The 43,590-nt window shown below is 64.2% G+C and carries 50 protein-coding genes; 21 read left to right on the forward strand and 29 right to left on the reverse strand.

All coding sequences use genetic code 11. The annotated features are described in order from the left end of the window. Positions 1-795: 795 nt before the first annotated feature. The 4 genes from VB777_RS09665 to VB777_RS09680 form a co-directional block, all read right to left on the reverse strand. Complete coding sequence (locus VB777_RS09665; protein ID WP_323248608.1) at positions 796-2,733, reverse strand: hypothetical protein; 1,938 nt, start codon at positions 2,731-2,733, stop codon at positions 796-798. A gap of 318 nt (positions 2,734-3,051) precedes the next feature. Next, complete coding sequence (locus VB777_RS09670; protein WP_323248610.1) at positions 3,052-3,315, reverse strand: hypothetical protein; 264 nt, start codon at positions 3,313-3,315, stop codon at positions 3,052-3,054. A gap of 82 nt (positions 3,316-3,397) precedes the next feature. After that, positions 3,398-3,652 (reverse strand): DUF3721 domain-containing protein, encoded by a 255-nt coding sequence (locus tag VB777_RS09675; RefSeq protein WP_323248612.1) that lies wholly within the window; start codon positions 3,650-3,652, stop codon positions 3,398-3,400. A 59-nt stretch (positions 3,653-3,711) separates the two neighbouring features. Continuing rightward, positions 3,712-3,927, reverse strand: coding sequence for a DUF3721 domain-containing protein (locus tag VB777_RS09680; protein ID WP_323248614.1), 216 nt, complete (start codon positions 3,925-3,927; stop codon positions 3,712-3,714). A 119-nt stretch (positions 3,928-4,046) separates the two neighbouring features. On the opposite strand from VB777_RS09680, the gene VB777_RS09685 reads away from it, so the two are divergent. Together VB777_RS09685 and VB777_RS09690 are read left to right on the forward strand one after the other, a co-directional pair. Next, complete coding sequence (locus VB777_RS09685; protein ID WP_323248652.1) at positions 4,047-4,397, forward strand: heavy metal-responsive transcriptional regulator; 351 nt, start codon at positions 4,047-4,049, stop codon at positions 4,395-4,397. A 286-nt stretch (positions 4,398-4,683) separates the two neighbouring features. Further along, positions 4,684-5,211, forward strand: coding sequence for a DUF305 domain-containing protein (locus tag VB777_RS09690; protein WP_323248616.1), 528 nt, complete (start codon positions 4,684-4,686; stop codon positions 5,209-5,211). Positions 5,212-5,295: 84 nt separating this feature from the next. Here the strand turns inward: VB777_RS09690 and VB777_RS09695 are convergent, their stop codons facing one another. Both VB777_RS09695 and VB777_RS09700 read right to left on the reverse strand, forming a co-directional pair. After that, positions 5,296-5,814 (reverse strand): NAD(P)H-dependent oxidoreductase, encoded by a 519-nt coding sequence (locus VB777_RS09695; protein WP_323248618.1) that lies wholly within the window; start codon positions 5,812-5,814, stop codon positions 5,296-5,298. Positions 5,815-5,872: 58 nt separating this feature from the next. After that, entirely contained in the window at positions 5,873-6,139 is a 267-nt protein-coding gene (locus VB777_RS09700; RefSeq protein WP_323248619.1) for a HupE/UreJ family protein, read from the reverse strand. 280 nt (positions 6,140-6,419) lie between these two features. Here VB777_RS09700 and VB777_RS09705 point away from each other — a divergent pair, with 280 nt between their 5' ends. From VB777_RS09705 to VB777_RS09720, 4 genes are all read left to right on the forward strand, one after another. Continuing rightward, complete coding sequence (locus VB777_RS09705; RefSeq protein ID WP_323248621.1) at positions 6,420-6,656, forward strand: hypothetical protein; 237 nt, start codon at positions 6,420-6,422, stop codon at positions 6,654-6,656. Positions 6,657-7,092: 436 nt separating this feature from the next. Next, the gene (locus VB777_RS09710) at positions 7,093-7,392 is read left to right on the forward strand and encodes a hypothetical protein (RefSeq protein WP_231598112.1); all 300 of its coding nucleotides are present in this window, start codon (positions 7,093-7,095) and stop codon (positions 7,390-7,392) included. A gap of 369 nt (positions 7,393-7,761) precedes the next feature. Further along, on the forward strand, positions 7,762-7,926 hold the full coding sequence (locus VB777_RS09715) for a hypothetical protein (RefSeq protein ID WP_323248623.1): 165 nt from the start codon (positions 7,762-7,764) through the stop codon (positions 7,924-7,926). Between the two features lie 152 nt (positions 7,927-8,078). Next, complete coding sequence (locus VB777_RS09720) at positions 8,079-8,594, forward strand: cupin domain-containing protein (protein ID WP_323248625.1); 516 nt, start codon at positions 8,079-8,081, stop codon at positions 8,592-8,594. A 573-nt stretch (positions 8,595-9,167) separates the two neighbouring features. Here the strand turns inward: VB777_RS09720 and VB777_RS09725 are convergent. From VB777_RS09725 to VB777_RS09745, 5 genes are all read right to left on the reverse strand, one after another. Continuing rightward, complete coding sequence (locus VB777_RS09725) at positions 9,168-9,341, reverse strand: hypothetical protein (RefSeq protein WP_197157899.1); 174 nt, start codon at positions 9,339-9,341, stop codon at positions 9,168-9,170. Positions 9,342-9,552: 211 nt separating this feature from the next. Continuing rightward, positions 9,553-10,020, reverse strand: a complete 468-nt coding sequence (locus tag VB777_RS09730; protein WP_323248627.1) for an Hsp20/alpha crystallin family protein — start codon at positions 10,018-10,020, stop codon at positions 9,553-9,555. A gap of 202 nt (positions 10,021-10,222) precedes the next feature. Beyond that, positions 10,223-10,480: a hypothetical protein gene (locus tag VB777_RS09735; protein ID WP_231605696.1), complete on the reverse strand. Its 258-nt coding sequence runs from the start codon at positions 10,478-10,480 to the stop codon at positions 10,223-10,225. Between the two features lie 476 nt (positions 10,481-10,956). Further along, complete coding sequence (locus VB777_RS09740) at positions 10,957-11,211, reverse strand: hypothetical protein (protein WP_197159382.1); 255 nt, start codon at positions 11,209-11,211, stop codon at positions 10,957-10,959. A gap of 67 nt (positions 11,212-11,278) precedes the next feature. After that, on the reverse strand, positions 11,279-11,539 hold the full coding sequence (locus VB777_RS09745; RefSeq protein WP_197157895.1) for a hypothetical protein: 261 nt from the start codon (positions 11,537-11,539) through the stop codon (positions 11,279-11,281). 110 nt (positions 11,540-11,649) lie between these two features. Here VB777_RS09745 and VB777_RS09750 point away from each other — a divergent pair, with 110 nt between their 5' ends. From VB777_RS09750 to VB777_RS09760, 3 genes are all read left to right on the forward strand, one after another. Then, complete coding sequence (locus VB777_RS09750; protein ID WP_323248630.1) at positions 11,650-12,165, forward strand: AbrB family transcriptional regulator; 516 nt, start codon at positions 11,650-11,652, stop codon at positions 12,163-12,165. A gap of 70 nt (positions 12,166-12,235) precedes the next feature. Beyond that, entirely contained in the window at positions 12,236-12,646 is a 411-nt protein-coding gene (locus VB777_RS09755) for a DUF6554 family protein (protein WP_323248632.1), read from the forward strand. Beyond that, positions 12,624-13,025 (forward strand): hypothetical protein, encoded by a 402-nt coding sequence (locus VB777_RS09760; RefSeq protein ID WP_197157891.1) that lies wholly within the window; start codon positions 12,624-12,626, stop codon positions 13,023-13,025. Before VB777_RS09755 ends, VB777_RS09760 begins: the two co-directional genes overlap by 23 nt. 28 nt (positions 13,026-13,053) lie before the next feature. Here VB777_RS09760 and VB777_RS09765 read toward each other — a convergent pair whose 3' ends face one another. Then, entirely contained in the window at positions 13,054-14,685 is a 1,632-nt protein-coding gene (locus tag VB777_RS09765; protein WP_323248654.1) for a DEAD/DEAH box helicase, read from the reverse strand. 148 nt (positions 14,686-14,833) lie between these two features. Between VB777_RS09765 and VB777_RS09770 the strand changes: the two genes are divergently transcribed. Beyond that, entirely contained in the window at positions 14,834-15,268 is a 435-nt protein-coding gene (locus VB777_RS09770) for an HNH endonuclease (RefSeq protein WP_197157889.1), read from the forward strand. Here VB777_RS09770 and VB777_RS09775 read toward each other — a convergent pair. Further along, a complete protein-coding gene (locus VB777_RS09775) occupies positions 15,214-15,375 on the reverse strand; it encodes a hypothetical protein (protein WP_322757952.1) in 162 nt (53 codons plus the stop codon). The genes VB777_RS09770 and VB777_RS09775 overlap by 55 nt on opposite strands. Before the next feature lie 293 nt (positions 15,376-15,668). Here VB777_RS09775 and VB777_RS09780 point away from each other — a divergent pair, with 293 nt between their 5' ends. Beyond that, positions 15,669-16,595, forward strand: a complete 927-nt coding sequence (locus tag VB777_RS09780; protein WP_322757951.1) for an SDR family oxidoreductase — start codon at positions 15,669-15,671, stop codon at positions 16,593-16,595. Positions 16,596-16,619: 24 nt separating this feature from the next. Here the strand turns inward: VB777_RS09780 and VB777_RS09785 are convergent, their stop codons facing one another. After that, on the reverse strand, positions 16,620-16,790 hold the full coding sequence (locus tag VB777_RS09785) for a hypothetical protein (protein ID WP_197157887.1): 171 nt from the start codon (positions 16,788-16,790) through the stop codon (positions 16,620-16,622). On the opposite strand from VB777_RS09785, the gene pdxA reads away from it, so the two are divergent. Continuing rightward, entirely contained in the window at positions 16,789-17,817 is a 1,029-nt protein-coding gene (gene pdxA / locus VB777_RS09790; RefSeq protein WP_322757950.1) for a 4-hydroxythreonine-4-phosphate dehydrogenase PdxA, read from the forward strand. The genes VB777_RS09785 and pdxA overlap by 2 nt on opposite strands. A gap of 33 nt (positions 17,818-17,850) precedes the next feature. Here the strand turns inward: pdxA and accB are convergent, their stop codons facing one another. Further along, positions 17,851-18,339: an acetyl-CoA carboxylase biotin carboxyl carrier protein gene (accB, locus tag VB777_RS09795; protein WP_197157883.1), complete on the reverse strand. Its 489-nt coding sequence runs from the start codon at positions 18,337-18,339 to the stop codon at positions 17,851-17,853. Positions 18,340-18,344: 5 nt separating this feature from the next. Then, on the reverse strand, positions 18,345-18,905 hold the full coding sequence (gene efp, locus VB777_RS09800; protein ID WP_197157881.1) for an elongation factor P: 561 nt from the start codon (positions 18,903-18,905) through the stop codon (positions 18,345-18,347). Between the two features lie 231 nt (positions 18,906-19,136). Between efp and VB777_RS09805 the strand changes: the two genes are divergently transcribed. Together VB777_RS09805 and thiL are read left to right on the forward strand one after the other, a co-directional pair. Further along, on the forward strand, positions 19,137-20,180 hold the full coding sequence (locus VB777_RS09805; RefSeq protein WP_323248656.1) for a peptidylprolyl isomerase: 1,044 nt from the start codon (positions 19,137-19,139) through the stop codon (positions 20,178-20,180). After that, positions 20,173-21,264, forward strand: coding sequence for a thiamine-phosphate kinase (gene thiL / locus VB777_RS09810; protein WP_322757949.1), 1,092 nt, complete (start codon positions 20,173-20,175; stop codon positions 21,262-21,264). Before VB777_RS09805 ends, thiL begins: the two co-directional genes overlap by 8 nt. 126 nt (positions 21,265-21,390) lie before the next feature. Here the strand turns inward: thiL and VB777_RS09815 are convergent, their stop codons facing one another. Then, on the reverse strand, positions 21,391-22,413 hold the full coding sequence (locus VB777_RS09815) for a type I glyceraldehyde-3-phosphate dehydrogenase (protein WP_197157877.1): 1,023 nt from the start codon (positions 22,411-22,413) through the stop codon (positions 21,391-21,393). A gap of 280 nt (positions 22,414-22,693) precedes the next feature. Between VB777_RS09815 and murC the strand changes: the two genes are divergently transcribed. Genes murC through VB777_RS09830 form a run of 3 tightly spaced genes read left to right on the forward strand, consistent with a single transcriptional unit; the run spans position 22,694 to position 25,422 of the window. Continuing rightward, positions 22,694-24,151: a UDP-N-acetylmuramate--L-alanine ligase gene (murC, locus tag VB777_RS09820; RefSeq protein ID WP_416238333.1), complete on the forward strand. Its 1,458-nt coding sequence runs from the start codon at positions 22,694-22,696 to the stop codon at positions 24,149-24,151. A gap of 5 nt (positions 24,152-24,156) precedes the next feature. Beyond that, complete coding sequence (gene murB / locus VB777_RS09825) at positions 24,157-25,056, forward strand: UDP-N-acetylmuramate dehydrogenase (RefSeq protein WP_323248636.1); 900 nt, start codon at positions 24,157-24,159, stop codon at positions 25,054-25,056. Positions 25,057-25,080: 24 nt separating this feature from the next. Continuing rightward, positions 25,081-25,422, forward strand: a complete 342-nt coding sequence (locus VB777_RS09830; RefSeq protein WP_197157873.1) for a YbaB/EbfC family nucleoid-associated protein — start codon at positions 25,081-25,083, stop codon at positions 25,420-25,422. Between the two features lie 34 nt (positions 25,423-25,456). Here the strand turns inward: VB777_RS09830 and rsgA are convergent, their stop codons facing one another. The 4 genes from rsgA to grpE are packed head-to-tail and all read right to left on the reverse strand — an operon-like array spanning position 25,457 to position 28,578. Beyond that, the gene (gene rsgA, locus VB777_RS09835) at positions 25,457-26,500 is read right to left on the reverse strand and encodes a ribosome small subunit-dependent GTPase A (RefSeq protein WP_323248638.1); all 1,044 of its coding nucleotides are present in this window, start codon (positions 26,498-26,500) and stop codon (positions 25,457-25,459) included. Further along, positions 26,490-26,777, reverse strand: a complete 288-nt coding sequence (locus VB777_RS09840; RefSeq protein ID WP_416238334.1) for a sulfurtransferase TusA family protein — start codon at positions 26,775-26,777, stop codon at positions 26,490-26,492. Before VB777_RS09840 ends, rsgA begins: the two co-directional genes overlap by 11 nt. A gap of 8 nt (positions 26,778-26,785) precedes the next feature. Beyond that, a complete protein-coding gene (gene dnaJ / locus VB777_RS09845; RefSeq protein ID WP_197157867.1) occupies positions 26,786-27,907 on the reverse strand; it encodes a molecular chaperone DnaJ in 1,122 nt (373 codons plus the stop codon). After that, positions 27,907-28,578 carry a nucleotide exchange factor GrpE gene (grpE, locus tag VB777_RS09850; protein WP_197158987.1) on the reverse strand — a complete coding sequence of 224 codons (672 nt, stop codon included), beginning with the start codon at positions 28,576-28,578 and terminating at the stop codon, positions 27,907-27,909. Before grpE ends, dnaJ begins: the two co-directional genes overlap by 1 nt. A 121-nt stretch (positions 28,579-28,699) precedes the next feature. Here grpE and VB777_RS09855 point away from each other — a divergent pair, with 121 nt between their 5' ends. From VB777_RS09855 to VB777_RS09865, 3 genes are read left to right on the forward strand one after another with little or no spacing between them, the layout of a single operon-like run. Then, positions 28,700-30,610, forward strand: coding sequence for a GspE/PulE family protein (locus VB777_RS09855; protein ID WP_323248640.1), 1,911 nt, complete (start codon positions 28,700-28,702; stop codon positions 30,608-30,610). A gap of 9 nt (positions 30,611-30,619) precedes the next feature. Then, positions 30,620-31,699, forward strand: coding sequence for a type IV pilus twitching motility protein PilT (locus VB777_RS09860; protein ID WP_197157863.1), 1,080 nt, complete (start codon positions 30,620-30,622; stop codon positions 31,697-31,699). 20 nt (positions 31,700-31,719) lie between these two features. Continuing rightward, on the forward strand, positions 31,720-32,982 hold the full coding sequence (locus VB777_RS09865) for a type II secretion system F family protein (RefSeq protein WP_322757945.1): 1,263 nt from the start codon (positions 31,720-31,722) through the stop codon (positions 32,980-32,982). Between the two features lie 287 nt (positions 32,983-33,269). Here VB777_RS09865 and VB777_RS09870 read toward each other — a convergent pair whose 3' ends face one another. Then, entirely contained in the window at positions 33,270-34,538 is a 1,269-nt protein-coding gene (locus tag VB777_RS09870) for an NAD(P)/FAD-dependent oxidoreductase (protein WP_323248642.1), read from the reverse strand. Positions 34,539-34,544: 6 nt separating this feature from the next. Between VB777_RS09870 and dusA the strand changes: the two genes are divergently transcribed. Then, positions 34,545-35,585: a tRNA dihydrouridine(20/20a) synthase DusA gene (gene dusA, locus VB777_RS09875; protein ID WP_323248644.1), complete on the forward strand. Its 1,041-nt coding sequence runs from the start codon at positions 34,545-34,547 to the stop codon at positions 35,583-35,585. A 10-nt stretch (positions 35,586-35,595) separates the two neighbouring features. On the opposite strand, the gene VB777_RS09880 is transcribed toward dusA, so the two are convergent. From VB777_RS09880 to VB777_RS09910, 7 genes are all read right to left on the reverse strand, one after another. Beyond that, positions 35,596-36,117 (reverse strand): RNA-binding protein, encoded by a 522-nt coding sequence (locus tag VB777_RS09880; RefSeq protein ID WP_323248646.1) that lies wholly within the window; start codon positions 36,115-36,117, stop codon positions 35,596-35,598. Between the two features lie 85 nt (positions 36,118-36,202). Next, positions 36,203-37,678, reverse strand: a complete 1,476-nt coding sequence (gene argH / locus VB777_RS09885; protein ID WP_323248648.1) for an argininosuccinate lyase — start codon at positions 37,676-37,678, stop codon at positions 36,203-36,205. Between the two features lie 105 nt (positions 37,679-37,783). Further along, positions 37,784-39,256: a PP2C family protein-serine/threonine phosphatase gene (locus VB777_RS09890; RefSeq protein ID WP_323248650.1), complete on the reverse strand. Its 1,473-nt coding sequence runs from the start codon at positions 39,254-39,256 to the stop codon at positions 37,784-37,786. 112 nt (positions 39,257-39,368) lie between these two features. Then, positions 39,369-40,787, reverse strand: coding sequence for a signal recognition particle-docking protein FtsY (gene ftsY, locus VB777_RS09895; RefSeq protein WP_416238335.1), 1,419 nt, complete (start codon positions 40,785-40,787; stop codon positions 39,369-39,371). A 614-nt stretch (positions 40,788-41,401) separates the two neighbouring features. Next, positions 41,402-42,025, reverse strand: coding sequence for a transcription antitermination factor NusB (gene nusB, locus VB777_RS09900; RefSeq protein WP_197157854.1), 624 nt, complete (start codon positions 42,023-42,025; stop codon positions 41,402-41,404). Further along, positions 42,025-42,753 (reverse strand): DUF502 domain-containing protein, encoded by a 729-nt coding sequence (locus VB777_RS09905; RefSeq protein WP_197157852.1) that lies wholly within the window; start codon positions 42,751-42,753, stop codon positions 42,025-42,027. Before VB777_RS09905 ends, nusB begins: the two co-directional genes overlap by 1 nt. 58 nt (positions 42,754-42,811) lie before the next feature. Beyond that, positions 42,812-43,462 (reverse strand): HpsJ family protein, encoded by a 651-nt coding sequence (locus VB777_RS09910; protein WP_322757940.1) that lies wholly within the window; start codon positions 43,460-43,462, stop codon positions 42,812-42,814. Positions 43,463-43,590 lie beyond the last annotated feature (128 nt).

Genomic DNA, 43,590 nt, shown 5'->3' on the forward strand with positions numbered 1-43,590 from the left:
AGGGCGGCCTCACACTTCTCCTCGGTGCCGTAGAGCTCGATGAACTGAGGCAGAGAAAGACTCGGCTGGAACTGGATCCGATTCATGGCCATAGCGATCCTGACCGGTACATGCGTATTAGTCTAGGGGCTGGAAGGGCGCTGACGGAGCTTGCTACCTAATCAAGAAGCAAGGACAACCTGATCAGCACACAAAAAGCAACCAATAGAGCCTATTTAAGGGCACCACGAAAAATACCGATTTACCTTGGAAGCAGCGATTGAGACTCATGTACTGGCCGGCGTCGGCATTGGCCAATGGTCGCGACAAGGCCGATTTTTCGTGGTGCCCTTAAGACACTAGCCATGCAGCAATGGTCCAAAAGCTAGAAACTATCTACCCCACAACTATGCATCCTCACCTCTTCTGGTTTCTCTAGGATCCCAGTCAGGGCATCAACTTCAACCTGTGAGAGTTCCACCAAGCGGTGCACGATCACCGACCGATCCCAACGCTATTCGCACAGCACCCAATAGAGGCCGAAGACTTCAAACAGCCTGACTTCACTACTTTCAAAACAAAGTGTGGAGAAGTTGTGGAGTGTATAGACACGCAGCGTTCCAAAACCAACGAATATTGCTGGCTTAGTAAAGACCAAAGCAGTTGAACCACTCCATACTTGACAAGCCGAACGTGGTTGCGTCCAGAGTCACTCTCACAGATCCGCGAATCTGCCCTATCTGGGTTCTCAGCGACGAAAAAAAGAATTGGGCACAGAAACTAAAAAACCCGCTCAACAGCCTTTAGATATCAACATTAGAAACCAGCTTGGATTGATTGCTCTGACCACAGCAGATCACTAGAACCGGACAGCAGGACTGTCTTCATGGCATCACTAGAATCATCCTTTAAATAAAGAATTGAGCCATCATTCGCATCTATTTCTGCAGTAATTCCCTTTTCATAGATCAATACATCCTCTTCCATGTTGTAGTCAAGGAAGATTGATTGACCAAACAAATCCCCCTTAGAGAACGCAATTACATCACTTCCCTCTCCAAGCAGCAACAACGACTGCCCCCTTCCTGGTTTCACAAAATCGTCGCCATCTCCAGAGTCAAGTGTCATGGTTCCATGCAGGCTACTTTGATCGGGCCCAATAATCACATCGGCAAAGCGGCTTCCTGTGACTCGATCTACCCCGCCAGCCATTGAGATGAACGTACTGAATTCATCCGGAAGGAAGTCGTTGCCAAAGCCCACAAGATCATCAATCCGAACATCCTCAAAGGCATCATTACTAATACGGGTACTACCTTGAAGAGTATCCTTAGATTCAGAGGTCAGCTCAGCGGCAGAGAGCGTATCACTACTGACTGAATCTCGAACAAAAGCGGCGTATTTAATCGTATGGTCATTGATGACAAAATTACTCTTGAAATCACTTAAATCTCCACCAATATCTTTCTTCCCAAGTGATCTCTTTGGATCCAACTTAAACCATCCATCACCTGGGTAAGTCTTATCATTTAGATCAGGGTTAACAGAACTTGAGTTCAAAGACAACCAACCCTCAGCACCATATTCTCCAGCACCAGGAAGCTTCAAGTTATCAATAATAAACTCTTGCCCCATGAACCTATCAAGATAAGAGTCATCGCTCAAAGTAATATCCTCATAACTTCTTCCAACCAATGGATTGGCAGCATTTGAAAATCCTTCTCCATTGCTACCAGTATTCAAAGCAGAGGAAGCTAGCTGAAAATTTTCAAATGAACGAACCAATACCACAAGCTCGCCAATAATTTCGGCCTTTCTATATTCAAGAAATTCATAATTATTCACATTCTTAAATAGATTATATTCCTCTAACCTTTTTTGCAAAAACTTTTCGTAAAAAATTCCAGATGCCTTGTCAAGGGAGAAATTTGGAGTTCCTTGTACTCCAAAGCTTTTATTAACACTCTTCATGAGCTCAAAAGCACCCTCTGAGCTTACAAACTCTTCAGGGAACGTATTCCAAGTGTCAAAATCAGCAACAGTAAATCCGTCATTGAAAGAAACACCGTCTGGCTGTAAAACACCGGGACCCCCACCACCAAAAAATAGCGTATCTTTTATGCCAACAATATTTCCATAATTTGTAGGTGTCGAATTACTATTCGCATAGTGATCAGTTATTTCAGTGAAGACAATCTCAGGGATAGGAATGGGGTTGTCAACATTTTTCGAAATCTTCTCATTAAGGAGTTCCTGCCAATAAGCCTGGGTTGGGATTCTCTGGTCTATTGTTAACTGATCAATCGAAATTTCTTTACCATCTGCATCAAATGCCGTAAAAGGTCCGTTTTTCTTGTCAAAGATAACAAGTGAAACAGCAAATGTATCCACAACGTCAAAAACCGGATAATTAGTATTCTCTAATTCTTCAGCACTGAGAGATGTTTGATATCCAAAACCAAATCCCACACCACGCTGGAGCCCATTAAGAACTTTACGGTCAATCTTTAATACATTACGATCGTTACTAGACGAATCAATCGATGAAGATTGGAATCGTTGGTTAAGAACAAGCAAGTCATACAAAGTCGCCGAACTTCCTGACCAAGCAAAGCCTAGATTCGGATCATAAAGTGAAGGGCCCAGACTGGGTGGAAAATTAAAAACCAGATCACTGGAAACTTCCTTAACCTCATAATTCAAAATCGCATCACGCAGCTCTTTAATGCTAGAAATAATGTCTCGTTCAGCCATTAATACAAAAGCGATCTATCCATTATTAAAGGCAGGGTCCGCAATCGACACTCTCCTTAACAAAAATAAGGGCACCACGAAAAATCGGCCTTGTCGCGACCATTGGCCAATGCCGACGCCGGCCAGTACATGAGTCTCAATCGCTGCTTCCAAGGTAAATCGGTATTTTTCGTGGTGCCCATAAAAGATTTTTTGCAGCATCGGAGTGGCAACAGGACGGACTGGCGGAAGGGGCGCTCATCGGGGACGTGTCATCAGGGGCCGGACGCTGGAGCGGAGCCATCCCTTCAACCTAGTGGTGTCCAGTTGACTGGAGAGTCATCTCCGGTGATTTTCGTATCCCGATTCCCGATCTTTTGCCTCTGGGCTCGGTGTTGTTGGTTGCTTACGGCGACCAGCGAACATCAGGCCGACACCGGAGAAGGCAATCATCAAGGTCAGAATTCCGATGATCGCCGAGTCATAGGGCTGCAGGTTGAGCACCCCGAAGTTGCCCGTGTGGATCTTGAGCAGCCAGAAGGCATCGATGTTGTTCGCCAGCATCAGTCCATAGATCGAGCCCGACAGTGCGGTGATGATCAAGGGGACCGCTGCGATCGGCACCAGGGCTCGGTGGATGCGGCGGCGCAGGTGGCGGCGGCTCATGGGGATCGCCGGCGTGGGGTTAGTTGTTCTGCAGGGCCTTGTGGAGCGCCTGCTCATTCGCACAGGGCATCCACGGCGAGCCCATGGCAAACGTCCCCTTGCACTTGAGCTCGGCGGCCCGTTTTTCGGCTTCCTGCCTGGTCTTGAACATACCCTTCATATGGGCCTCGGCGGCTGGGGTGATGAGCAACGGGGCGAAGGCCGCCGCTGCCAGGGCAGCCAGCAGAGGCCAACGGTTGGGCTGCGGGAAGGAGCTGCTGGAGTGCTGGATCATCGAGTTTTCGAGAGGATGGTCAGAGACAAAGATCAGAGACAGAACAGGAACTGCTGGTATCACTTCTCCTGAGAGACGGCCTTCTCGTACACATCAAAGTTCTGGCAGGGCATCCATTCCTTTCCCATCGCAAAGGCACCACTGCACTGGAGTTCCTTGGCTCGCTGTTCCGCAGCGGTCCGGCTCGGAAACATGTCGTTGGCCTGGGCACGGGCGTCGCTGCTGCCCAGGCAGACGCCAGCCGCCAGCAGGAGAGCCAGAGCGAAGCGGTTCACGGAGTGAGAGAGAAGCAGAGATCCGTCACCTTAGAGTCTCCCCACGAGAGGAGAGTCAAGCCCATGACCACCGTTGGCATGAAGATCGGCGCCCCCTCGCCAGCCGCAGTGGCCTGCCGATCAAGACCCTTCGCTACTACGAAGATCTCGGCCTCCTGCCGGCGGTGGGCCGCAGCGAAGGCGGTTACCGCCTGTTCGGCGAGGAGAGCCTGCGGCGCCTGGACTTCATCCGGCGGCTCAAGAGCCTCGGTCTGACTCTGGATGAGATTCAGGAGTGTCTGGCGGTGCACGATGCCGGCGAGCTCCCCTGCGGCGACATCCAGCGGCAGCTCCAACGGCAGATTGATCTGGTGGACGCAAGGCTGCGGGAGCTGCGTCAGTTCAGGAAGGAACTACACAGCCTGCTGCAGAACTGGCAAAGCGATCCAGCGCCGAACATGGCCGTGATCTGCCCGAATCTCAACGTCTGAGCAGCCCCCGGCCGGCGGAGGACGCGGTGAACATTCGGCTGACTTGTCATTCCACTCGTTAGCCCGTGGCCAGCTTGGACATGGACGGTTAGCGAGCGGTATCAAAAGGATGACCACCAACGATCCACCTCGAAGACGCTTCGGACGGCCCGCCCTTCTGCTGTTGGCCGCAGGAGGAGTGATCACGATCTCCCTGTGGTCCGGCGCCCAGTGCCTGTCCCAGGGCTGGGGCGGTGCAGGCATGCATGGAACTGGAGGAGGCGTAGGAGGCCCGGGCCGGATGGGGATGGGCTATTCGGACCAGCAGTTCATCGTGATGATGATCCCGCACCACGACGGGGCGATCGCCATGGCCGATCTCGCCCTCACCCGCGCGCAGCGGCCCGAGATCAAGGCCTTGGCGAAGAGCATCAAGGCCAGTCAGACCGAAGAAAACGCCCAGATGCGCACCTGGTACCAGCAGTGGTTCGGCCAAAGCGTGCCCACCTGGGGACCGGGCGCGGGCTGGGGCTGGCAGGGCGGGATGGGAGCGATGGGGATGGGGATGGGGATGGGAATGGGGGGTGGGCCCATGGGTTGGGGCACAAACCTGGTCGCCCTGAGTCAGGCTCCAGACTTCGATCGAGCCTTCATCGAACAGATGATTCCCCACCATCAGATGGGCGTGATGATGGCCTCCATGGCCCAGATCAACGCCCAACACCCCGAGCTGAGCAAGTTGCAGCAAGCCATGGTGCTGGTACAGAGCGAGGAGATTGAACAGATGGAGCAGTGGTACCGAAAGTGGTACGGAGCTCAGGGGGCACAACGCTGAGAGCCTGCGCCCGGATCAATCCATTCGACTGTGGATCAATCAGTTCTTGATTGATCCGTTAGCGATCAATCCGTTGTTGATCAATCAGCGATTGATCGCTGCCAGTCTCTGCAGACGTACCACCAGATCATCGATCGAGTCGTCCTTGGCCGGGTTGAAGCGATTGCTCACCAGCTGCCGGCCGACCAGATTGGCACCGAGATGGGCCAACTGCAGCCGAAGCGCGGTGAGCACCGTGTAGCCACCACCGCCGGAGTGGGTGGCAATCGCGATTGGCCGATGGTTGAACAACCTGCGGAAATCATCCCCCTGCACTGAGAGCCAGGCGACGGCACTGGTGAACAGCGGCGGAATCGAGCCGTTGTACTCCGGTGTGCAGATCACCCAGCGGGGAGACGCATCCAGCCGTGCATTGAGCTCAGCAACCCCAGCGGGGATGCCGCTCTCCGCCAGAGTCAGAGGATTGAACAGAGGCAGTGAGAGGCCCGTCAGGCTGAGCACCTCCGCGGACAAATCGTGCCCGCGTGCCGCTGCCGCAAAGCGCTCAGCGAGGCGGAGATTCTCGCCGGCACTGACGGAGATCACGAGGACATCGGCGGCCATGAACAATCAGATGAAGGGCAAGGGGTGGGCGAAAAGCCGGAATCAGAACACCAAGGGATCAGCGCACCAGCAGCCCGATCGGCTCCAGGGCGATCACGCCCCCACAGAGGGCAAGCAGCAGGAAGCCACCGCCATTCACCAGCAGCGAGGCGCCGAAGGCGCCCAGCCACCAGAGCGCGGCGGAGCCGTCCGCCGGAGCCGCGGCCGCCCCCACACCGATCAGCAGCAACAGGTGATCGGCACCGGTGGGCGGATGCAGGAAGCAGGCGGCGATGCTGCCCTGGGCGATGCCGTGGGCCTGGGCCGGTTGATCCAGCAGCAGCATCGCCAGGCAGGCAGGCAGCGCCGGCGATGGGGGCCAGGGAGCGGAAGGAGGAGGAGGGTGTCATCGAACGAGCCGGCCCGCGCCGGTGATGGTGGGTGAACACGGCGAGCGTTCTGACTGAGAAAGCCGGAGGGCCTCCATCACGGCTGCGAGACAGTGCCGTGATCGATTCAGGGCGATCCTGCACCCCACCGGACTTTCCTCCTTACCCCCAGGGAGTGACCCGCTGGAACCGTTCGCGCCATTCTGCTGCCAATGCCAGCCGAGCAGCAGCAGGCCGATGGCCAGCCTGGGCCGCCAGCAGCACCAGACCAACGATCAACAGAAGATCGCTGGGTTCCAGCAGGAGCCGGGCGATGCCGTCGCCCCAGGGACCCAGCCCCAGAAGAGTTACCCCACCACCAGTCGTTCGCATGAAGGAGCGCCCCTGGTGGAGGCCCTCCAGTTCTTCAAGCCTCGGGGCGATCTCGGCCATGGTGCCGGCCTCACCTCAGGTGATCGAGACACTGCCGGCTGAAGCACCTTGGAATCCTCCATGGCTGCGAGAATGGGGCGCAGTATCCCCAGGGCAGAGTGCCGAGCAGCGATGTAGCCATCCTCGGCGTTGCGCATGGGTTGGCCAGCCTGCGGCGGTCCTGGCAGTGAAGAGTCGGAGACAGCAGGGAGGTCAGTGTCCAGGGCGGAGCAGATGTCGTCGTCGTTCATCTGACCGGGGGCGCATGCCTGAACCCAGCGTGCAGGCGAGGGCAGGCTGCCAGGCAACTCTTCCTGCGAAAGACAGAGTGGGACTTGGACTGCCGTTGCGCTCACTCCCGTTAGACAGAAACGAATGCCCGGTGCAACCGTCCTGGCCCAGAGGCAGGAAGTACCAGCTCAACAGGATCGTTCCGACAGAAGCAGCCATTCCCATGACGATGCGCCACTAGCCTCCACCCAGGCAGCAGCCAATCGTTTTGAAGGAACTGACCAACCACCAGCTCGACCTTGCACGGATTCCTGATCCCGAGGGAGACCTGCACGGCTGGGAGCACTTCGCCCACACGATCAATGGTTACGAAGCGGCCGGGTCATTCGAGGCCTGCGCCGATCTGGCCAACCACAACTGTGCAACCACGCTCACGGAGCTGCGCTGCGCCCTGTTCTTCGTGGCCAGGAGCGATCGCCACGGTGGGATGTTCGACGACTGCAGCCCCCAGGTACGGGAGCTGCTGAAGAAGATTCGGACGCGGGTGGAAGCCGGAGATCTGAAGTGAGTCTTCAACGACAGCCAGCACACTGACGATCAGAACATGATCGCAGGCTTACGACACCTCGTCGAGAAAGAGTGAGCACAGTCGTTGGATTGAGCTGCTGCTGGCCCTGCCGCTCACCAACCCGGAGATCGTGCTGGCCACAGCGCTGCTGAACCTGGTCGTGGGCATCGATCTACCGCGTGGACCCCTCACCCTGCTGCTGTCCCACAGCCTGTTCTGCCTCAGCTACGCAGCGCTGATCCTCAAGGCCCGGCTGGCAGGATTCGACCCAACCCTGGAACTGGCACCCAGGATCTGGGGGCACCACCGCTGGAGGCCTTCCGCCGGGTCACCCTGCTCTGCTTCTCCCTGTCATTCGACGACTATGTCGTGAGCAGCTTCACAACCGGTGAAACAATGACCTTGCCGCTCTATCTGGCCGGTGCTTTCCAGCGTCAGATCTCTCCTCAGATCCAGGTCCTGTCCACCGTGGTGCTGCTGGTGAGCGCGGCGCTACTGGTGCTGGCGACGCCATCGCGGCAGGGCCGGTCGTGATGGGGGCGGCGAGACTGCCCAGGTCAGCACCCGGTTGATGACCTGGCCAGAGTCAGGACAACCCAGGCGATCGATACGACACCTCCTCGGGAGTGACGGGCTGGCAATCCTGCGCCGAATCCCCCAGACTTCTGCTTGACCGCAGGCGACTCATGTCCGTCCGTGCAGCAACCAGGCACCAGACGAGGCTCAAGACTCGGCGGTGCTGGCTGGCCCTGCTGCTGATCGGTGGCGGGCTGCTGCTGGCAGGCCCAAGGACACTGGCGGATGGGGAACCCGCCGAGGTCAAGGTCCAGACGCTGGTCCGCTCAGGCCAGGCCTGGAACGGAACACAGCTGCCCGCCTATCCCAGCGGCGAGCCGGAAGTCACCGTGCTGCACATCACGATTCCGCCGGGGGTGAGGCTGCCCATGCACATCCACCCAGTGATCAACGCCGGCATGCTGATTCGCGGCCAGCTACTGGTGATCAGCGAGGCGGGAGCCAAAGTGCAGCTGAAGGCGGGGGACGGGCTGATCGAGATGGTGAATCAACCCCACTACGGCACGAACAACGGCAAGGAAGCTGCCGAGATCGTGGTGGTTTACGCGGGGGTGAAGGGAAAGCCGATCACCGTGCTTGAACCCGCTGCCAAAGCAAGTCCAAAGCCGCGTCTGACAGCACCTTGATGCGATGCAGCACGAGGGCACTGCTGAATCCGTTCTAGATGGTGGGATGGACGAATCGCACGAATCAGCCAGATCATCGCAAATAGGAGATAGACCATGAAAAAAGAACAGCTACAGAGGAGATGCTGAGCATGACTGGTGATCCAGTTGAGAGTTTAATGCAGTTGGCCGCTGGCCATTATTTGCCTCGGTGTCTCCATGCCGTCGCCAATCCTGGAGTCGCCGACGCCCTGAACAACTCGCCCCAGCCCGTTGCCGCGCTTGCCGAGGCGACCGACGCAGACCCAGCAGATGGCAGGGCTTAGAGTTGATCCAAGAGCCCTTGTCCTAGAAGGACGATTAATCGAGGCAATCAAGACCACTCGCGAGCAAACAGGAATCAGCCTCAATGAAGCCAAAGACGCCGTTGACGCCTTTCTTGTCAATCCTCAATCAACATCACGGACGAGCAGACCAGTCTCAAGGCATCAATCCGGAGACATTCCCCTTCAAGCAATCCTATTTTGGGAAGAGGGGAGTTTGCTCAACGCGATCAAAACAACCCGAGAAGCATTCCATATTGAACCCAGAAATTCACGGCAGATTCAAATCCGCATCGGCCAGGCTGCGCAAACGCTTGATCACCAAACTGGCGATGAACATGATCATCATGGGCAGCATTCTGCTGATCGTCCTCCACTTGCTCGGAAAGAAGTGACGCCGCGGCTTGACCAGGCAGAGTTGGATGATTGGCAGGAAGAAGTCCACAACGCAGGGATGATGATCCGATCGCTTCCGCCTTCGAAGCTTCTGACATGCCAGCATCCCAAGCTGAACAGGTGGCACTTGTCCGTGTCAGAGCGGCTGGGTTCAGTGAGCTCACCTCGATGGCGCAGGACAGAAAAGGCCCCCGACAGGAAGCCAGGGGCGCATGGTTCATGGGAACGTGTGAGCCACCCCGAGGGGCAGGACTATGGTGTTAGCCAGCCACCTTCACCGTGACGGTGCTGACTTTGTTAGCCTTGGGGGCGGTCACGGTGAGCAGACCATCGTGATAGGTGGCTTCCAGCTGATCGCGCTCAATGGCGACAGGGAAACGGAAGCTACGACTCCAGGTGCCGTAGCGGAATTCGCTCAGAAGTGGGGCAGGGTCAGGCTTGGTTTCGGGCAAAGTTTGACCCTCTGATACGCCTTCAGCGGCCAGAGACTCTCGGCCGGATCGACGCTCGGCACTGATCACCAGGCTTCGATCGGTGGCCTTGACATCAATGGCGGACTTGTCGACCCCTGGCAGTTCGGGCACAACGGTGTAAGCCGTTTCAGTCTGATGAACCTCGGCTGCCGGCACGTGCTCAGTGTTCTGCGGCAGCTGGTTCAGCTGTTGGTTCAGTTGCTGCTCAAGACGATCGATCAGACCGTAGGGAGAGGAGGTGCGCAGGCTCAGCATGATCTGGTGGCGAAGGATGATTGGCGGGGCTTCATCGCCCTCGTGATGCCAATGTCGTCGGAATTGATCGATCCCTCTGTCGTAGAAACCCACCGGATCGATTCGGTCCTCACGACCCCGTTCGGCGAACCGGCTCACATGGTCGCGAAAACCGAAACAGCGGCGGCCTTTGTCACCGCAGGGTGTGCAGCACTCACCAGGCTCAGGAACGCGGCTTGATCAGCTGCAGCACCTGTGGACCGGATTGACCGGCACGACGTTCGCAATCGAGCAGCTCCAGGATGGAGCGGGCGGAGGCCGTCACATCGCCCTGCTCTGCAGCGAGGCGGGCTTCAGAGTCGAGACGGGTGATCCGTTGGTTCAAGGCCAGACGGTCATCCGCAGCGGAAGCAGCCGCCGAGGAGCGCAGCGGATTGAGCACAGCCGTGGGAGTCCGCAACGATTTCACCCTGGCCTGCATGGAAGAAAGCACGTGACGACAAAAACGGAAGAGGGAGCCAGAAGCATGGACAGTCCAGAGTGGCCGCAATCCCGACATCCACTGAAGGCATCAAGGACAACGATTAAGGAGAAGGCCATCGAGATGGAAGCAGCGCTCACGGGGAACATTGCTCGCTCGAAAGCAGTGCTCACGGAAGGGTCGATCGACTCCTGGCACAAAGCGAAGGAGAGGCATTAGAGATCGATGTGACCACAAACTGATCCTTCGTAAGCTGATGATAGCAATCTTGCGGCAAGCTCTGCCAGAAGGTCAGCGTCAGGCAACCGATTGTCATCGCGCGGCACATCCAGCACCGGATGGTTGTGCTGCCGGCCAAAGCCTGCGCCCACCCGAGGACTGATGATCCCAGCCAGGACACAGGCATGGAGTCAACCAGCCTTGAAGCCAGCGCCTCCTGGCCAAGCAGGTCGCCAGGAGGACATTGGCGGAAGCGATCAGGTTCCTGGTTCTTCGCTGTTGCCCCCCAACTCGAGGATGCGTTGCCGCAGGACCGCCGCACGCTGCTCGTCTCCCTTGGTGAGAGCAACGGCCAGAGCGAACTCAAGCTTCTCAAGCTGATGATCACCCTCGGAAGGCTGCAAGAGCCGGTGGGGGGGCGCTCCAGAGGGCTGAGAAGCGCTGCCGAAGCTGGTAGCGGAGCGCTGGGTCAACCCCTGAAGGGGGGTACCGGAAAGGGAGGGAAAGGCCATGGCTGGCTTTCTTTCCATTTTGTCACCGGTTTCGGAGTTTCGGGAGCTTGCCGCAAGGTTTGTGTGCTTAGGCAGCCGCATCAGTGGCCATGGCGATCACATCACCCTCGGAGACCTCAAGCAACTGGCGGCAATCCCGCAGCAGCCGCTCAACATTCTCCAGGCTGTCGAGTTCTGCCGGATCGGACTGATCGACGCTGGACAGCTGCCGTTCGACCACCACCAGCCGCTGCTCCAGCTTCAGCAGCCGCTGCGAGAGGGTGTGAATGGTTTCCGCCAGGGTCTCCGTATGGCGCGTAATGCGAAAGGACACCGATTCGGACGTCATCGAGACAGGGCAGATCGAGGCCGATCACAACACACCCGCCGGCTCCGCTCAAGCCTGAAGACAGCCTCCCACCCGCCAGACTGGCAGGCATTGTTCGATCCCCTCGCCGGATGGCCTCCTTCTGGCCCCTGGTTTTCTATGGGTTGGCAGGTCTGGCGGGTGGCCTGCTCGCCCTGCGTACCGGCATTCCAGCCGCCCCACTGGCCGGCGCGCTGCTCGGGGCCGGCATCCTGAGCATGAGTGGACGGCTGGAGCTGGCGCAGTGGCCCAGTGGCAGCCGCACCGTGCTGGAAATCGCTATCGGCACCGTGATCGGCACCGGTCTCACGGCCACCGCCCTGACCGAGCTGCGTCTGCTGTGGCGGCCGGCGGTGCTGATCACCCTCACCCTGGTGCTCACAGGCCTGGTGGTGGGGCTGTGGTGCAGCCGCCTGCTGGGCATCGATCCTGTGGTGGCCCTGCTGGGAGCCGCTCCAGGCGGGATCAGCGGCATGAGCCTGGTGGGGGCCGAGTTCGGCGTCGGTGCCGCCGTAGCGGCGCTGCATGCTGTTCGCCTGATCACAGTGCTGCTGGTACTGCCCCTGGTGGTGAAGCTGGTGTTGCCACTGACGAGTCCGCCTCCTTGAGCGCCTGCTCGACAGCGCTGGCAGGGCCGATACGGTGGCGCCTGATCGCCCGTCCGTCTGACCCGGCACCATGGATCTCCGCCTGCCACGTGTCTTCCTGCACGGCCTCCTGCCCGTCGCCGTGCTGTTCGGCGGCGCGGCAACCCTGCCGTCACGGGCTCAAGGGAGCAGCGATGCCGGCAGCAAAGGGGCGCAGGTGTATTGCTTCATGCGAGGCGCAGGTAACAATCATCAGGTGAGCTGGGATGCGGCCTACGCCTTGATCAAGCGTCAGAGCGCCAGCCTGTTCAAGACCTCACCGGAACACGGCGCCGTCATGATCACCGAGGCAGTGGTTCAGAACCCCGGGACCTATCCCGATTGCGGCCGCTTCCTGGGATACCTCTACGCCAAGCCCCAGGCTGACGCCGGCTCCGCGACTTCGCCAGACAGCCCCCGACCAAGCAGCGGCATGACCCGTGAACAGCGCTACAGCTACTGACCACGTCCGCAGCCGCAGCCAGGCCCCTGGCCGATCTCTACTGCCCCTGCTTCTGCTTCTGGCCGGACTGGCCGGCTGCAGCGAAGAATCCTTACCGGAGCGAAGCATCCAGCCAGACGACTGCCTGCGCGACGTGCAGATCAAGAAGCTGGGGGAGGCCATCCGTCGCTGCGATGCTGTGGTGGCTGCCTTCCCCAAGGATCCGGTTCCACTGAACGAACGCTTCCTGCTCCAGAGCCTGCGCGGCAATGGGGCCGCCGCCTGCCAGGACATCACCAAAGCCACGGCCCTGGCCAGCCGAATGGATCCCAAGACCCTGGACCCGCTGCTGCAGGAAGATCTGAAATTGCGCGCCGCCAGCTGCCGCAGCGGGTCCTGATCAGGCAGCGTCGTCAACGGCGGCCGGCTCAGGACCAACCATCGATCAGCTCCCGCACCATCGCCGGCAGAGCCTGGCGACGCAGCTGACGCTGGCGGTTCTCCAGCAGCAGGGCAATGCGCTCGGCCTTGCTGTCGATCAGGCCATCGACGAGCTGATCGGCCACCCCCAGCTGCAGCCAATGGCAGGTCAGCGGTGCGGTCATGCCGATCCGATGACAGCGGTCTTCCGCCTGCTCGGCATCTCCGGGGGTCCAGGGACGCTCGATCAGCACCACATGGCGCGCCCGATGCAGGGTGAAACCGAGTCCGCCCGTGCCGTAGGTGGCGATCAGCAACGGCGAGCGGCCAGCCTGAAAGGCTTCCACCCGCTCCTGACGCGACCCCACCGGCACGCGCCCGGTGAGCAGTACCGCCCCCGCCGGTTCCCCGGGTACCCCGTCAGCCAGAGCCCCCTCGCCCAAGCCCCCCTGCAGCTGGGCCGCCAGCAGAGTCGCCGTAGCCACAAACCCGGTGAACACCACCACCGGTTCGCCCTCCGCCAGACAGGCGGTGACGAGGCGATGGGCCAGGGACAGCTTGTAGTCCGAACCGATCCGCCGCAGGGCCGTGAGCACAGCCAGGGCCTCAGCGTCGCGGCGGACCCGGCCCTGGGCGGCCCGCCGACGGTAATCGTCGATCACGCCCTGAAGACGATGCCGAAAGCCGCGGGCCTCCGAGGGCGTGAGCTCCGCGGCAACGAGGCGGCGATGCTTGGGCGGGAGATCGAGGCAATCCTGCTTGCGGCGGTGCAACAGCAGGGGGCGGGTCAGCCGCCGGAGTTCCTCCAGCCGGCTCGCCCCCTGGGCCTGCCAGATACGCCGCCCACCCTGCTCACGCCAGTGGCCCTGGCAGAACAACTCCTCATAGCGGCGCTGATCCTCAGCCAGGGGATGGCCGATCGCCGCCAGCAGGGGGAACAGCTGGGCCGGTCGACCGTTCTTCATCGGAGTGCCGGTGAGCAGCCAGATCGCCCTCAGGCGGGGATGACGGGCCAGCCGCAGAAACGCCTGGGTCCGTCTGGCCGCCAGGGACTGGGCATAGTGGGCTTCATCGGCCAGCAACACGGTGCCCGCCGGCGGCAGGGAAGCGGGCAGCCTGGACCAGCTGTGCACCTCCAGATGAAGCTGCAGCGCGGCCGCCTCCCGGCGCCAGTGCGCATGCAGCCCCACCGGCGCCAGCACCACGATGCGGCAATCCGACAGGCGCGCCAGGGTGCGGGCCGCCATCAGGGCCGTCAGGGTCTTGCCGAGGCCCATGGCATCGGCCAGCACGGCGCCGCGGCGGGCCAGGAGCCAGCGCACGGCGGCCCGCTGATGGGCAAACAGGCGGCGCCCATCCGGAAGGGGCTCGGTGGTGGCGGCAGCCTCCACCAGGACCTGATGGGGAGGCAGGGGCGGCAGGGGCTGCTGCAGCCAGGCCAGCCACTGCTCCAGTTCCGGATCCAGAGCAAAGCGGCGCCCCAGGCAAGCCTGCAGCGCACCGGCCGCACGGAGCGGAAACTCCCAGCACCGTTTTCGGCCCAGCCAGCGTCCCGGCGGACGCACCGCCCGGAGCTGGGCCTGGGTCACGGCGTCGTAGGGGCTGACCACCTCAATCAGGCCCGATTCCCCCAGCCGCATCAGACAACGCTGGCGTGGCTCGGACCGCGAGGCCTGTGGCGAGGATGGCTCAGGCAAGCGAAGACGAATCTGTCTCTGGAACTGCCATCCACGACACATTGCCACGCCGGACGATGGGGTCAAACTGCCGCCGAACCGAGGCGCGCACATGCAGGCCAGGGATGCGGTCTTCCTGGAAGATCTCTGCCCAAAGTTGCGTGCCAGACGCTGGCGACGGTCGATCCATCAGGTGACCGACAGCCACTGCCTCTACTGCGGACGACCTTCTGAATCCATTGATCATGTGCTGCCCCGCAGCCGCGGCGGGATGAGCGTCACGGAGAACTGTGTACCGGCCTGCCTGGCCTGTAACGGCGCCAAAGGGGATACCGAGGCCTTCGACTGGTACCGCCGTCAGTCGTTCTACGACCCGCGTCGCGCCATGGCTCTGCGCGCCTGGATGGACGGCGATCTGCGCCTGGCCCTACGGCTGCTGCAATGGAGTCTTCCGGCCCAGGCCGGGCCAGGCGCTGCGGGCGCTGACCCGGCTCACCAGACGCGGCAGGCGACAACGCCGTTGTATCGCTGGCAGATGGCCTCCTGATCGGCCGGTCGCTCTGGAGCCACCAGAAGCGCCATCACCACCAGCAGCACGGCCAGCAGTGCCGTGATCGCCACGGAGTCGACCGGCTCCGCGGAGCGATCCGGCACGCACGTCAACGGCCGCTGCCTGGATCCCGCAGGGGCGACAACCGTCCGGGCCCGAGCGGTGCCGCGCCGGAAGCGGGGTGGTCGCGGGCGGGCGACGAGAAGCGGCAGCACAGGCAGAGAGGATGGGGAGGAACAGGGCACGGCAACACCTGGAATGATCGGCTAATACATCTGTACTGTTTCTCGATCTGGCTGTCAAGGCCCTCGCCGTACCCCTTCGCCTGCCTTCAGCCGCACTGCAGGCGCCCGCACTACAGGCCCCCGTGCTGCCCTCACCCACGCCGTCCTCGACCGTGCCGCCCTCGTCTGCTCCGCTCCCGCTCCTCCTGCCTGCAGCACTGCGCCCCCGGCGGGTATTGGTGGTGGGCGGCGGCTACAGCGGCAACCGCTTCGCGGCGGCGCTGAGCGCCCAGGCGGTGCCGGTGATCACAACCCACCGCCGGCCGGCCGATGCCAACGCACCACTGACCTGGCTGCCGTTCGACAGCGAAGCCGGCATAGTGCCCGGCCGCACCGATCTGGAGGGCTTCAGCCATGTGCTCACCACCGTGCCGCCGGGCCGCGATGGCCGCGATCCGGTGCTCGATCTGCTCGGACCGTTGCTGCGCAGCCTGCCCCTGCAATGGCTGGGCGTTCTCTCCACCACCGGCGTCTATGGCGACACGGCCGGTGCCTGGGTTGACGAGACAGCCCCGCTGCAACCCTCGCTGGAGCGCAGCCGCGCCCGGGTCGCCAGCGAAGCCGGTTGGCGAGCTCTGGGACTGCCCCTGCAGATCTTTCGTCTACCGGCGATCTATGGCCCCGGCCGCAGCCCCTTCGCCAGCCTGCGCAGCGGCCGCAGCCGGCTGATCCAAAAGCCTGGCCAGGTGTTCAGCCGCATCCACGTCGACGACATCGTCGGGGCGCTGTTGCATAACCTCGCCCTGCCGGCGGAACAACGGTCACCCGTGCTCAACGTCTCGGATAACAGACCCTGCCCCTCGAGCGAAACCCTGGGCTACGCCGCCCACCTGATCGGCCATCCCCTGCCGCCGGTGGAGTCGTACGACGCCATCGCCGACACGATGAGCCCGATGGCCCGCAGCTTCTGGAGCGAGAACCGGCGCGTCGGCAACCTGCTTCTCTGCCAGAAGCTGGGGTATCGCCTGCGGTACCCCAGCTACCGCGAGGGCTACCGCGCCTGCCTGCAGGAAGAAAACGGGACACCTGAACCCGACTGAACAGCACGGGCGAGGACGCGCCCCTCAGGGGGAGCTGTCCGAGGCACAGACCGGTGTGGCCTTCTCCTGCAGATCCTGCATGGTGGGAATGTTCAGGTCCCTCAGCATCCGGCAGGAATCCAGCACGATCCAGCCACGGCTCAGTCCCGTGGCCACCCCCAGCAGCAACAGACCACCCAGCAACCAGCGAATCATGGTGTCAGCAGGTCCAGGTACTCCCTACCTTGACGCTAGGAGAGCCCGGCGGCTGGCCATCGCCCTCGGCGACCCCGCCGGCATCGGTATCGAAGTGACCCTCAAGGCGCTGGCCAGGCCGCTCCCCGGCGACCTGGTCCCAGTGCTGGTGGGGTGTCGGCGTTGGCTGGAACGCAGCTACGAAGCCCTGCGCGTCCACAGTCGTGAGGCCCTGGCCGATCCGGCAGATTTCGAGGTGGTCGACCTGCCGCTGCTGGAACCAGCCGCATGGGGGCAAAGCACACCCGCCTGCGGCGACGCCTGCTTCCACTGGCTCACGGCGGCCACCGAACAGGTGCTGCAGGGCGATTGCGACGCCCTTGTGACAGCCCCGATCGCCAAGGCAAGCTGGGCAGCCGCCGGGCATCCGTACCCGGGCCAGACGGAACGGCTGTCCGAACTGGCCGGAGGGGCACCGACCTCGATGCTGTTCACGGCCCGCTCACCGCGAGGAAACTGGCGACTCAACACCCTGCTGGCCACCACCCACATCCCCCTCGCAGCAGTGCCGGCAGCCCTGGGACCGGAGCTGGTGCAGACCAAGCTGGACGTGCTGCTGAGCTTCTGCCAACGCTTCAGCCCACGGCCGCGGCTTGTGGTGGCCGGACTCAATCCCCACGCCGGCGAAGCGGGCCAGCTCGGCCGCGAGGAGCTCGAGTGGCTGAACGCCTGTCTGGAGGACTGGCGCAAATGCCATCCCAACGTGACCCTGCAGGGCCCACTGCCACCGGATACCTGCTGGCTGGACGCCGGCAGCGCCTGGCACGGCCATGGCCCAGGTGCCGATGGCTATCTGGCCCTGTACCACGATCAGGGCTTGATCCCCGTGAAGCTGCTGGCCTTTGACGCCGCCGTGAACACCAGTCTGGGGCTGCCCTTTCTGCGCACCTCTCCCGACCATGGCACCGGCTTTGACATCGCCGGCCAGGGAGTGGCACGACCCGACAGCATGGCGGCGGCGATCACGACGGCCTGGGAATTCGGCTGACACTGCCCATCGAGCCGGCGGCTCCAGGGCCGTTCAGACCGATTTGACGCGCATCAACACCTGGCCGAACTCAACCGGCGTGCCGTTCTCCACAAGGATCTCGACGAGCTCCCCACTCACTTCTGCCTCGAGCTCATTCATCAGCTTCATGGCCTCAAGAATGCAGATCGGCTGACCGGCACTGATCCGATCACCCAGCTCCACAAAGGAAGGCTCCCCAGGGGCGGGAGACCGATAGAACGTGCCCACCATCGGTGCCGTGATATCGATCAGATCACTACGCGCAGCGGCGGCGGCAGGTGGCGGCGCCGAAGGAGCGGATGGTGCGGCCGGGGTCGTGGGCATCGGTGTCTCAAGGCCAGGGCTGGCCACCGGCGCCTGGACCAGGGTGACCGGGGCCGTGCTGGGGAGGTTGCGACGCACCTCCAGGCGGAAGTCATCACCCTCGAGCCTGAGCTCCTGGATGTCGCTCTCACCAAGCAGGGCCAGGAGTCGGTGAAGTTGGTCGTGATCGAGCTGCATGGTGATCAGGTCTCCCGGCCGAGGTAGCTGTCGGTGCGGGTATCGATCTTGATCTTCTCGCCGATCGACAGGAACAGGGGGACCATCACCTGGGCGCCGGTCTCGACGATGGCGGGCTTCGTTCCACCGGTGGCCGTGTCACCCTTCACGCCGGGATCGGTCTGGGTGATCTCCAGCACCACCGAATTGGGCAACTCCACCTCGAGGGGCTTGCCGTTCCAGGACACCACGTTCACCTCCATCCCCTCCTTGAGGTACTTACGGCTGTCGCCGATCTGCTTGGCCGTGAGGCGGGTCTCCTCATAGGAGCTCATGTCCATGAACACATAGTCCTCGCCCTCCATGTAGGTGTGCTGGAGGGTGCTCTTCTCAAGGATGGCCTGGGGGAGCATTTCCCCGGCACGGAAGGTCTTCTCGACCACGTTGCCGCTCTGGACGGCCTTCAGCTTCGTACGCACGAAGGCCGAGCCCTTGCCGGGTTTCACATGGAGGAATTCAACGACCCGCCAGACCTGCCCATCCAGCTCAATCGAGGTCCCGGTACGAAAGTCGTTGCTGGAGATCATTCCGGCGGTTCGGATGGGGCGGATTGTACGGCTGGCTACCGGAGCGTCCTTGCGAAGGCTTGCGCAGCAGGCGCGGTCGGCTCCGTAACCCTGTGCCAGATTCCTGATAAAGGCAGCAGGAGCGGGGCCATGGTGGTGGGTCTGGGGCAAGTCGTTCCGGCAGAGGAGAGACAACGGTTCGGGCGCACGGACCGGGCGGGTGGCTCCCTGTGGCGGCAGGCCCTTGGCCTGATGCTGCTGGCCCTGCTGCTGCTGGCTCCGGCCTACGGGCCGGCCCTGGCAGCCCTGCCCCCCGGCAACGCCATCAGCGATCCCACGGCCCTGCTGCGCAATGCCCTGCCCATCCAGGCCTCCGATCTGCAGGATCTGCAGCATCGCCTCGAGGCCACCAGCGACGACCTGCGGGCCAAGCGCTGGAACGCCCTGCTCGGGGCCGTGCGCCGCAGCCAGTCGCTGCTCGCCTCCCGCCAGGAGGCGATGGTGAACAACTTCCCGGACACCGATCGCGACGCCGCAGGCACCCTCCTGAGCAAGCTGGGCGACCAGTTGGAGACGCTGGCCGGCACCGCCGAACAACAGAACCGCGATGCCTTCCTGGCGGCACGCCGGCAGGCCCTGGCCACGATCGGCGCGGCCGAGGCGATGCTGGTCGGGCCCTTCCCCTATGCCATCCCCGAGAGCTTCGCCGACCTGCCACGGCTGCTGGGGCGCGCCACGGTGCAGCTGACCACCACCAAGGGTGATCTCACTGCGGTGGTGGATGGCTACAACGCGCCGCTCACCGCCGGAGCCTTCGTGGACCTGGCCCAGCGCGGCTTCTACGACGGCCTGCCCTTCATCCGCGCCGAAGACTTCTACGTGCTCCAGACCGGCGATCCCAGTGGTCCGGCCGATGGCTTCATCGATCCCACCACGAAGCTGGAGCGGCATGTGCCCCTGGAAATCCGCGTTCCCGGCGAGAAGGCCCCCTTCTACAACCAGACCTTTGAAGATCTGGGGATGTTCAAGGCGGAGCCGGTGCTGCCCTTCTCCAGCAAAGGCACCCTGGGATGGGCCCACTCCGATGAGGCCCTCGACGACGGCTCCTCCCAGTTCTTCCTGTTCCTGTTCGAGCCCGAACTGACGCCCGCGGGCCTCAACCTGATCGACGGCCGTTATGCCGCCTTCGGTTATGTGGTCGACGGCTTCGACGTTCTCGAGGAACTCACCGCCGATGACGGCATCGTCAGGATCCGGGTGCTGGAAGGCGCAGAGAATCTTCAGGCCCATGGCTGAACCGGCCCCTCCGGCTTCGGCCGGAGACCGTGGATCACTGGCCTCCCCAACCACCCTGTCCGATCTGGGTGAATGGGAGCTGATCCGGCGCCTGGGGGCCTTCGCCCCCACTGACCAGTTCAGCGACGATGCCGCCCTCGTGCCCGGAGGCAGCGGCAGCATCGTGATCAACACCGATGTACTGGTGGAGGGCCTTCACTTCAGTGAGGCCACCACCGGAGCCGCCGATGTGGGCTGGCGCGCCGCCGTGGCGAATCTCTCGGACCTGGCGGCCATGGGCTGCCAGGAAGTAGTGGGGCTGACGGTGGGGCTGGTGGCTCCACCCACCACGGCCTGGGCCTGGGTGGAGGAGGTCTATCAGGGCCTGTCTGCGGCCCTGCGTCGCTATGGAGGCACCCTGCTGGGGGGGGACTGCAGCGCTGGCAACCAGCGCCTGCTGGCGATCACGGCCCTGGGCCGGCTGGCGGCGGCTTCCCAGCAGACCGCCGCTGCACAGGGAAGGACCCATGGCATGATCCGCCGCGGCGGCGGACGGGCCGGCGATCTGCTGGTGAGCACGGGCCACCATGGCCTCAGCCGCCTGGGGCTGGCGTTGCTGCAGGGGGATTCAGGCCTCGACGTCGCGGCGATCGATCCCTCGCTGCGGCAGCGGGCCATCGAGGCCCACCGACGGCCGCGGCCCCGTTTCGATGCGGTGGAAGCTCTGCACCGCAGCCAGCCGGCTGGGGAGCCCTGGCGGGTTGGGGGCACCGACAGCAGTGATGGCCTGGTGGCCGCAGCCCAGGCGATCGGCGCCGCCAGTGGTTGCGATGTACTGCTGCAGAGCACCACCTTGCCGATGGATCCGGCCATGGGCCTCCTGCCGCAGGGGCGGCGCTGGTGCCTGGGGGGCGGAGAGGATTTCGAACTGGTGCTGGCCCTGCCGCGGGCCTGGGCGCAGGCCCTGGCCGAGGAGCTGGAGGAGGGTCAGCTGATCGGCGCCCTGGTGGCTGGGAGCGGCGTGGTGCGCTGGGCGGAGAACCGCGAGCCCCTGGCAGCAGACAATGCCGGCTTCAGCCACTTCCGCGCAGCTTCGACTGATTGAGACCCTGCGCCTGCACAGGCCTGAAACCAAAAAACCGCCCCCAGGAGGAGGCGGCTCGACTCTCGACAGAACCAGGCTGTGATCACAGGCTGGGTGATCACAGACCGGGTGTTCACACAACAGTGATCACTTCCAGTTGCTGGCCACCACTTCAGCAAGATCGACGACGCGCTGGCTGTAGCCCCACTCGTTGTCGTACCAGGAGATCACTTTCACCATATTGCCGTCCATCACCATGGTGAGGTCGGAATCCACGATGGTGGACTCATTGGTACCGGCATGGTCGGTGGAGACCAGGGGCAGATCCGAGTACTTGATGATGCCCTTCATCTCGTTCTGCGAGGCGGCCTTGAAAATGGCATTCACTTCCTCCTTGGTGGTGGAGCGGCTCACCTCCAACACCATGTCAACCACCGAAACATTGGGGGTGGGCACCCGCATGGCAATGCCGTTGAGCTTCCCCTTCATCGGCGGATACACCAGGGCCACAGCCGTGGCAGCACCGGTGGAGGTGGGCACGATGTTCACGGCGGCGGCACGGGCTCGGCGCAGATCTCGGTGGCTGGCATCGAGAATGCGCTGGTCACCGGTGTAGCTGTGCGTGGTGGTCATCATGCCCTTGATGATCCCCAGGGACTGATCAAGTACCTTCACCAGCGGCGCCATGCAATTGGTGGTGCAGCTGGCGTTGCTGATGATGTTCCAATCATCGTGGCGGTACTCGTGAGCATTCACGCCCACCACAAAGGTACCGACGCCTTCCCCTTTACCTGGTGCCGTGATCAGAACTTTGCTGGCACCAGCCTCAATGTGCTTGCCCGCACCCTTCTGGTCGATGAAGACGCCGGTGGCCTCAATCACCAGATCAACGCCCCACTCCTTCCAGGGAAGGTTGAGTGGATTTCGATCCGAGAAACACTTGATCGACTTGCCATTCACGATGATGGAGTCATCGGTGTAGCTCACCTCCGCATCACGGATGTGGCCCAGCATCGTGTCGTACTCCAGCAAGTGTGCGTTGGTACGCGGATCCGAGGTGTCATTCAGGCCCACCACCTCGATACCGGTGTTGGCACCCCGGCTCAGCCAGCAGCGCATGAAGTTGCGACCGATTCGGCCAAATCCATTGATCGCAACACGCAGGGTCATGGCAGAAAACGGTGAAAACCGCTAGCAAAGGTGATTTTGGCTGTCAATCATACAGAAGGGCACCACGAAAAATCGGCCTTGTCGCGACCATTGGCCAATGCCGACGCCGGCCAGTACATGAGTCTCAATCGCTGCTTCCAAGGTAAATCGGTATTTTTCGTGGTGCCCAGAAATCGTTGGCGCGCCTCCTTTGCGGTGAGCTGGCTGCTTCACTGCCGCACCCGGAAGCGACGCATCTCGTAAAGGTCCGGGGACCTTTCACGGCTTAACTTCTACGGGCATGGAGACCCCCTTGGCCCTGTCGCTCAACCGCCAGCAACCGATTCACTTCATCGGTGTCGGCGGCATCGGCATGTCGGCCCTGGCGGGGATTCTGGCGGAGCGGGGCTTCAGTGTCAGCGGATCCGACCCCCGCGACAGCGCCGTGCTGCAGGCCCTGAGACGCCGCGGTGTGCGGGTGTTTCGCGAGCAGAGCGCCACCACCATCTCCGCCATCCGCAGCGGCACCTCCCATCAACCCCTTGTGGTGATCAGCACCGCCGTGCCGGCCAGCAATGCCGAGCTGATGGCGGCCGAGCGGGCCGGGCTGCGCATCTGCCACCGCTCCGACGTGCTGGCGGCCCTGATCAACGGCCAGCCCTCGATCGCCGTGGCCGGCAGCCACGGCAAAACCACCACCAGCACCCTGATCGCCACCCTGCTGGAGGCCACCCACCACGACCCCACCGCGGTGATCGGCGGCATCGTGCCCGCGTTCGGCAGCAATGGCCGCAACGGCGCCGGCAAACTGCTGGTGGCCGAAGCCGATGAATCGGACGGCTCCCTGGTGAAGTTCCGCGCCCAACTGGGCGTGATCACCAACTTGGAACTGGACCACACCGACCACTACGCCGACCTCGATGCCCTGATCAGCACCGTTCGCCGCTTCGCCGCCAGCTCCGGCGCGGTGCTGGCCAATCGCGACTGCCCGATCCTGCGGGAGCACTTCAACGCCGACCACTGGTGGTCGATCGAGACGGCTGATGGGGTGGCCTTTGCGGCTCTGCCGCTGGAGGAGCGGGGCGACGGCACCACGGTGCGCTTCTTCGAAAAGGGCAGCCCCAGCGGCGAGTTCCATCTGCCCCTGCCGGGCCGCCACAACCTCAGCAACGCCGCCGCCGCGATCGCCGCCTGCCGGCTGCAGGGGGTGTCCTTCGCCGAGCTGCGCCAAGCCGTGGAACGGCTCCAGGCCCCCGGGCGGCGGTTTGACTATCGCGGCAGCTGGAATGGTCGCCTGATCGTGGACGACTACGCCCACCACCCCAGCGAGGTGAGCGCCACCCTCACCATGGCGCAGTTGATGGTGAGCAGCGGCCGCAGCCCTCTGCCTGCAGCGCCCAGGCGGGTGGTGGCCGTGTTTCAGCCCCACCGCTACAGCCGAACGGCCCAGTTCCTTGAGGGCTTCGCCGAGGCCCTCAGCTGTGCGGATGCGGTGCTGCTGGCTCCGCTGTACGCCGCCGGCGAGGCGCCGCTGCCCGGGATTGACAGCACCGCGATCGCCGTTCTGCTGCAGCGGATTGCCCCTGCGTTGCCGGTCCAGGTGGCTGCCTCGCTCGACCAGCTGGCCGAGCTGGTGACGACATCCACCGAACGTGGCGATCTGGTGCTGGCCATGGGCGCCGGGGATGTGAACGGTCTGTGGGACCGCCTGCAGAACCTGGGCGAGACTGACCTCCCCGTCACCGCGGTGGCGGCCTGAACGTGATGCAGACCACTGTGGGGCCACCCGCTGGGCTCCGCCAGGACGTTCAGCTCGGTGATTACACCACCTGGAAGGTGGGCGGTCCGGCGTCCTGGTTTGCCGAGCCTGCCAGTCAGCTGGAACTGCTGGCCCTGGTGAGCTGGGCGATCAGCGAGGGCCTGCCGCTGCAGTGCATCGGGGCCGGCTCCAACCTGCTGATCTCGGATGCCGGGCTCGACGGCCTGACCCTCTGCCATCGGCGCCTGCAGGGCAGCCGTCTCGACCCCCACGAGGGCCTGGTGGTGGCCGAAGCGGGAGAGCCGATCCCCACCCTGGCGCGGCGGGCCGCCCGGGCCGGACTGAGCGGTCTGGAATGGGCGGTGGGCATCCCCGGCACAGTCGGAGGTGCCGCCGTGATGAACGCCGGCGCCCAGGGGGGCTGTACGGCGGAGTGGCTGGAGTCGGTGCGGGTGGTGGATCCGCAACGGCCGCAACACCCTTTCGACCTGCGCGCCAGCGAGCTCGACTTCGCCTACCGCCACAGCCGGCTCCAGCAGGAGCGACTGATCGTGCTCTCCGCCCGCTTCCGGCTGAGCCCCGGCCACGACCCCGCGGCAGTGACCGCCCGCACCAGCAGCAATCTGCACAGCCGCACCAGCACCCAGCCCTATCAGCAACCAAGCTGCGGCAGCGTCTTCCGCAACCCCGAACCCCAGAAGGCCGGGCGGTTGATCGAAGACCTGGGTCTCAAGGGTCTCAGCATCGGCGGCGCCCAGGTGTCACCCCTGCACGCCAATTTCATCGTCAACACCGGTGCGGCCCGCGCCGCCGACATCGATGCCCTGATCCAGGCAGTTCAGGCGCGGGTACGGCAACACCATGGCATTGAGCTCCATCCAGAGGTGAAACGACTCGGGCCCTAACCTGAGCGGAGTTTCCCAACCGTGATGGCTGGCTTCGGTCTTCCCAATTTCGGTCAACTCACCGAAGCCTTTCGCAAAGCTCAGCAGATCCAGCAGGACGCCCAGAAACTGCAGGACGAGCTTGATGCCATGGAGATCGAGGGCAGCAGTGCCGATGGACGAGCCAGCGTCTGGCTCACCGGCAACCAGCAGCCCCTGAAGGTACGCCTTAGTGCCGAACTGGTGGCAGACGGCGCTGAGGCCACCGAAACGGCCACCCTGGAGGCGCTCAAGGCCGCCTACGACCTCTCCACCAGCACCATGAAGGAGCGGATGGAAGAACTGACCGGCGGCCTCAATCTCAACCTGCCCGGCATGGGGGGCTGAGCTGGAAGGGCCCGGAGGCTGAGGCCAACCGGGATCAGTCCTGTTCCAGATCCTGGCAGGCCTGCTGCCGTTGTCGCCGCCGCGACAGCTGGCGCAGGGGAGCGGCCAGACGCAACGCCTCGCCATCGCCGCGCTGGCGATCACTGACCTTGATCGGGACCGCCGCCGCCGTGGCCTCCACCTCGGCCAGGCACTGGCCATACAGGGTGTAGCGATCCCAGTCAGAACCAAGGCTGCATCCCGGATCCTGCTGATGGCGGCAGTTGCGGAAGCGGCAGGGCTGCTCGGCCAGACGCCGCCGTATCTCGGGGAACAGCTGCGCCAGTGCCTCCGGCTGGGCTGGCAACACGGGGCGGTTGAATCCCGGCGTATCGGCCAGCAGCACCCCCTCCGTCAACGGAAACAGCTCCACGTGGCGGGTGGTGTGGCGGCCCCGCTGCAATCGCCCCGACACCGCCGCCACCCGCAGGTCCAGATCGGGCCGCAGGGCGTTGAGCAGGCTGCTCTTGCCCACTCCGGAGGGTCCACAGAAGACGGTGATGCCAGGAGTGCGAAGGCGGGCACGCAGGGCCTCCAGGCCGGCGCCCGTGACAGACGAGACCGGCAGGGGGTCGTAGCCCCACTGGCGCAGCCGGTCGCACCAGTGGTGCTGCAGGGCGGCCTCGGTGAGATCGGCCTTGGCCACCACCAGCTCGACCCGGCAGCCAGTGGCTTCGGCGGTGAGCAGGAAACGGGTCAGCTGCAGGGGGTCGACGGCCGGTTGCTGCAGGGCCACCACCACCACAATCCGCTCCACGTTCGCCACCGCCGGCCGTTCCAGCAGATTGCGGCGCGGCCGCACCCGCTCGATCGCCGCCCGGCCACTGGTCCAGTCGACCCCGCCCAGTTCGACATGATCCCCCACAGCGACCTGCTGGCCGCTCTTGTCGAGCCGGGTGCGGCGGGTGCAGAGCAGGCGCTCACAGCCATCGGGACCGGGCCGATCGAGCCGCACCCAGCAGAAGTTGGCGAGCAGGGCGACCACCTGGCCGGCACAGATCCTCTCGCTGTTGATCTGATCAGGGCGCTCAGGCGCCATGGCGACGAATCCAGAGGCGCACGCTGCCGTCGTTCCGTGCCGCTTGGCGCAGGCCATGGCCGTCGGCCGCGATGCCCTGGCTCACCATCGTCAGCGGCTCGCCGGGATCCAGGTCGACCTGCAGCCAGGCCCCGTCAGGGATCCTCTCGAGGGCCAGGCGGGTGCGGATGAAGTTGATCGGACAGGGGGTGCCGACCAGATCGAGACAAGCGGCGATCGCGATCTGTTCAGGAGCCTCTTCAGGGGTCTGGTCTCCCCCGCCGGACGCTGCAGGCACGGCGGCATTCATCCGCCGAAGAGCCCTCCGAACAGGCCGCTCTTGTGATGGTGCCGATGGCCCTTGCTGGTGTGGTGGCCAGCCAGTTCCTCCAGCAGCTCCCGCTCCTCACCGGAGAGCTTGGTGGGCAACTGCACCTTGACGGTGAACAGGTGGTTGCCACGGGCGACGGGATTGCCGAGCTTCGGCACCCCCTTGCCCTGGAGGGTGAGCACGGCGCCGGGCTGGGTGCCCGCCGGGATCTCCAGCTCGGTGGTGCCGTCCACGGTCTCCACCTCGATGGTGTCGCCGAGGATCGCCTGCAGATAACTGAGCGTCACCTGGGACTGGATGTTGAGCCCTTCGCGGCGCAGCTGGGGATGGGGCTGAACCGTGAGGAACACGTAGAGATCCCCGGCCGGACCGCCGCGCTGGCCGGCATTGCCTTCGCCCGCCACCCGCAACCGGGTGCCCGAATCGACCCCGGCGGGAATGTTGATCCGCAACTTCTTGCGCACCTGCTGCAGCCCCTGACCGCCACAGGCGTTGCACGGATCAGCGATCACCTGGCCACTGCCTTCGCAGTTGGGGCAGGGGGCCACCTGGGTGAAGCTGCCGAAAGGCGTGCGGGTGGCGCGGCGAACCTGACCGGCACCTCCGCAGGTGCCGCAGGTGGTGGGGCCGCTGCCGGCCTTGGCGCCTGAGCCACTGCAGGTGCTGCAGGTTTCGAGATGGCGGATCTGCACATCCTTCTCCAGGCCAGCGATGGCCTCGGCAAAGCTGATCGTCAGATCCAGGCGAAGATCATCGCCTTGGCGGGGCCCACGGCGCCGGGCCCCACCAGAGGCGGCCGCGCCGCCGAAACCGCTGAAGAAAGTTTCAAAAAGATCGGCGAAACCGCCCATGTCGCCCACGTCGGGCATGCCGGACGATCCCCCCAGACCGGCTTCACCGAACTGGTCGTAGCGGGCGCGGGTCTGGGGATCGCTCAGCACCTCATAGGCACGGCCGATCTCCTTGAATTTGTCCTCAGCACCGGGATCCTTGTTGATGTCCGGGTGGTACTGACGCGCCAGCCGGCGGTAGGCCCGCTTCAGAGTCTCTGCATCGGAGTCGCGACCGACGCCCAGCAGCTCGTAGTAATCGGCCATCAGCCGCCCTGCTCCTCACGCGGTTCAGAATCACTGCTCGGGCCAGGTCCCATCGACACCTTGACCAGGGCGTGACGCAGCACACGACCATTGAGGTGGTAGCCCCGCTGAAGCTCCGCGACCACCACATCCTCGGGGTGCTCATCGCTGGGTTCCCGCATCACCGCTTCATGGAGGCTGGGATCAAACGGCTCACCTTCGACCCGCATCGGCGAGACACCCAGCTGTTTGAACACATCCACGAGCTGCTTGTAGAGACCCTGGTAGCTGCGGTGCAGGGTCTGGGCCTCCTCGCTCTGGGGGTTGAGCTGCTGGCGGGCGCGATCGAAGTTGTCCACCACCGGCAGGATTTCACTGAGGGTGGAGCAGGTGATCTGCAGGCGCAGATCCTCCTGATCACGACTCTGGCGTTTGCGGAAGTTATCGAAGTCAGCGGCGATGCGCATGTACTGGCTGCGCAGGGTGTCGTTTTCGGCTTGCAGTGTTGCCAGACGCTGCTCCAGAGCTGGTGTGGACTCGTCAGCCTCGGCGTCAGCCCGGGCATCGCCAGCTGCGTCCTCGCCCATGGAGGGGAGAGTCTCCCCCACGGAGGGGGAGCCGGTGTCCTCGACGGCAGACCCCTCGGCGGAGACGCCCTCACCATTGGCAGGCACGGAACTGGCCTCGGTCATCGGATGGGTGTCACCACTCATGCTGACTGGAGCGCAAATCGGATCTAGACATGTTGGAACTCAGGGCCCTCCTCCCACAAGCGGCGGAAGCCCGCACCTTTGAGCCCAGCGGTTCCGGCCCATGACTCTGACCCCCATCCGCCCGGTTGCCGACGCCCTGTTCCCCGAACAGCAACGGCTGGAAGTGGAGCTGCTGCTCGGCGAGCCGGTGCTGCGGCCCCAGGATCTGGAACGGGCCGATCACCGCCTGATGGCCGACGACCAACCGATTCGCGTCGAACGCTGGAGAGAACTGGGCTGTCTGCCCCTGCAGCAAAACGGCCAGGCCCTGCAGGTGGCCATTCCCACGCACTGGGGCCCGGCAAGCCAGCAGAGCCTGGCGGAGGAACTGACAGACGCGGGCCTGACCGCCTCCTTCAACCTCGCCCTGGCCAGTGACCTGAGCGAGCGACTGGAGAACCTCGAAACCACTCCGGTCCCTGGGGACGCCCCATCGGCCACCGCTGTCTCCAGCGTCCGTGGGATCGACGACAGTGACACCGACGACTTCCATCTCGACGACGACAACGAGGAAGACAACGAGGGCAACGGTCATGAAGACCACGTCGCTTACACGATCCAGCCACGATCCCTGATCGAGGATCTGGCGATCTCAACAGGTGGAAGCGAACTGAGAGAGGTCACCGACGACCTCCAGGAGCTGGAGATCAGCAGCGAGAGCGCCAACGCCTCACCAATCGTGAGCCTGGTGGATCGGATCCTGATTGAGGCGTTGAGTGCCGGAGCCAGCGACATTCACATCGAACCCCAGGAACATGCCCTTGAAGTTCGCTTCCGTCAGGACGGTGTTCTGCAGAAACACTTCGAGGATCTGCCCAAGAGCCTGATCCCCGCGGTCACCTCCCGCTTCAAGATCATGGCGGATCTGGATATCGCCGAGCGGCGAATGCCTCAGGACGGCCGTATCCGCCGCACCTTCCGTGGCCGGAAGATGGATTTCCGTGTCAGCACTCTGCCGACCCGGCTGGGCGAGAAAGTGGTGCTCCGTCTGCTCGACAGCGGCGCCACCCAACTGGGTCTCGATACCTTGATCACGGATCCACAGGCGCGCGAGGTCGTACGCAACCTTGGCTCCAAGCCATTCGGCATGATCCTGGTCACCGGACCCACCGGATCCGGTAAGTCAACGACCCTTTACTCATTGCTGGCGGAACGGAACAACCCCACAATCAATATCTCCACGGTCGAGGATCCGATTGAATACACCCTCAAGGGGATCACCCAGACCCAGGTCAACCGCGACAAGGGGCTTGATTTCAGCGTGGCCCTCAGGGCCTTCATGCGGCAGGACCCCGACGTGCTCCTGGTGGGGGAAACACGTGACCTGGAGACGGCCAAGACCGCGATCGAAGCAGCACTCACCGGCCACCTGGTCCTCACCACCCTCCACTGCAACGACGCCCCCAGCGCCATTGCCCGACTTGACGAGATGGGAGTCGAACCCTTCCTGGTGAGCGCCTCGCTTCTGGGCATCGTGTCCCAGCGGCTGCTACGCCGTGTCTGCGTGCACTGCCGTCAGAGCTACCGGCCCACCCCCGAGGAGCTGGGCCGGTTCGGACTACTGGCAGGACGGGAAACCAACGTGACCTTCTTCCGGGCCAACAAGCAGCCCCCCGGAGGCCCCCACGCCTGCCCGATCTGCCAGGGCAGTGGTTACAAGGGCAGGGTGGGGGTTTACGAAGTGCTGCGAATCAACGAAGAGATCGCCGCTGCCATCGCCAAGCGAGCCACCACAGACGTCCTGAGGCGCCTGGCTCTCGAAAGTGGCATGAAGACCTTGCTCGGCTATGGCCTCGATCTGGTTCGCAACGGCGACACCACCCTCGAGGAGGTGGAACGGATGCTGCTCACAGACACGGGTCTGGAATCAGAGCGGCGGGCGCGGATGCTCTCCACGCTCACCTGTGCAGGCTGTGGTGCTGGGCTGCGGGAAGAGTGGCTGGAATGCCCCTACTGTCTGCAAAGCCGCTAAAGACGTGCCATGGACCTGATGATCGAGGATCTGATGGGCAAACTGGTTGAAGATGGCGGTAGTGATCTTCACCTCAGTGCCGGAATGCCTCCTTACGGACGCTTCAATGGCCAGCTTCGTCCGATGACGGAGACAGCGTTGAAGGAGGAAGACTGCAACAGACTGATCTTCATGTTGCTGAACAACGCCCAGCGCAAGCAACTGGAGCAAACCTGGGAACTGGACTGCTCCTATGGCCTCAAAGGCGTCTCCCGATTCCGGGTGAACGTCTATCGCCAACGCGGCACCTACGCCGCTTGCCTGAGAGCTCTTGGCAACAAGATTCCCACTCTGGACATGCTTGGACTTCCACCGATTGTGGAAGAGATGAGTCGTATCCCCAAAGGGCTGGTACTGGTAACCGGTCCGACAGGCTCCGGAAAAACCACCACTCTGGCGGCAATTCTGGATCACATCAACCACACCCGAGCTGAGCATATCCTCACGATCGAGGATCCGATCGAGTTCACCTACCGTTCCGATCAAAGCATCATCCACCAACGTGAGCTCAGTCAAGACACCCGCAGTTTCGCCAATGCCCTGCGGGCAGCTCTTCGCGAAGATCCGGACGTGATCCTGGTTGGTGAGATGCGGGACCTGGAGACGATCCAACTGGCAGTGACCGCAGCCGAAACTGGGCACCTGGTGTTCGGCACCCTGCACACCAGTTCCGCCTCCCAGACGGTGGATCGGATGGTGGACGTTTTCCCGGCGGGCCAGCAGGATCAGATCAGGGTGCAACTCAGCAGCAGCCTGATGGCTGTGTTTTCCCAGACTCTCTGCAGGCGCTGGAATCCGAAACCCGGCCAATTCGGCCGGGTGATGGCTCAGGAGATCATGATCAACACTCCTGCCATCTCCAATCTGGTGCGCGAAGGAAAAACTGCCCAGCTTTATTCCCAGATGCAGACCGGGGCCAGCCTCGGCATGCAGACCCTGGAGAAGGCCCTGGCCAATCTGGTGCTTTCCGAGGAGGTGAAACTGGAGGAGGCTCTCAGCAAGACTGCCAAACCGGAGGAACTACGCCGCCTGGTGGATCAGCTTTCCTGAACACTTACACCTGAACGGCCGTGCCCACTTTCATTGCCACCTACAAGACAAACCGCGGCAAGCAGGTCAGCCTCAATGTGGATGCGGCTGACGTGATCACGGCCAAGCGCAACCTGCGGCGGCGCGGGATTCAAGCCACATCAATCAAACAACAGGTCGACGCCAGATCATCTGCTCTCACCCGGTCAGCCAAGGGAAGCAGCGGCAGCAACCTGATGGACCAGATCAACGGGTTGCTTGAGGGAAAACCGGGCATCAAGGAGAAAGCCTTGTTCGCCAGCAAGATGGCGGCCCTGGTGGATGCGGGGGTTCCGATCGTGCGGGGCCTCAACCTGATGGCCGCCCAACAGAAGCATCCCCTGTTCAAGCGGGCCCTTACCGCCGTCAGCCTGGAAGTGAGCCAGGGAGACAGCCTTGGTGCCGCCATTCGCCGCTGGCCGAAGGTATTCGACAAGCTCACGATCGCCATGATCGAAGCCGGGGAGTTGGGCGGCGTCCTGGATGACACCCTGAAACGTCTTGCCAAACTACTGGAAGATAACGCCAAACTCCAGAATCAGATCAAGGGAGCCATGGGCTATCCCATCGCTGTGCTGGTGATCGCCATCCTCGTCTTTCTGGGCATGACGATCTTTCTGATTCCCACTTTCGCCGAAATTTTCGACAGCCTGGGTGCTGAGCTGCCGGCCTTCACCCAGATGATGGTGAATCTGAGCGCTACGCTGAGATCCAGCTTCTCACTTTTCCTGGTTGGAGGTTTGATTGTAAGCGCCTGGCTTTTCGGACGGGTTTACGCCACGCCGAAGGGTCGAAGAAATATCGATGCAAGCATTCTGAGAATCCCCCTCTTTGGCGAGCTGATCCGCACATCGGCTACGGCTCAATTCTGCCGCACCTTCAGCTCCTTAGCCAAGGCAGGCGTCCCAATTCTATTGGCGCTTGATATCGTCAGAGAAACAACAAGTAACACCATCATTTCGGACGCGATCGATGCAAGCCGAAGAGACATCCTCGAGGGCATTCCTCTCAGCGTCGCCATTGCCCGGAAAAATGTGTTTCCAGAGATGGCCGTTGGCATGATGGCCATCGGCGAAGAAACTGGTGAACTGGATACAATGCTCAACAAAGTTGCAGATTTTTACGAAGACGAAGTTTCGGCTACTGTCAAAGCACTCACCTCCATGCTGGAGCCCGCAATGATCGTTTTCGTGGGAGGCATTGTTGCTTCAATTCTCCTGGCAATGTATCTTCCAATGTTCTCCGTATTTGACAAAATTCGATGAAAGATTAATTTGTTTAGAGAATAAATTATGACCAATATTCGATACTGCTACTTCATGAATTAATTGGTATGAATTGTCCCAAAAGAATGATTGTTCTCCCAGGGGTGTCTTGAGTCCTTGTCATTCAGACTTGTCCGACCATGCCTGGGTTGATCATCAACCCGTCTGATTGACACGGAACACTGGCGGATGCACTGGTCATCTCCGCCCTTCCACGAGTCTCAGGACCCAACTGCCCAACTGCCTGGTTTGCACAGGATCGCTGACTGCTTTGAATCGGATCATGATCAGCGGTTCTCAGCTCCAAGCCCCTGACCGGCCAGCCAGCCCGAACTCCAGCAGTGCTGGAAGTTGAATCCTCCGGTCACCCCATCCACATCGAGAAGTTCGCCCACCAGATACAGGCCTTTCTGTTGCCGACTCTCCATCGTGGCCAGGTTCACCTCGCCGAGGCAGACGCCACCGGCAGTGACGAATTCCTCCCCGAATGGCCCGCGGCCCCGCACCGTGTAGCGACTGGCGCGCAGGGCCGTGATCAAACCCTGTTGACCGCGAGCGGGCAGATCAGCCCAGCGCAGCTGCCGATCCAGGCCCTGCTCCTCCAACAGATGCCACCAGAGGCGCCGGCTCAGCTCCGGCCAGGGCCGGGCCGTGGCCAGCTGGCGCCTGGCCTGCTCACGGCGCAACCTGCCGAAGAGCAGCTCCAGATCGACCAGACTCCGGCCACCGCTCCAGTCCACCTGCAGGAGACCGCGATAACCCTGCTCCTTCAGGGCTCGGGCGGCAAAAGCCGTGAGCCGCAGACAGGCCGGACCACTCAGGCCCCAGTGGGTGATCAGCACGGTGCCACGCTGGCGGAAACGCTCACCAGCAGCACGCTCAAGACCTGGCAGCAGCTCCAGACCCACAGGGTCCATCACCACCCCGGCCAGCTTCGTGAGAGCCGGTGCCTCCAGGGCCAGGGTGAACAACGAGGGCACCGGCGGCACCAGGGTGTGGCCCAGGGAGGCGGCCAGCTGGCGCCCGCTCGGATGGCTGCCGGTGGCCAGCACCAGCTGGGCACAGTCGAGCCGGACGCGAACACCGGCACCGGTCCGCACCTCCAGGCTGAAGCCACCACCGCTGCGGACCTCCGCCCGTTGCAGCGCCGCTCCAGTGCAGAGGCGCACTCCCGCTGCAGTCGCCGCGCGCCGCAGGGTCTCGATCACCGACTGGGAACGGTTGGAACGGGGAAACAGGCGACCGTCGGCCTCCTCCACCAGCTCCAGGCCATGGGCATCGAACCATGCCACCGCATCGCCGCAGGCAAACCGGGAGAAGGGGCCCCGCAGCGCCCGGGCACCCCGCGGATAGTGGCCGACCAACTCGGCCGGATCCCAGCAGGCATGGGTGACATTGCAACGGCCACCGCCGCTGATCCGCACCTTGTGGAGCGGCTCCGGCGTGGCTTCCAGCAGCAGCACATCGCCGCGGCCCGCCTCGGCTGCAGCCACGGCCGCCATGAAGCCGGCCGGACCGCCGCCCGCCACCACCACGGCAGCGCGACTGGGCAGCATGGGGTCATGGCACACACCGTCGACAGCTGTCACCCGATCACCAGTCATCGCTTCAGTGTGGCGCCGATGCTGGACTACACCGATCGGCACTTCCGGGTGCTGATGCGCCAGGTGAGCCGCCGTAGCCTGTTGTACACGGAAATGGTGGTGGCGCAGGCGCTCCACCATGCCAGCCGCCATCGCGATCCGCAGGAGCGGCAGCGGCGTCTGGAGCGGCTGATCGGTTTCGATCCGATCGAACATCCCCTGGCACTGCAGCTGGGCGGTGATGATCCGGTGCTCCTGGCGGAGGCCGCCTCACTCGCTGCCGCCTGGGGCTACGACGAGATCAACCTCAACGTGGGCTGCCCCAGCCAGAAGGTGCAGCAGGGGCGCTTCGGCGCCTGTCTGATGGCTGATCCTCAGCGGGTGGCCCGCTGCGTGGCGGCCATGGCCGAGGCCAGCGGCCTGGCGGTCACGGTGAAACACCGGATCGGCATCGATGACCATGACTCCTACGAGGCGCTGCTGGACTTCGTCGACACGGTGGCGTCGGCCGGCTGCCAACGCTTTGCCGTGCATGCACGGAAAGCCTGGCTGGAAGGGCTCGATCCCAAGCAGAACCGCACCATCCCCCCCCTGCGCCATGCGCTGGTCCATCGGCTCAAGGCCGATCGTCCCGCCCTCACGATCGAACTGAACGGTGGTCTGCAGACGCCGGCGGCCTGCCTGGAGCACCTCGATCAAGTGGACGGGGTGATGGTGGGCCGGGCGGCCTATGACCATCCCCTGCGCTGGGCACGTGTGGACGCCGATCTGTTCAACGACACCGCACGACCGATGGCCCGGGCCTCCACCGTGGTGCGGGGCGTGATGCCCCACGCCGAACGCTGGTGCTCCAGCGGCGGGCGCCTCTGGCCGATCGCTCGTCACCTGGTGCAGGTGGTGGAAGGCGTGAGTGGGGCACGCCACTGGCGGCGGGACCTCACCAGGGCAGCCGGGTCACGCCAGGCCGGCGTGGAGGTCCTGGAGCAGGCCGCGCTCCAGCTGGAGGAGCGCGGCTACTGAAGCAGCCGGTTCAGCCTTCGGCTCCGCTGTAGTGGCCACCATCGGCAGCACCGGTCTCAGCCGATCCGCCGCCGCTGCGGCGACGGCGGGTGCGGCCAGCTTCAAAGCCATCCGAGGCGCCGCCATAACCACCGGAAGGAGCGCCGCCGCCACCGCCGTAGCTGCGGTCTTCCCAGCCACGGGCTCCGGATCCCCGATCGGCGGCATAGCCGCCACCACCGCCTGAGTCGCCCCGGCCATAGCCGCCGCCACCGCCGCCGCCATAACCACCACCCCGACGCGGGGCGCTGCCACGGGGTTCGGCCTTGTTGATCCGCAGGGGGCGACCCATCAGCTCGGCACCCTGAAGGCCCTCGATGGCACGGGCTTCGGTCTCCTCATCCGCCATCTCGACAAAGGCGAAGCCACGCTTGCGCCCCGAATCCCGCTCCAGCGGCAGCGCACAGCTGCTCACCTCGCCGAAGGGGGCAAACAACTCCGCCACATCTTCCTGCTCCGCGCGGAAGGGGAGGTTGCCAACGAAAATACTCACGGACCTGGGGGGCGCCACGCGGCGCCGACGACCACAGAAGCCTAGGAGCGAAGTGGCCAATCGCCGGGATTCCGGCGGGCAGAGGTCACGGCGTGCAACGGTCCTGGGGCAACAGCCGCTGCCGCATCACCTGCAGCCGCGCCTGCACCTGCTCGAAGCCCGTGCCACCCTCGCTGCGGCGGGCGGCCACCACCTGCCGCGGTGCGATGGCGGCGTAGATGTCGTCGGCGAAAGCCGGATGCAACGCCTGCCAGCGCGGCAGGGGCAGATCCCGGAGCAGCACTCCCTCCTGCAGGCAGGTCTTCACCAGACCACCGACAAGCTGGTAGGCCTCGCGAAAGGGCACCCCCCGAGCCACCAGGTAATCGGCCACATCGGTGGCATTGGAAAAATCAGCGGCTACAGCCGCCTCGAGGCGTTGCGGACGGAAGGCCAGCCCCTCCTCGAACAGGATCGCCATCGCCTCAAGGCAATCCAGGCAGGTACGCACCCCGTCGAACAGGGCTTCCTTGTCTTCCTGGAAATCTTTGTTGTAAGCAAGCGGCAGCCCCTTGATCATCGTGAGCAGGCCCATCAGATGGCCGAACACCCGGCCGCTCTTGCCCCGCACCAGTTCCGGTACATCGGGGTTCTTCTTCTGGGGCATCAGGCTGCTGCCCGTGGCACAGCGGTCGGTGAGGGCCACAAAGCCGAACTCTTCGCTGGCCCAGAGGATCACTTCCTCGCTGAGGCGGCTGAGATGCACCAGCACCAGGCTGGCGGCGGCCATGAATTCCACGGCGAAATCGCGGTCGCTGACCGCATCGAGGCTGTTGGCGTAGATGGTGTCGAAACCCAGCTCGGCGGCCGTCTGACGGCGATCGATCGGCACCGGCGTCCCCGCCAGGGCCGCCGCCCCGAGGGGGCAGATGTTGACCCGCCGCCGCACATCCGCGAGGCGGGAGCGATCGCGCTCGGCCATCTCGATGTAGGCCAGCAGATGGTGGGCCAGGCAGACCGGCTGGGCCCGCTGCAGGTGGGTGTAACCGGGGATGAGCACCTCGGAATGGCGTTCGGCCTGGGCCAGCAGGGCGCGCTCAAAACGCGCCAGGGCCGCATCGATGGCATCGATCTGCTGCCGCAGCCAGAGGCGCAGATCGGTGCCGACCTGATCGTTGCGGCTGCGGCCGGTGTGGAGCTTCTTGCCGAGGGGGCCGAGCCGTTCGATCAGGCGCCGTTCCACGGCGAAGTGCACGTCTTCGGCCTCCAGGCCCGGCTGGAACAGGCCGGCGGCCGCCTCGGCCCGCACGGCTTCCAGACCCTCGATCAGCTGATCGGCTTCCTCCGCGCTGATCACGCCGCAGCGGCCCAGCATGCGGGCATGGGCCACGGAGCCATCGAGATCCTGCTGCAGCAGAGCGATGTCGAACCCGATCGAGGCATTGAAACGCTCGATCGCCGGATGCAGCCCCTGCTCGAAACGATCGCTCCAGCTGCCGGCCGTTCCGCCGGTCACACCCCGATCCGCAGGCTCGCCGGTGGCCGCACCGCTGGTGGAGGGGGAGGGGGAGTCGGCTGCCATCGGGCCAGGCACTGGGGCGATCCGTCAGCTTGCCACCCAGGGCCGATGGGATTCAGCCAGGGCCGATGGCCTCAGCGGCGGTCGGGCCTTGCTGCGGCCAGCGTTTCACCGCAGACCGGCTGCGGCGGGCAGGGACGGCAGCATCACCTCCTCGCGCACCTTCAGCACCACCAGGGAGGCATCGTCGTCGGGCTGGCGATCGTCGCCGACGAAGCGATCGAGGCGGGCGAACAGGTGATCGAGGATCCCCTGGGCACCCACCCCAGACCGACAGGCGGCATGCAGTGCCCGCACGAGACGCTCCTCCTCGAAGCGCTCGCCGGTGAGACCGGGGGCTTCGGTGACACCATCGGTGTAATAGAGCAGCACGTCTCCGGGTTCCAGCACCAGCTGGCCGCAGCCGTACTCGGCCTCGCTCTGCAGACCGATCAGCAGACCCGGGGCATCGAGCCGCTCCACCCTGCCGCTCTGGCGCCGCCAGATCAGTGGTGGATTGTGGGCGGCATTGGCGTAACGCAGCAGGCGGGTGCGGGGGTCGAAATCGGAATAGAAGAGCGTCACGAAGCGGTGCGAGTGGGCCAGGTCTTCCTGGGCCAGCTGGTTGAGGTCGTGCAGGATCCGATCCGGCGCGTGGCCGCTCAGCACCTCCGCCCGCAGCATGCCCCGCAGCAGGGTCATGAGCAGACCCGCCGGCACCCCCTTGCCCATCACATCGCCCATCACCAGCGCCCAACGCCCCTGCTCGCGGCGGCGGCCCATCAGTTGCGGCCGGGTGGGGATGAAGTCGTAGTAATCGCCGCCCACCTGGAAGGCCGGCCGGCAACGGGCCGCCAGTTCCACCCCTTCGATCACCGGGCAGTGGTCGGGCAGCAGCTGGGCCTGGATCTCGGCGCCGCTGCTGAGCTGGCGATCGAGCCGCTCGTGGCGCCGCATATCCGCCAGCAGCAGCTCGTTCTCCAGGGCTACACCGGTGAGATCGGCCACCAGCTGGATGTGGCGTTGGTTCACCTCGCTCCAGCACAACCCATCCGGGCCGCTGAACACATAGAGCCGCCCCCGCTGGTTGCTGCGGGCCACCACCGACGTACCGAACACCTGAACCTCACCGAGCAGGCGGGCGACCAACTGATCCAGCAGCTGCACCACCGCTTCCTCACTGGCCTGGGCCTGGAGGTCGCTGTCGGGCAGGGCGGCGATCTGGCGCAGCAGCTTGGCGCAGCGATCCGGCGGCGAGGCCTGCAGCTGCTCGCGCCAGAGGCGACCATCGGGGTGAAAGACCACCAGCAGGGCCCCCTCGGCCTCCACCAGCCGCGCCGCCACCAGGGCCACCAGCTCGAGAAAACGGCTGAGGTTGGTGAAGCTGCGCAGGGCGAAACCCAGCGACGCCAGCAGTTCGCCGTTGCGGCGTTGCTCGCGACTGAGGCTGTCGAGCAGCTGCCGCAGCGAAGCTGTGGCCGTGAGTGGTGCAGAGGCGGGGGGCGCGATCGCCTCGGGGTCCGGTTGCACGGCGGCAGGATCGGCGCTGGCGGGTAGCGGCGACGGGGCCATGGCGGCCCTGGGCGGCGGCTTGGTGCTCAAGGAGCGGCCGCGGGGAGCTCGCAAGGTAGCAGTGGTTTCCGATCGCCATGGACGCCATCGCAACCGGGGCACCACGGCGGCCCGGCTGCGGCACAAGCCTGGGTCGAACGGCTCAGACCGCCAGCAGGGCCTCGACGAACTCGAAGCTGTTGAAGGGCCGCAGATCGCGGATTCCCTCGCCGGCGCCGATGAAGCGAATCGGCAGACCGGCCTCGTGGGCCACGGCGATAGCCACACCGCCCCGGGCACTGCCATCAAGCTTGGTGAGCACCACGCCCGTGAGTCCGGCGGCCTTGGCAAAGGCCATCGCCTGGCGCAGGCCGTTCTGACCCTGGCTGGCATCCAGCACCAGCAGCGATTCCACGGCGGCATCGGGGGCCAGCTTGTCGATGATGCGCCGCACCTTGGCCAGCTCCTCCATCAGGTTGTGCTTGGTCTGGAGGCGGCCGGCGGTGTCCACCAGCACGAGCTCGGTGCCCTTGGACTGGGCCGCGCCGATGGCGTCGTAAACCACGGCAGCGGGATCGGCATTGGCGCTCGGGTTGGCGATCACCGCCACGCCGCTGCGCTCACCCCAGATCTGCACCTGCTGCACGGCGGCGGCCCGGAAGGTGTCGGCCGCGGCGATCAGGCAGCTGTAGCCACTGCGCACCGCCAGGTTGGCCAGCTTGCCGAGGGTGGTGGTCTTGCCGACGCCGTTGACCCCCACCATCAGCCAGACGTTGAGCCGTTCCCGTTCGGGGGCGAGCAGGGGAACGCCACTGGCGGTGATCGGTTCGTCCAGGAGGCCACGCAGCTGTTCCTTGAGGAACCGGATGCCTTCAGCCGGGTCCACCACCTCCTCGTTGAGGCGCTGCCTCAGGGCCTCGAGCACCTGATCGGTGGCCTGCACGCCCACATCGGCGCGCAGCAGGGTGGTTTCGAAGTCGTCGAGCACCTCGGGGGTGAGCGGATCGTCGCCGAGGCGATCGAGCAGCTGGGTGACGAAACCGCGCCGGGTCTTCTCAAGGCCGCGGCGCAGACGACCCAGCCAGTCGATCTCCTCCAGGGAGATGTCGTCGAGCTGGCGGCCCTGGGCGGCCAGCACCTCGGCCGACCAGGTGAAGGTGTCGTCGAAGGCGCCGAGGCTGGGTTCGGCGGCATCCGCCTGCGGCGAGGGCTGAGCAGGGGCGGCTGTCGGGGTGCCGGTGTCGGTCAGCTCGGTGGAGGCGATCAGCTCCTGCTGACGCTGGCGCCGCTGGGCCGCGGCTTGCTCAAGCAGGGACAGACCGGCCGCGGGTGCAGGGGAAGCTTGCGGCGCTGGGGCGCTGGGGGAGTTGTCTGGTGACGACGCAGCAACGTCTGGCTCCTCAAAGGACGAAGAGGCAGAGGGCGCAGAAGCAGAGGAGACGGTGGCAGAGGGCACCGGGGCAATGCCATCCGCTTCAGAAGGCGTAGAAGCAGCCGAGCCGGTGGCAGAACCACCGGCATCAATCGGCGTGGTGGCACTAGCTCTGGCGCTGGACTCCTGAGGCGGCAGTTCCTGGGCCACATCAACGGACGCAGCACTGGGCCCGGGGGGCTCAGTCGGAACCTGCTCAGGCAGGGGCTGCGGTGGGGAGGCCTGCTCAGGGGTGGGTGGCGCTACAGACGCTGGCACGGCCTCCGGCTCAGGAGCCGGGGGGGCTGGAACGGCGGCAGGCTGGGCTGGGGCAGGCTCCGCGGCGGCGGCGGCAGCCTGCTGCTGGGCCTTGAGCCGGGCATAGGCCTGACGGGCCCACTCCAGAGCGTCCTGATCGACGGAGGGGCCGCTCGCCGGGGAACCGGAGGGGCTGGGTGCTGGGGCAGCCGTTGCCGGCTCGATCGGGGCTGACGCCGGCTGGGAAGGCTCCGAGGTTGCGGGTGAAGGCTCCGAGGTTGCGGGTTCGGAGGGCCCCGGAGGCTCGAGCGACGCGACGGACCCGTCTGCAGCCCGTCCGTCCGATGCCGCGGTCAACTCAGCGGCCTGATCCAGGTCCGGTTCCGGTGACCCGGGCTCCGCAACCTCAGGAGCGATCGCCTCCGAATCCTGGCCGGGGACAGGCGGCACCGAAGCCGGTTCGGGCTCCTGCTGCGGCTGGCTGCGAGGGACCAGGTTGCGCTTGAACCAGTCGAACACCATGGCGATCAGCTCGCGGAGACGGACCGGGTGAAGCGACGCAGCACGCCGTTGATCATGCGGCGGCCCTGCTCATCGCTGTAGCGGTTGGCCAGTTCCACCGCCTCGTTGCACGCCACCGCCGGCGGCGTCTGGAAGTGCTCCAGGTCGACCACAGCCAGGCGCAGGATGTCGCGGTCGATGCGGGGCAGGCGGCCGAGACGCCAGCCCTCCATCACGCCATCGAGACGGGCATCCACGGCCTCGCGCTGCCGCAGCACCTCCCGCGCCCGTTCCAGGGCACCACGACGCACGTCGTCCTGGTCGGAGAGCAGCAGCAGGCGCGGCAGCTCCAGGCTGGCCGACAGCCGATTCAGGGCCTGCTCCGCCTGGGCGATGCCCTCCTGCAGATGCTGGCGCACCTTCGGCAAGCTGGCCTCGCCGCTGTCCTGCAGCTCGCTGTCGAGCAGCTGCTGCTGGGCACCCTGCAGATCCTCCGCGGAGCGATCGAGCGATTCACGCACGTGCTGGCTGAGGCTGGCCATGGCCTGCTGCAGCAGGGTCTCGAGCGAGAGATCGGCCGCTGGAACGCGGTCGTTGGTCTGGCCGAGCATCAGCAGGGCCAGTTCGCGGGCAAGGGTGCGGCTCTGCATCAGGAGAGTTGGGGGGCGCGCAGCTGGGCCAGCAGGCTGGAGAAGCTGCGATTGGACGTGGGCTCGCGTTCGTCGGGGCTGACGATGCCGGCCGAGATGATCGTGCGGAAGGCATCCTCCACCGAGATGTCGATGTCTCTGACGGAGCTCTCGGGCACCACTGCATACCAGCCGGTGGTGGGGTTGGGAGCGGTGGGGATGAACACGCTCAGCATCGGCTCGGTGAAACTGGCCTGGAGACTGGTGGCCAGGGTGGCGGTGACGAAGCCGAGCGCATAGAGACCCTCGCGTGGATATTCGACCAGCACCACCCGGCGGAAGCGGCCGGAATTGCCCTGCAGGAAGGTTTCCAGCAGCTGCTTGAGGGTTTTGTAGACCGAGCCGGCCAGGGGGATGCGCAGCAGGGTTCCCTCGCCGAACTCCAGCAGCCAGCGGCCCACGATGTTGCGGGCCATCAGGCCGATCAGCAGGATGCCCAGCAGCGGCACCAGCAGACCGACGCCGAGGTTGATCAGCTCCTGCAACACCGGGTTGAGGGTGTTGAAGGGATTGAACTGCTTCGGGATCGAGGTGAGGAACGCCAGCACGAAGCGGCTCACCGTGGTGGCCAGCCAGATGGTGGTGGCCAGCGGGATCACCACCAGCAGACCGGCGATCAGATCGTTCTTGAGATCCTGCTGGAGGCGATCGCCCAGCGGCTGATCAGGCCTGGGACTGGATGGAACCAAACGACAACCCGGAGCTCCGGCCTATAGCAACCTGCTGGCAACTTAGCCAGGCACCGCTTCAGAGCAGAGCGACGAGGGCAACGAGTACGAAGGAGACCGCCAGAACAACGGCTGTGCCGGTACCGCCGATGCGGCGTTGATTCACGGCCAGATCGCGGGCCCGTTCCTGCTGCCGAAGCTGCTGCTCGGCCTGGTCAAGCTGGCGCCCCATCAGCTCCTTGACCATCTGACGCTTCTGCTCATCGGTGCCCTGGGCGGGCAGCTGGCCGGCCTGCTCGGCCTGCTGGACGAACTGCTGAATCGCCTCGGGGTTCTCCATCTGGGCCCGGGCCATCTCCAGCTGGCCCTTCTTGGCCGCCAGGCCCTGATCGGTCTGATCGGCCATGGCCCGATCGCCGCTGATCGACATCGGCACCGCCACCAGCAGAGCGATGGCCAGCACGGCGCTCAGGACCGCCACCACCCAGCTCAGGGGGGTGCGGCCTGCAGTGGGCTCGTCGAGGCGGCCACCGAACAGCATCAGCAGCACACCCACCAGGGCCATCGGCGACTGGGTGACGAGCCGATCGACGACGAGCTGGCGGTAGCCCTCCTCGCCCCAGTTCCAGAGGGGCAACAGCACCGCCAGCTGCAGCAGCAACAGCACCACCAGCGTGATTCCCAGCCAACGGAGCAGAAAGCCGAGGCGACCGAAGGTGGCGGAACTCACAGGCAGGATGACGGGATGGAGCAACTGTACGGGCCGTGAGCCGGGCCGCCCTGGCGGTCGCCCTCAAGCAGCAGGCGACGGCGCTCGGCTTCGCGGCGGTGGGCATCGCCGCCGTACCGGCGGGGCCG

The sequence above is a fragment of the Synechococcus sp. CCY9202 genome, from assembly GCF_034931685.1.
Taxonomy (GTDB): Bacteria; Cyanobacteriota; Cyanobacteriia; order PCC-6307; family Cyanobiaceae; genus CBW1002.

Coding starts and splice junctions, on each gene's coding strand:
- VB777_RS09700 (WP_323248619.1), bottom strand. CDS start 6,139: ATGCTGCTGCTGGATCAACCGGCCCAGGCCCACGGCATCGCCCAGGGC.
- efp (WP_197157881.1), bottom strand. CDS start 18,905: ATGATCTCCAGCAACGACTTTCGTACCGGGACCTCGATTGAGCTGGAT.
- VB777_RS09755 (WP_323248632.1), top strand. CDS start 12,236: ATGGATCTCCGCCTGCCACGTGTCTTCCTGCACGGCCTCCTGCCCGTC.
- argH (WP_323248648.1), bottom strand. CDS start 37,678: ATGGCAGCCGACTCCCCCTCCCCCTCCACCAGCGGTGCGGCCACCGGC.
- VB777_RS09705 (WP_323248621.1), top strand. CDS start 6,420: ATGGCCAGCCTGGGCCGCCAGCAGCACCAGACCAACGATCAACAGAAG.
- murC (WP_416238333.1), top strand. CDS start 22,694: ATGGAGACCCCCTTGGCCCTGTCGCTCAACCGCCAGCAACCGATTCAC.
- VB777_RS09750 (WP_323248630.1), top strand. CDS start 11,650: ATGGCCTCCTTCTGGCCCCTGGTTTTCTATGGGTTGGCAGGTCTGGCG.
- VB777_RS09805 (WP_323248656.1), top strand. CDS start 19,137: ATGCTGCTGGCCCTGCTGCTGCTGGCTCCGGCCTACGGGCCGGCCCTG.
- dusA (WP_323248644.1), top strand. CDS start 34,545: ATGGCACACACCGTCGACAGCTGTCACCCGATCACCAGTCATCGCTTC.
- pdxA (WP_322757950.1), top strand. CDS start 16,789: ATGGTGTCAGCAGGTCCAGGTACTCCCTACCTTGACGCTAGGAGAGCC.
- VB777_RS09860 (WP_197157863.1), top strand. CDS start 30,620: ATGGACCTGATGATCGAGGATCTGATGGGCAAACTGGTTGAAGATGGC.
- VB777_RS09855 (WP_323248640.1), top strand. CDS start 28,700: ATGACTCTGACCCCCATCCGCCCGGTTGCCGACGCCCTGTTCCCCGAA.
- VB777_RS09830 (WP_197157873.1), top strand. CDS start 25,081: ATGGCTGGCTTCGGTCTTCCCAATTTCGGTCAACTCACCGAAGCCTTT.
- VB777_RS09690 (WP_323248616.1), top strand. CDS start 4,684: ATGGGCTATTCGGACCAGCAGTTCATCGTGATGATGATCCCGCACCAC.
- VB777_RS09870 (WP_323248642.1), bottom strand. CDS start 34,538: ATGCTGCCCAGTCGCGCTGCCGTGGTGGTGGCGGGCGGCGGTCCGGCC.
- VB777_RS09745 (WP_197157895.1), bottom strand. CDS start 11,539: ATGACGTCCGAATCGGTGTCCTTTCGCATTACGCGCCATACGGAGACC.
- VB777_RS09730 (WP_323248627.1), bottom strand. CDS start 10,020: ATGCTGAGCCTGCGCACCTCCTCTCCCTACGGTCTGATCGATCGTCTT.
- rsgA (WP_323248638.1), bottom strand. CDS start 26,500: ATGGCGCCTGAGCGCCCTGATCAGATCAACAGCGAGAGGATCTGTGCC.
- VB777_RS09665 (WP_323248608.1), bottom strand. CDS start 2,733: ATGGCTGAACGAGACATTATTTCTAGCATTAAAGAGCTGCGTGATGCG.
- VB777_RS09720 (WP_323248625.1), top strand. CDS start 8,079: ATGTCCGTCCGTGCAGCAACCAGGCACCAGACGAGGCTCAAGACTCGG.
- VB777_RS09815 (WP_197157877.1), bottom strand. CDS start 22,413: ATGACCCTGCGTGTTGCGATCAATGGATTTGGCCGAATCGGTCGCAAC.
- VB777_RS09785 (WP_197157887.1), bottom strand. CDS start 16,790: ATGATTCGCTGGTTGCTGGGTGGTCTGTTGCTGCTGGGGGTGGCCACG.
- accB (WP_197157883.1), bottom strand. CDS start 18,339: ATGCAGCTCGATCACGACCAACTTCACCGACTCCTGGCCCTGCTTGGT.
- dnaJ (WP_197157867.1), bottom strand. CDS start 27,907: ATGGCCGATTACTACGAGCTGCTGGGCGTCGGTCGCGACTCCGATGCA.
- murB (WP_323248636.1), top strand. CDS start 24,157: ATGCAGACCACTGTGGGGCCACCCGCTGGGCTCCGCCAGGACGTTCAG.
- VB777_RS09740 (WP_197159382.1), bottom strand. CDS start 11,211: ATGGCCTTTCCCTCCCTTTCCGGTACCCCCCTTCAGGGGTTGACCCAG.
- VB777_RS09735 (WP_231605696.1), bottom strand. CDS start 10,480: ATGCAGGCCAGGGTGAAATCGTTGCGGACTCCCACGGCTGTGCTCAAT.
- VB777_RS09765 (WP_323248654.1), bottom strand. CDS start 14,685: ATGCGGCTGGGGGAATCGGGCCTGATTGAGGTGGTCAGCCCCTACGAC.
- grpE (WP_197158987.1), bottom strand. CDS start 28,578: ATGACCGAGGCCAGTTCCGTGCCTGCCAATGGTGAGGGCGTCTCCGCC.
- VB777_RS09675 (WP_323248612.1), bottom strand. CDS start 3,652: ATGATCCAGCACTCCAGCAGCTCCTTCCCGCAGCCCAACCGTTGGCCT.
- nusB (WP_197157854.1), bottom strand. CDS start 42,025: ATGCAGAGCCGCACCCTTGCCCGCGAACTGGCCCTGCTGATGCTCGGC.
- thiL (WP_322757949.1), top strand. CDS start 20,173: ATGGCTGAACCGGCCCCTCCGGCTTCGGCCGGAGACCGTGGATCACTG.
- VB777_RS09695 (WP_323248618.1), bottom strand. CDS start 5,814: ATGGCCGCCGATGTCCTCGTGATCTCCGTCAGTGCCGGCGAGAATCTC.
- VB777_RS09770 (WP_197157889.1), top strand. CDS start 14,834: ATGCAGGCCAGGGATGCGGTCTTCCTGGAAGATCTCTGCCCAAAGTTG.